Source organism: Protaetiibacter intestinalis (assembly GCF_003627075.1).
GTDB lineage: Bacteria > Actinomycetota > Actinomycetes > Actinomycetales > Microbacteriaceae > Homoserinibacter > Homoserinibacter intestinalis.
This window is the reverse complement of the sequence record NZ_CP032630.1, coordinates 1,638,941-1,696,611: the sequence shown is the minus strand read 5'-3', so window position 1 is coordinate 1,696,611 and position 57,671 is coordinate 1,638,941. Positions and strand designations below refer to the sequence as shown.

The 57,671-nt window shown below is 71.0% G+C and carries 46 protein-coding genes (1 of these 46 cut by a window edge); 21 read left to right on the top strand and 25 right to left on the bottom strand.

Annotation, left to right across the window (positions count from 1 at the left end; translation table 11 throughout):
* Positions 1 to 105 precede the first annotated feature (105 nt).
* On the top strand, positions 106 to 2,154 hold the full coding sequence (locus D7I47_RS07995) for an RICIN domain-containing protein (RefSeq protein ID WP_227000526.1): 2,049 nt from the start codon (positions 106 to 108) through the stop codon (positions 2,152 to 2,154).
* A gap of 20 nt (positions 2,155 to 2,174) precedes the next feature.
* On the opposite strand, the gene D7I47_RS07990 is transcribed toward D7I47_RS07995, so the two are convergent.
* On the bottom strand, positions 2,175 to 3,626 hold the full coding sequence (locus D7I47_RS07990; protein WP_120762545.1) for a GH1 family beta-glucosidase: 1,452 nt from the start codon (positions 3,624 to 3,626) through the stop codon (positions 2,175 to 2,177).
* A 49-nt stretch (positions 3,627 to 3,675) separates the two neighbouring features.
* Positions 3,676 to 4,848 (bottom strand): ROK family transcriptional regulator, encoded by a 1,173-nt coding sequence (locus D7I47_RS07985; RefSeq protein WP_227000524.1) that lies wholly within the window; start codon positions 4,846 to 4,848, stop codon positions 3,676 to 3,678.
* Between the two features lie 170 nt (positions 4,849 to 5,018).
* On the opposite strand from D7I47_RS07985, the gene D7I47_RS07980 reads away from it, so the two are divergent.
* Genes D7I47_RS07980 through D7I47_RS07960 form a run of 5 tightly spaced genes read left to right on the top strand, consistent with a single transcriptional unit; the run spans position 5,019 to position 11,776 of the window.
* Complete coding sequence (locus D7I47_RS07980; protein ID WP_120762543.1) at positions 5,019 to 6,311, top strand: ABC transporter substrate-binding protein; 1,293 nt, start codon at positions 5,019 to 5,021, stop codon at positions 6,309 to 6,311.
* Between the two features lie 35 nt (positions 6,312 to 6,346).
* Positions 6,347 to 7,315, top strand: a complete 969-nt coding sequence (locus tag D7I47_RS07975; RefSeq protein ID WP_120762542.1) for a carbohydrate ABC transporter permease — start codon at positions 6,347 to 6,349, stop codon at positions 7,313 to 7,315.
* Positions 7,315 to 8,184: a carbohydrate ABC transporter permease gene (locus D7I47_RS07970; RefSeq protein ID WP_120762541.1), complete on the top strand. Its 870-nt coding sequence runs from the start codon at positions 7,315 to 7,317 to the stop codon at positions 8,182 to 8,184. Before D7I47_RS07975 ends, D7I47_RS07970 begins: the two co-directional genes overlap by 1 nt.
* 2 nt (positions 8,185 to 8,186) lie before the next feature.
* On the top strand, positions 8,187 to 10,544 hold the full coding sequence (locus tag D7I47_RS07965) for a beta-xylosidase/alpha-l-arabinosidase (protein WP_227000522.1): 2,358 nt from the start codon (positions 8,187 to 8,189) through the stop codon (positions 10,542 to 10,544).
* The gene (locus D7I47_RS07960; RefSeq protein ID WP_120762540.1) at positions 10,541 to 11,776 is read left to right on the top strand and encodes an endo-1,4-beta-xylanase; all 1,236 of its coding nucleotides are present in this window, start codon (positions 10,541 to 10,543) and stop codon (positions 11,774 to 11,776) included. Before D7I47_RS07965 ends, D7I47_RS07960 begins: the two co-directional genes overlap by 4 nt.
* Before the next feature lie 117 nt (positions 11,777 to 11,893).
* Here the strand turns inward: D7I47_RS07960 and D7I47_RS07955 are convergent, their stop codons facing one another.
* Together D7I47_RS07955 and D7I47_RS07950 are read right to left on the bottom strand one after the other, a co-directional pair.
* Entirely contained in the window at positions 11,894 to 15,901 is a 4,008-nt protein-coding gene (locus D7I47_RS07955; protein WP_120762539.1) for an endo-1,4-beta-xylanase, read from the bottom strand.
* 159 nt (positions 15,902 to 16,060) lie between these two features.
* Positions 16,061 to 17,080, bottom strand: coding sequence for a LacI family DNA-binding transcriptional regulator (locus tag D7I47_RS07950; RefSeq protein WP_120762538.1), 1,020 nt, complete (start codon positions 17,078 to 17,080; stop codon positions 16,061 to 16,063).
* 142 nt (positions 17,081 to 17,222) lie between these two features.
* Here D7I47_RS07950 and xylA point away from each other — a divergent pair, with 142 nt between their 5' ends.
* The 9 genes from xylA (at position 17,223) to D7I47_RS07905 (ending at position 28,516) form a co-directional block, all read left to right on the top strand.
* The gene (xylA, locus tag D7I47_RS07945; protein ID WP_120762537.1) at positions 17,223 to 18,416 is read left to right on the top strand and encodes a xylose isomerase; all 1,194 of its coding nucleotides are present in this window, start codon (positions 17,223 to 17,225) and stop codon (positions 18,414 to 18,416) included.
* A 94-nt stretch (positions 18,417 to 18,510) separates the two neighbouring features.
* Entirely contained in the window at positions 18,511 to 19,932 is a 1,422-nt protein-coding gene (gene xylB / locus D7I47_RS07940; protein ID WP_120762536.1) for a xylulokinase, read from the top strand.
* 173 nt (positions 19,933 to 20,105) lie between these two features.
* Entirely contained in the window at positions 20,106 to 21,746 is a 1,641-nt protein-coding gene (locus tag D7I47_RS07935; protein WP_120762535.1) for an ABC transporter substrate-binding protein, read from the top strand.
* Positions 21,746 to 22,741 carry an ABC transporter permease gene (locus D7I47_RS07930; protein ID WP_193726422.1) on the top strand — a complete coding sequence of 332 codons (996 nt, stop codon included), beginning with the start codon at positions 21,746 to 21,748 and terminating at the stop codon, positions 22,739 to 22,741. Before D7I47_RS07935 ends, D7I47_RS07930 begins: the two co-directional genes overlap by 1 nt.
* On the top strand, positions 22,738 to 23,598 hold the full coding sequence (locus D7I47_RS07925) for an ABC transporter permease (RefSeq protein ID WP_120762534.1): 861 nt from the start codon (positions 22,738 to 22,740) through the stop codon (positions 23,596 to 23,598). Before D7I47_RS07930 ends, D7I47_RS07925 begins: the two co-directional genes overlap by 4 nt.
* Positions 23,595 to 25,202, top strand: a complete 1,608-nt coding sequence (locus D7I47_RS07920; protein WP_120762533.1) for a dipeptide ABC transporter ATP-binding protein — start codon at positions 23,595 to 23,597, stop codon at positions 25,200 to 25,202. The genes D7I47_RS07925 and D7I47_RS07920 overlap by 4 nt, the downstream gene beginning before the upstream one ends.
* A gap of 9 nt (positions 25,203 to 25,211) precedes the next feature.
* Positions 25,212 to 26,618: an NtaA/DmoA family FMN-dependent monooxygenase gene (locus tag D7I47_RS07915; protein WP_120762532.1), complete on the top strand. Its 1,407-nt coding sequence runs from the start codon at positions 25,212 to 25,214 to the stop codon at positions 26,616 to 26,618.
* Entirely contained in the window at positions 26,615 to 27,832 is a 1,218-nt protein-coding gene (locus D7I47_RS07910) for an acyl-CoA dehydrogenase family protein (RefSeq protein WP_120762531.1), read from the top strand. The genes D7I47_RS07915 and D7I47_RS07910 overlap by 4 nt, the downstream gene beginning before the upstream one ends.
* Before the next feature lie 9 nt (positions 27,833 to 27,841).
* Positions 27,842 to 28,516 (top strand): ThuA domain-containing protein, encoded by a 675-nt coding sequence (locus tag D7I47_RS07905; RefSeq protein WP_120762530.1) that lies wholly within the window; start codon positions 27,842 to 27,844, stop codon positions 28,514 to 28,516.
* On the opposite strand, the gene D7I47_RS07900 is transcribed toward D7I47_RS07905, so the two are convergent.
* From D7I47_RS07900 to D7I47_RS07830, 15 genes are all read right to left on the bottom strand, one after another.
* Entirely contained in the window at positions 28,479 to 29,612 is a 1,134-nt protein-coding gene (locus tag D7I47_RS07900) for a substrate-binding domain-containing protein (RefSeq protein WP_120762529.1), read from the bottom strand. The two genes, D7I47_RS07905 and D7I47_RS07900, sit on opposite strands and share 38 nt — an antisense overlap.
* Positions 29,613 to 29,628: 16 nt before the next feature.
* The gene (locus tag D7I47_RS07895) at positions 29,629 to 30,315 is read right to left on the bottom strand and encodes a cyclase family protein (RefSeq protein ID WP_120762528.1); all 687 of its coding nucleotides are present in this window, start codon (positions 30,313 to 30,315) and stop codon (positions 29,629 to 29,631) included.
* The gene (locus tag D7I47_RS07890; RefSeq protein WP_157981672.1) at positions 30,308 to 31,597 is read right to left on the bottom strand and encodes an APC family permease; all 1,290 of its coding nucleotides are present in this window, start codon (positions 31,595 to 31,597) and stop codon (positions 30,308 to 30,310) included. The genes D7I47_RS07895 and D7I47_RS07890 overlap by 8 nt, the downstream gene beginning before the upstream one ends.
* 149 nt (positions 31,598 to 31,746) lie before the next feature.
* Positions 31,747 to 32,928: a cystathionine gamma-synthase gene (locus D7I47_RS07885; protein ID WP_120762526.1), complete on the bottom strand. Its 1,182-nt coding sequence runs from the start codon at positions 32,926 to 32,928 to the stop codon at positions 31,747 to 31,749.
* A gap of 35 nt (positions 32,929 to 32,963) precedes the next feature.
* Positions 32,964 to 34,325: a cystathionine beta-synthase gene (locus D7I47_RS07880; RefSeq protein WP_120762525.1), complete on the bottom strand. Its 1,362-nt coding sequence runs from the start codon at positions 34,323 to 34,325 to the stop codon at positions 32,964 to 32,966.
* 84 nt (positions 34,326 to 34,409) lie between these two features.
* Positions 34,410 to 38,063 carry a glycosyl hydrolase gene (locus D7I47_RS07875; RefSeq protein WP_120762524.1) on the bottom strand — a complete coding sequence of 1,218 codons (3,654 nt, stop codon included), beginning with the start codon at positions 38,061 to 38,063 and terminating at the stop codon, positions 34,410 to 34,412.
* Positions 38,064 to 38,207: 144 nt separating this feature from the next.
* Entirely contained in the window at positions 38,208 to 40,088 is a 1,881-nt protein-coding gene (locus D7I47_RS07870) for an ABC transporter ATP-binding protein (RefSeq protein ID WP_405083422.1), read from the bottom strand.
* 86 nt (positions 40,089 to 40,174) lie between these two features.
* Entirely contained in the window at positions 40,175 to 41,164 is a 990-nt protein-coding gene (locus D7I47_RS07865; protein WP_120762523.1) for a carbohydrate ABC transporter permease, read from the bottom strand.
* A complete protein-coding gene (locus D7I47_RS07860; protein WP_120762522.1) occupies positions 41,164 to 42,132 on the bottom strand; it encodes a carbohydrate ABC transporter permease in 969 nt (322 codons plus the stop codon). The genes D7I47_RS07865 and D7I47_RS07860 overlap by 1 nt, the downstream gene beginning before the upstream one ends.
* 98 nt (positions 42,133 to 42,230) lie before the next feature.
* Entirely contained in the window at positions 42,231 to 43,583 is a 1,353-nt protein-coding gene (locus D7I47_RS07855; RefSeq protein ID WP_120762521.1) for an ABC transporter substrate-binding protein, read from the bottom strand.
* Positions 43,584 to 43,768: 185 nt separating this feature from the next.
* On the bottom strand, positions 43,769 to 44,161 hold the full coding sequence (gene rplL, locus D7I47_RS07850; RefSeq protein WP_120762520.1) for a 50S ribosomal protein L7/L12: 393 nt from the start codon (positions 44,159 to 44,161) through the stop codon (positions 43,769 to 43,771).
* An 81-nt stretch (positions 44,162 to 44,242) separates the two neighbouring features.
* Entirely contained in the window at positions 44,243 to 44,758 is a 516-nt protein-coding gene (gene rplJ / locus D7I47_RS07845; protein WP_120762519.1) for a 50S ribosomal protein L10, read from the bottom strand.
* Between the two features lie 212 nt (positions 44,759 to 44,970).
* Positions 44,971 to 45,666, bottom strand: a complete 696-nt coding sequence (locus D7I47_RS07840) for a hypothetical protein (protein WP_120762518.1) — start codon at positions 45,664 to 45,666, stop codon at positions 44,971 to 44,973.
* Between the two features lie 5 nt (positions 45,667 to 45,671).
* A complete protein-coding gene (locus D7I47_RS07835; protein WP_120762517.1) occupies positions 45,672 to 47,168 on the bottom strand; it encodes a sensor histidine kinase in 1,497 nt (498 codons plus the stop codon).
* Complete coding sequence (locus D7I47_RS07830) at positions 47,165 to 47,896, bottom strand: response regulator transcription factor (RefSeq protein ID WP_120763871.1); 732 nt, start codon at positions 47,894 to 47,896, stop codon at positions 47,165 to 47,167. Before D7I47_RS07830 ends, D7I47_RS07835 begins: the two co-directional genes overlap by 4 nt.
* Positions 47,897 to 48,098: 202 nt before the next feature.
* On the opposite strand from D7I47_RS07830, the gene D7I47_RS07825 reads away from it, so the two are divergent.
* Positions 48,099 to 48,614, top strand: a complete 516-nt coding sequence (locus D7I47_RS07825; RefSeq protein WP_120763870.1) for a YqaJ viral recombinase family protein — start codon at positions 48,099 to 48,101, stop codon at positions 48,612 to 48,614.
* On the opposite strand, the gene D7I47_RS07820 is transcribed toward D7I47_RS07825, so the two are convergent.
* Complete coding sequence (locus D7I47_RS07820; RefSeq protein ID WP_120762516.1) at positions 48,615 to 49,286, bottom strand: Pr6Pr family membrane protein; 672 nt, start codon at positions 49,284 to 49,286, stop codon at positions 48,615 to 48,617.
* Positions 49,287 to 49,386: 100 nt separating this feature from the next.
* On the opposite strand from D7I47_RS07820, the gene D7I47_RS07815 reads away from it, so the two are divergent.
* The gene (locus D7I47_RS07815; RefSeq protein WP_120763869.1) at positions 49,387 to 50,343 is read left to right on the top strand and encodes an NADP-dependent oxidoreductase; all 957 of its coding nucleotides are present in this window, start codon (positions 49,387 to 49,389) and stop codon (positions 50,341 to 50,343) included.
* A 4-nt stretch (positions 50,344 to 50,347) separates the two neighbouring features.
* Here the strand turns inward: D7I47_RS07815 and D7I47_RS07810 are convergent, their stop codons facing one another.
* Entirely contained in the window at positions 50,348 to 50,872 is a 525-nt protein-coding gene (locus D7I47_RS07810) for a GNAT family N-acetyltransferase (protein ID WP_120762515.1), read from the bottom strand.
* A 106-nt stretch (positions 50,873 to 50,978) separates the two neighbouring features.
* Here D7I47_RS07810 and D7I47_RS07805 point away from each other — a divergent pair, with 106 nt between their 5' ends.
* Entirely contained in the window at positions 50,979 to 52,418 is a 1,440-nt protein-coding gene (locus D7I47_RS07805; RefSeq protein ID WP_120762514.1) for an NAD(P)/FAD-dependent oxidoreductase, read from the top strand.
* Between the two features lie 22 nt (positions 52,419 to 52,440).
* Here the strand turns inward: D7I47_RS07805 and D7I47_RS07800 are convergent, their stop codons facing one another.
* On the bottom strand, positions 52,441 to 53,010 hold the full coding sequence (locus D7I47_RS07800) for a DJ-1/PfpI family protein (protein WP_120762513.1): 570 nt from the start codon (positions 53,008 to 53,010) through the stop codon (positions 52,441 to 52,443).
* Positions 53,011 to 53,167: 157 nt separating this feature from the next.
* Between D7I47_RS07800 and D7I47_RS07795 the strand changes: the two genes are divergently transcribed.
* Complete coding sequence (locus tag D7I47_RS07795; RefSeq protein WP_120762512.1) at positions 53,168 to 53,968, top strand: IclR family transcriptional regulator; 801 nt, start codon at positions 53,168 to 53,170, stop codon at positions 53,966 to 53,968.
* On the opposite strand, the gene D7I47_RS07790 is transcribed toward D7I47_RS07795, so the two are convergent.
* The 3 genes from D7I47_RS07790 to rplK all read right to left on the bottom strand — a co-directional run bounded on the left by D7I47_RS07790 (position 53,961) and on the right by rplK (position 56,505).
* A complete protein-coding gene (locus tag D7I47_RS07790; RefSeq protein ID WP_157981671.1) occupies positions 53,961 to 55,187 on the bottom strand; it encodes an MFS transporter in 1,227 nt (408 codons plus the stop codon). The two genes, D7I47_RS07795 and D7I47_RS07790, sit on opposite strands and share 8 nt — an antisense overlap.
* Positions 55,188 to 55,381: 194 nt before the next feature.
* Positions 55,382 to 56,071 carry a 50S ribosomal protein L1 gene (gene rplA / locus D7I47_RS07785; RefSeq protein WP_120762510.1) on the bottom strand — a complete coding sequence of 230 codons (690 nt, stop codon included), beginning with the start codon at positions 56,069 to 56,071 and terminating at the stop codon, positions 55,382 to 55,384.
* Positions 56,072 to 56,073: 2 nt separating this feature from the next.
* Positions 56,074 to 56,505: a 50S ribosomal protein L11 gene (gene rplK, locus D7I47_RS07780; RefSeq protein ID WP_120762509.1), complete on the bottom strand. Its 432-nt coding sequence runs from the start codon at positions 56,503 to 56,505 to the stop codon at positions 56,074 to 56,076.
* 143 nt (positions 56,506 to 56,648) lie between these two features.
* On the opposite strand from rplK, the gene D7I47_RS07775 reads away from it, so the two are divergent.
* Positions 56,649 to 57,275, top strand: a complete 627-nt coding sequence (locus D7I47_RS07775; RefSeq protein ID WP_120762508.1) for a LysE family translocator — start codon at positions 56,649 to 56,651, stop codon at positions 57,273 to 57,275.
* Between the two features lie 95 nt (positions 57,276 to 57,370).
* Positions 57,371 to 57,671, top strand: the 5' portion of a protein-coding gene (locus D7I47_RS07770; RefSeq protein WP_120762507.1) for a YbjQ family protein. 17 nt of this gene lie beyond the right edge of the window; the window shows 301 of its 318 coding nt (coding positions 1-301); it begins with the start codon at positions 57,371 to 57,373; its stop codon lies beyond the right edge, outside the window.

The window sequence follows — 57,671 nt, the reverse complement described above, 5'->3', positions numbered from 1 at the left end:
TCCGCGAACCCGAGTTGTACAACGTTGTAAACAATCGGAGGTCTTATGTCATCCCCTGTGGCCGGATCGGCACACGCCGTCTGGGTGCGACGCGCAGCACTCGCTGTGGCTGCGAGCCTTGCACTCGTCGCCGCATCCCTCATCCCCAGTAACCCCGCGCACGCCGTCACCACCGGCAACGGCGCGCTGGTCTACTCGCCTGCGGCGGGCAGCTCCTTCAATCCCGAAGGCGGCACCCCCGCAGGCACCACCTACGCCAAGATCATCGTTCTGAAGAACAACGGCGCCTCCAACGGCCAGCAGCTCGTGACCTTCGACAAGCTTGTGCTGCAGGGCGGGGTGCAGGTCTACCCGATCTACCGCAGCACCGACAACGGCAACAGCTGGAGCCATGTCGCCGACGTCAACCCCAGCGCGACGTTCCCCACCTTCACCCGTACCGCCCAGCCGTACCTGTTCGAGGTGACGCAGACCACCGGCGGCCTCGCCGCGGGCACCATCCTGCTCGCCGGGATGATCATGCCCACCGACCGCTCGAGCAGTCGACTTGTCGTCTACAAGAGCACCGACCAGGGCACCAGCTGGAGCTACCTCAGCACAATCGACACCGGCGGGCCCGCCGTCTACGACCCGAGTCCCACTTCCACGACGACGACGGTCTGGGAACCCTCGCTCGCGATCGACGGCTACGGGGGCCTCGTCGCCTACTTCTCGGACGAGCGTCAGAAGGCGAACGGTGTGCTGCAGGCGGTCTCCTACCGACGGTCCACCGACGGGGGCGCCACCTGGGGCACGCTCGTGAACGTGTCGGCGCCCACCAATCACAGTGATCGCCCTGGCATGATCACCGTCGTCAAGCTCCCCAACGGCAGCTACATGGCGACCTTCGAAGTCGTCAACCGACCCAGCCAGAGCCAGAACACGGCACCCGCTTACTACAAGGTCTCCGCCGACGGCCTCGACTGGGGTAGCTCCACGAGCATCGGCACACCCATCCAGCTGTCCGACGGACGCGGCATCGGCTCATCCCCCTACGTCACCTGGAGCCCGAGCGGCGGCCCCCAGGGGACGGTAATCGTCGCCAGCAAGTGGTCGCTCACCTCGGGGGGCGCGATCGACGGCGGGCAGAACCTCTACGTCAACTACAACCTGGGGGCGGGACCCTGGGAGCGGCTGCCGATGCCCGTCACCTACGACGCGAGCGACACCCAAGGCGGCAACTTCAGCGGGTTCGCGCAAGGTCTCGCGACCAGCGTCGACGGGCGCACGCTCTACCAGGCGACGAACGTCGAGAACCTGTCGACGAGCCTCAACGACATCCGTGTCGGCTCGATCCCCCTCGATGCCCAGCAGTACGAGGCGGAGCTCGCGACGATCAACGATGCCTCCGTGGTGACGCACGTCCAGGCGGCGAACGGATCGAAGGTGGGCAATATCAACAACGCCGGCAGCTACGTGCAGTTCGCCGTCCGGGTGCCCGCGGCCGGCAGCTACACGCTCAACGTGCGCTACGACAACGGCTACACCGCGGCGGCAACGCACGGCGTCAGCGTCAACGGCGGATCCTCATCCACGATCAGCTACCCCCGCACGGTCGACTGGGGCAGGTACGCCTGGGCGCAGAAGACGGTCACCCTCAACGCCGGACTCAACACCGTCCGCTTCACGAAGGGCACCAACTTCGCTGAGCTCGACCAGCTGCAGGTGTACCGAAGCGCCGCCCTCGATCCTCAGTTCCAGCTCGCCAACCGCAGTAGCGGAAAGTTGCTCGAGATCCTGAGCGCGCTCACCACCGACGGCGCGGCCGCCGGCCAGTGGGGGCCCACCGGCGATGCCGCCCAACGATGGACGTTGCATCCCGTGAGCGGCGCGACGGTGCAACTCGTCAACCTCAACAGCGGCAAGCTGCTCGAGATCCCTTCGGCGCAGACCGCGGACGGTGTCGATGCGGCGCAGTGGGGGCCGACCGGTCACGCCACCCAGAACTGGAACGCGACTACGAGCGGAGGCTGGTGGACATTCACCAACTCCAACAGCGGCAAGGTACTCGAGATCACGGGATGCTCGGCCTCCGACGGAGCGGTCGCCCAGCAGTACACCTCCAACGGCGCCACCTGCCAACAGTGGCGGCTGAGGAAGGAGGGGATCCAGTAGGGGACGGGGCGGTCGGGGGCTCAGCCCTCCGACGTCCCCGGCGTACGGCGCGTGGCGAGCAGCTCCTGCAGCCAGAGCGCCGAATCCTTCAGGATGCGCTCCTGCGTGTCGTAGTCGACCCGCACGATCCCGAAGCGCTTCGAGTAGCCGTAGCCCCACTCGAAGTTGTCCATGAGCGACCACACCTGGTAGCCGCGCAGGTCGACGCCCTGCGCGAGGGCGCGGTGCGCGGCCGTGAAGTGGCGGTTGAGGTAGTCGACGCGCTCGGCGTCGTGCACGCGCCTGCCGGCATCCGTCTCGGTCACCCGGTCCTCGAAGGCGGCGCCGTTCTCGGTGATCATGAGCGGCTGCTCGGGGAACTGCTCCTTGAGCGAGAGCAGCAGCTCCTCGAGCCCGTCGGGGGCGATGTTCCAGCCCATCGCGGTGTACGGGCCCGCCTGTTTCTCGAACTCGACCTCCCGCGAGCCCGGCCACGGCGAGCCGCCGACGTCCTTGTGGCCGTCGTTGTTGGCGCGGGGGCTCGCGCCGTCCCACATCTTCACGGTGACGGTCGAGTAGTAGTTGACGCCGAGCACGTCGATGCGCTGGTTGATCTGCGCGAGGTCGCCGCCCCGCACGAAGCCCCAGTCGGTGACGCCCGCCGTGTCCTCGAGCAGATCCTTCGGGTACTCGCCGCGCAGCAGCGGATGCGTGAACGCACGGTTCGCGAGCGCGTCGATGCGGCGCCTCGCCTCGGGCGAGGTCGAGTCGTCGCCGCGGATGACGTGGAAGTTGAGCGTGATGGAGAGGTCGGGGTCGTTCGTCGCCGCCCGCCGCACTTCCTGCACGGCGAGGCCGTGGCCGAGGTTCAGGTGGTGCACCGCCGCGAGCGCGGCCGCGCCGTCGGTGCGACCGGGTGCGTGGGCGCCCGAGCCGTATCCGAGGTAGGCCGAGCACCACGGCTCGTTGAGCGTCGTCCAGGTGTGCACCCGGTCGCCGAGCGCCTCGGCCGTGCGGGCCGCGTACTCGGCGAAGCGGTACGCGGTGTCGCGGGCGGGCCAGCCGCCTGCATCCTCGAGCGGCTGGGGCAGATCCCAGTGGTAGAGCGTCGCGATGGGGCGGATGCCGCGCTCGAGCAGCCCGTCGACGAGCCGCGAGTAGAAGGCGACGCCCTGCGGGTTGACCGCCCCCGAGCCGGTCGGCTGGATGCGCGGCCAGGCGATCGAGAAGCGGTAGGCCTGCAGCCCCAGCTCCTGCATGAGGTCGAGGTCCGACTCCCAGCGGTGGTAGTGGTCATCGGCCACGTCGCCCGTGTCGCCGTTCCACACCTTGCCGGGCGTGTGGCTGAAGGTGTCCCAGATCGACGGCCCGCGGCCGCCCTCCCGGGCGGCCCCCTCGATCTGGTACGAGGCGGTCGCCGAACCGATCACGAAGCCGGGCGGGAACTCGAGCCCGGCGTCGCGGTAGTCGGGGGATCCGGTGGTGGAGGGCATCCCCCCATTCTCCCCCACTGCGGGGGTCGCGCACTCCCGTGGCCGACGCTCAGTCGGCGAAGGATGCGGGGTCGCGCAGCACGGATCCGAAGGCCAGCTCGGCCGCGCCGATGAGCAGGCGGTTGCGGGCGAGACCCGCCGGGCGGATGCGGGTGCCCTCCCACGCGACGGGCAGCGTGCGGGCGGCGACCGCCGCCTCGAGCCCGGGGGCGTCCCACGCGAGCAGGGTCGCGAGGAAGCCGCCGAGCACGACGAGTTCCGGCCCGATGACGTTGATGGCGTTGCCGAGCGCACCGCCCAGCACGACCTGCTGCCGTGCGAGCTCGGCGTGCAGCGCGGGGTCCTGCGACGACAGCACCGCGGCCTCGAACTCGGGCTCGTCGGAGGTGCGCCGGCCGAGGATCGCGAGCAGCCGCGCGCGGCTGACCTCCTCCTCGAGCGTGCCGCCGACGGTGGCCCGGTGGGCGGGGTCGTCGAGGCGCGGGCGGTTGTGCCCGAACTCCCCCGCGTAGCCGTAGGCACCGCGGTACGGGCGGCCGTTGATGATGACGCCGCCGCCGATGCCGCTCGCGCCGCCGTTGAGGTACACGAGCTGGTCGACCCCGCGGCCCACGCCGAACAGGCGCTCCGCCAGCGCACCGAGGGTCGCGTCGTTGTCGGCGAAGGTCGGCAGCCCCACGACCGATTCGACGAGCCGGGGGAAGGAGATCTCACGCCAGCCGAGGTGCGGCGCCCAGCGCACGACGCCGTCGCTGGCCCGCACGAGTCCGGGCACGGCGAGACCGACGCCCACGAGGCGCCGGTCCTTGAGCGGCCCGGCCCGCAGCTCCTCGACGAGCGCGCCGATGACGGCCGCCGTCTCCTCGGGGCTCGCGATGTGGTCGAGCTCGTGGCGGATGCGGTGCTCGACCTGCGCGCCGAGCCCGACCACCGCGACCGTGACGGCGTCGATCTCGGGGTTGACGGCGATGATCGCGGGCCCCGGATGGGGCAGCACGCGCCGCGAGGGACGCCCGACGCGGTTGGTGGCGGAGGGGTCGGTCTCCTGCACGAGGCCGAGTTCGACGAGTTCGCCGACGAGCGCGCCGATCGTCGAGCGGTTGAGTCCCGTGAGGTTCGTGAGGTCGGCGCGCGACGGACCGTCACCACGATGCACGAGCTCCAGCACCGTCGAAAGGTTTCGACGGCGGACGGAGTCGACGGTGTCCCCGAGTACTGCCACGAGGCACACCATAGCGCCTGTCGTTCCTGCGGAAAGCGCCCCGACACCCCCCGGCTTGGGGCTTAAACGTTATTTTGTTGTGCTTGACGCCATTTCCCGCGTCTGCGTATGATCGCGGCATCCCAACCACTTTCGACAGGGATGTCGAAACTTTCGAGAGGTGTTCGAAGATGAACAAGGCCCGCATCACACGGGTCGGTGCCGTCGCAGCCGCGTCGGCCCTGGCCATCGGTGGTCTCACCGCCTGTACGCCGTCCGGCGACGACAACAACGACGGCGAGGTGACTCTCACCTGGTGGCACAACGCGACCACCGACCCCCAGAAGGGTCTGTGGGAGGACGTGGCCGCGGAGTTCGAGGAGTCGCACCCCGGCGTCAAGGTCGAGGTCACCGGCTACCAGAACGAGGACCTGCAGCGCACCCTCATCCCCAACGCCCTGCAGTCGGGCGACGCGCCCGACATCTTCATGGTGTGGCCCGGTGGCGAGGTCCGCTCGCAGGTCGAGGCCGGCTACCTGAAGGACCTCACCGACGTGGCGTCCGACTCGATCGACGCGCTCGGCGGCGTCGTGACGCCGTGGACGGTCGACGGCAAGGTCTACGCCCTGCCCTACACCTTCGGCATCGAGGGCATCTGGTACAACAAGGACCTCTACTCGGCCGCCGGCGTCTCGTCGGTTCCCGAGACCCTGCCCGAGCTCGAGGACGCCAACGAGAAGCTCCGCGACTACGGCGTGGCGCCGATGGCCGTCGGTGCGGGCGACCTGTGGCCGGCCGGTCACTGGTGGTACCAGTTCGCGCTCGCCGCGTGCTCGACCGACACCCTGAAGGCCGCCATCCCGGCGCTCGACTTCTCCGACCCCTGCTGGGTCGAGGCGGGCGAGCTGCTCCAGGACTTCGTCGCGACCAACCCGTTCCAGGACGGCTTCCTCGCCTCGTCGGGCCAGCAGGGCGCTGACAGCTCCGCGGGTCTCGTCGCGAACGGCAACGCCGCGGCCGAGCTCATGGGCCACTGGAACGCCGGCCAGATCGGCTCGCTGACCCCGGACGCCACCGTTCCCTCGTGGCTCGGCTGGTACCCGATGGTGAGCGTGCCCGGCACCGCCGGTGACCCGACCATCACCATGGGTGGCGGCGACGGCTTCGGTGTCTCGAAGGACGCTCCCGACGTGGCCGTCGAGCTCCTGCAGTACATCCTCAGCGACGACGTGCAGAAGCGTTACGCCGCGACCGGTGCGGGCATCCCGACCAACCCGGCTGCCGCCGACAGCATCGAGGACCCGAACCTCAAGGCGATCGCCGCCGGCCTCGCCGAGTCGTCCTACGTCCAGCTCTGGCTCGACAGCGACCTCGGCCCGACCTTCGGCACCCCGCTGAACCAGGCCGTCGTCAACCTCATGGCGGGCACCGGCACGCCGGAGGACATCGTCAAGGTCCTGGAAGACACGGCCGCCGCTCTCTGAGTAGAGCACCCAGCGCCGAACTCTAGAAAGTCAACATGACCAGCATCACTCAGGCAGGGCCCGCGGTCTCCGCGGGCCCTGCCGCCCCACGCACCCGAACCCGCCGGCGGGACACCCGCAAGCTGCTGGAGATCCTGCTCTTCGTCGGCCCCGCCCTCATCGTCTTCGTCGGCTTCGTGATCCTCCCGGTCGCGCTCGCCGCCGTCTACAGCTTCTTCAACTGGAACGGCCTCGGACCGCTCGAGCGCTTCATCGGCATCGACAACTACATCCGTGCCTTCGGCGACCCGCTGTTCCTGAAGTCGATCGGCAACAACTTCACGATCGCGATCCTGTCGCTCCTCATCCAGGGTCCGCTCGCGATCACCGTCGCCCTCCTGCTCAACCGCAAGATGCGCGGCCGCACCATCATCCGTGCCGCCATCTTCGTGCCCTACGTGCTCTCCGAGGTCATCGCGGGCCTCTCCTTCAAGCTGCTGCTCTCGCCGCGCGGTGGGCTCAACGCCTTCCTCGAGTCGATCGGCCTGGGAGACCTCGCGCAGCCCTGGCTCGCCCAGCCGGACACCGCCCTCTGGGTCATGTTCGGCATCCTGACCTGGAAGTACCTGGGCTTCGCGATCCTGCTGATGCTCGCCGGCCTCCAGGGCGTTCCGGAGGAGCTCTCCGAGGCGGCCGCGATCGACGGCGCCAGCTGGTGGAAGATCCAGTGGCACATCACGATCCCGCTGCTCGGACCCACCATCCGCATCTGGGCGTTCCTGTCGATCATCGGATCGCTCCAGCTGTTCGACATGGTCTGGGTGACCACCAGGGGCGGCCCCGTGGGCGCCACCAGCACCATGGCCACCTACATGATCCAATACGGCCAGGGCAACCCGGGCTACGGAAGCGCGGTCGCCGTGATCCTCTTCCTGATCTCGCTGCTCATCGCGGTGCTGTACCAGCGTCACGCCATGCGCCGTGACCTCGGCACCGAGGCCGACACCCGAGGAGACGACTTCTGATGTCGACCGCATCACCGACCTCCGTCCAGGCGGGCACCCGCTTCACCTGGCGTCAGCCCATCGTCTACGTCGTCGCGCTCACCGCGATCCTCGTGTCGATCATCCCGGTGCTCTACGTGTGGATCTCCGGATTCCGCACGAGCGCCGACCTCAACGCGGCGCCCGGCGGCTGGCCGAACCCGTGGTTCTTCGGCAACTACGCCAACGTCCTGACCAGTGCGCGGTTCTGGGGGTCGGTGTTCTCGTCGTCCCTCGTGGCCGTCGGCACCACCCTCGGCGTCGTGGTGCTCGGCATCTGCGCCGCGTACGTGATCGCCCGCTACCAGTTCCGCGGCCGCCAGTGGCTGTACACCTTCTTCTCCGCGGGCCTCATGTTCCCGCTGACGGTGGCGGCCCTGCCGCTCAGCATCCTGCTGCGCGACATCGGCCTGCACGGCACGTTCCTCGGCGTGATCATCCCCCAGGTGGCCTTCGGCCTCCCGGTGACGATCATCATCCTCGTGCCCTTCCTGCGGGCCATCCCGCGGGAGATCGAGGAGGCCGCCGCGATCGACGGAGCCAGCCGCATCGGCTTCTTCTGGCGGATCGTGCTGCCGCTGTCGATCCCGGGCCTCATCACGGTGGGTGTGCTCGCCTTCCTCGGAAGCTGGAACGGCTACCTGCTGCCCCTCCTCGTGATGGCCGCGGGCGGCATGCCGCAGGAGCTGTGGACCCTGCCGCTCGGCGTGCAGCAGTTCTCGACGCAGTACTCGCAGGACACGGGCGCCGTGCTCGCGTACACCTCGCTCGCGATGGTGCCCGCACTGGTGTTCTTCCTCGCCGCTGAGCGCCGCATCGTCGGCGGTCTCACCGGCGCCGTGAAGGGCTGACCGTGTCCCTCGACGTCCACGTCGTGCAGCCCTGGCACGACACCTCCCGCACACCCGACGCTCGTGTCGACGCGCTCGTGGCCCAGATGACCCTCGAGGAGAAGCTCGCGCAGCTCTTCGGGATCTGGGTCGGCGCCTCGGCCGACGGCGGCGAGGTGGCACCGCACCAGAACGACATGATCGACGACGTCGACATCGAGGAGCTGCTGCCGGAGGGGCTGGGTCAGCTGACCCGCCCCTTCGGCACGGCCCCCGTGGATCCCGCCCTGGGTGCGCTCTCGCTGCAGCGCACCCAGGAGCGGATCGTGAGCTCGAACCGCTTCGGCATCCCGGCCGTCGCCCACGAGGAGTGCCTCGCGGGCTTCGCCACCTGGGGGGCCACCGCCTACCCCGTGCCGCTGTCGTGGGGCGCGAGCTTCGATCCGGACCTCGTGCGCGAGATGGCGGGCCGCATCGGCGCCGACATGCGCTCGGTCGGCGTGCACCAGGGCCTCGCGCCCGTGCTCGACGTCGTGCGCGACGCCCGCTGGGGCCGCGTCGAGGAGACCATCGGCGAGGACCCGTACCTCGTCGGCACCATCGCGACGGCCTACATCCAGGGCCTCGAGCGCGCCGGCATCGTCGCGACGCTCAAGCACTTCGTCGGGTACTCGGCCTCGAAGGCCGGCCGCAACCTGGCGCCCGTCTCGGTCGGCCCGCGCGAGCTCGCGGATGTGCTGCTCCCGCCGTTCGAGATGGCCATCCGCGAGAGCGGCGTGCGCTCGGTCATGAACGCCTACACCGACATCGACGGCGTGCCGACGGCCGCCGACGCGAGCCTGCTCACCGGGCTGCTGCGCGACGTGTGGGGCTTCGACGGCACCGTCGTCGCCGACTACTTCTCGGTCGGCTTCCTCGCGGCGCTGCACGGCGTCGCGGCGGAGGGCGACTGGGGCGGCGCGGCCGCCACGGCCATCACCGCGGGCATCGACGTCGAGCTGCCGACCGTGCGCGGCTACGGCGCCCCGCTCGCGCAGGCGGTGCGCGACGGACGGCTCGACGAGGCGATCGTCGACCGCGCCCTGCGCCGCGTGCTGCTGCAGAAGCTCGACCTGGGGCTGCTCGACGCCGACTGGTCGCCCATGCCCGCCGTGCTCGCGGGAGGCGCGGACGCGTCGGTCGACACGGTGCGCGGCACCGTCGACCTCGACTCGGCCGAGAACCGCGAGCTCGCGGCGAAGCTCGCCGAGCGCGCCATCGTGCTGCTGCGCAACGACGGCATCCTGCCGCTCGCCGCACCCCGCCGCATCGCCGTCGTCGGCCCGACGGCCGACGACCCCTACGCGGTGCTCGGCTGCTACTCCTTCCCGGCGCACGTGGGCGTGCAGCACCCCGAGACGCCGATCGGCATCGGACTGCCCACCCTGCTCGAGTCGCTGCGGGCCGAGTTCCCGGAGGCCGACCTCGTCTACGTGCGCGGCACGACGATCGACGGCGGCGAGACCGCCGAGATCCCGGCCGCGGTCGAGGCGGCGCGCGACGCCGACGTCGTCATCCTCGCCCTCGGCGACCGCGCGGGCCTCTTCGGCCGGGGCACCTCGGGTGAGGGCTGCGACGCCGAGTCGCTCGCCCTGCCGGGCGCGCAGCAGCAGCTGCTCGACGCGGTGGTCGCGAGCGGCACGCCCTCGGTCGTGACGCTGCTCGCCGGCCGCCCGTACGCGCTCGGCTCCGCCCCGGAGTCCGCGGACGCGATCCTCGAGGCCTTCTTCCTCGGCGAGGAGGGCACCCAGGCGATCGCGGGCGCGCTCAGCGGGCGGGTCAACCCCGCCGGCCGCCTCCCCGTGAGCGTCCCCGCCACCGCGGGCGCCCAGCCGTCGAGCTACCTCGCGGCCCCGCTCGCCCGCAAGAGCGGCGTGTCGAACATCGACCCCACCCCGGCCTACTGGTTCGGTCACGGCCTCTCCTACTCCGAGTTCGCGTGGAGCGACCTCGGCACCTCGAGCAGGCTGTTCTCCGAGACGGTCGAGGTGCGCGTCAAGGTCGCCAACACGAGCGACCGGGACGGCTCCGAGGTCGTGCAGCTGTACCTGCACGACCCGGTGGCGAGCGTCGTGCGCCCCGTGCAGCGGCTCATCTCCTTCGCCCGCGTCGACCTCGCGGCGGGCGAGGATGCGACCGTCACGTTCCGAGTCCCCGCCGAGCTGACGTCGTTCACCGGCGTCGACGGTCGCCGCATCGTCGAGCCCGGCGCGGTCGTGTTCGGGGTCGCCCGTTCCGCAGGCGACATCGTGTTCTCCCACCCCGTGGAGCTGACCGGCGAGACCCGCGTCGTCGACCACACCCGGCCGCTGCACGCCGAGGTCTCGATCTCGCGCGCGTGAGCGAGCGTCCGCCGCACCGTGTCGGCGAGCTGACCGTCCAGCTCGCCGACACGACGGGTGCCCCCCTCGCCGAGCGCGAGGTCGAGGTCGCCCAGACCCGCCACGCCTTCGGTTTCGGCAGCACGGGCTTCGAGCTCATCGCGCACGCCAACGGCGAGCGGGATGACGCCGAGCTCGTCGAGGACTGGCTGGGGGTGTTCGACACCGCCACGCTCCCCTTCTATCGCGGCGACTTCGAGCCGGAGCCCGGCAGGACGCAGACCGATCGCATCCGCGCCACCGCCCGCTGGTTCGTCGACCGCGGGGTGCGGCTCAAGGGCCACCCGCTCGTCTGGCACACCGTCAAGGCGCGCTGGATGGATCCGCTCCCCCTCGCCGAGGTCGAGAGGCTGACCTTCGACCGCATCCGCCGCGAGCTGAGCGACTTCCGCGGGCTCGTCGGCAGCTGGGACGTCGTCAACGAGGCCGTCATCATGCCGGTGTTCGAGAACGAGCCGGACGGCGTGCCGAACGCGATCACCCGGCTCGCGCAGCAGCGCGGCATCGTGCCGTTCGTGCACGAGGCGTTCACGGTGGCGCGGGAGGCCGACCCCGGCGCCACGCTGCTGCTCAACGACTTCGACCTGTCGAGCGACTACGAGCGCCTCATCGAGCGGCTGCTCGAGGCCGGCACCCCGATCGACGCGCTCGGCCTGCAGACCCACATGCACCAGGGCTACTGGGGCGAGGAGACGATGCTCGCGATGGTCGACCGCTTCGCGCGGTTCGGCCTGCCGCTGCACCTGACCGAGAACACGCTGCTCTCCGGCGAGCTCATGCCCGCGCACATCGTCGACCTCAACGACTACCAGCCCGCCTCCTGGCCCTCGACGCCCGAGGGCGAGGCCCGCCAGGCCGACGAGCTCGAGCGGCACTACCGCTCGCTCGTCGGGCACCCGGCGGTGCAGTCGATCACCTACTGGGGCATCACCGACGCCGGCGCCTGGCTCGGCGCCCCGGCCGGACTGCTGCGCGCCGACGGCTCGCGCAAGCCCGCCTACCACGCCCTGCAGCGGCTCGTCCGCGGCGAGTGGTGGCTGCCGCCGACGCGGATGCGCACGGACGCGGAGGGGCGGCTGCGCGTCTCCGGCTTCCTCGGCGACTACCGCGTCACGGCGGGCTCGGCGTCCGCCGGGTTCGCGATCGAGCGCTCGGGCTCGGACTCGGCGTTCGCTCCGCTCGTCGTGCGCTGAGCCGCGTCACCGCACGACGCCACCGCGCGACGTCGTCCGCGCATCCGCATCCGTATCCGTTTCCGGGCAGCAGACGACGCCCGGGCCGCGCCGACGAGCCCGGGCGTCGCTTCTCCGTCAGAGACGGAGCGTCTCGCGGCGCCGCCGGTGGCGTGCCATGAGCACGACTCCGGCAAGGAGAAGCAGCAACGCAGCACCGATACCCGCACCGGGGTCGGAGCCGGTCGCCGCCAGCGCAGCGAGCACAGTGAGCTGACCGCTCGCCAGGACGTCACCGTCGACGGTGGCGGCCAGGCGGTAGGAGCCCGGGGTCGTGTCGGCGGGCACGGTGACGGATCCCGCCGCCGTTCCCGACTGTCCGACCGTCAGGCTGCCGAGGGTCGCGGGTAGCGCCGCGGCGGACGCCGACCGTGCGACGGCGGCGATGCCCACGCCGCCACCGCCGCCGGCCGCCGAGGCGGGCCGGTCGAGCACGAGGTCGACGACCGTGCCCGGCTCGAAGCCCGAGAGGCTGACGTCGAGCGTGCCGCCCGCACGCACCGAGGACGCACCGAGCGTCACGGTCGCGTCGTCCGGCTCCTCGCCGCCCTCGGCCGGGCCGACGAGTTCGCCGACGCCCCAGCGGGCGGTCGACTGGTAGCCGGCGCCGGTCGGGTCGGCCCAGTTCGCGATGCCGGTGCGGGATCCGCCCGAGGCGTCGTTGACCTGGAAGTCGAGGCCCTGCAGGGCACCGAGCGCCACGTAGTCGTCCAGGTCGATCGCCGCCTCGACGACGTAGCCGCCGTCGATCGCCGACGTCGCCGACTGCACGCGTCCGGCCTGGAACGCCTCGTCACCGGTGCCGAACGACTGCGTGTTCGTCGCCGAGATGCGGATCTGGCTGTCGTCGTAGCGGTAGGAGCCGTTCTTGGCGTTGCCCGGGTCGACGAAGATCTCGACCGAGTCCTGGACCCAGGGGTCGGAGCCCGAGACGTCGACGATCGGGTCGGCCACGACCGCGAGCACGTAGAGCTTGTCGCCGTACCAGAGGGTGCGCACGGTGGCCTCCGCGCCCGTGCCCTGCACGTGCTTCGCGGTGGTCACGACGTTCGCGTCGTCCCACAGCCCGTCGATCGTGCCGTCGATCGTCGGGGCGACGGAGGCCTGGACGACCTGCGTGAACGACACCGGCTCACGCAGGGTCAGCGTGCCCGTGACGCCCTCGGCGTTCCAGCCGGTGGTCGTCGCGCCGTCGCGAACCCGCACGTCGAAGGCGAGCTCGTCGCCCTGTTCGGCGGCCTCGAGCGGCAGCTCCACGACCATCCGGTAGCCCGTCGCCGTCTCGGCGACGACGCCGTCGGCGTCGCCCGAGCCGTCGCGACCGAGCGTCACGGTGTCGTCACCCAGCTGGAAGCTCACCTGGTCGTTCCCCGACGTCGTGTCGGCGACGTCGACGTAGGCGGTCAGGTGGTCGCTCTCCCAGCGCAGCTGGAAGCCGGCGGTCGAGCTGAGCGCGTGCAGCGGCAGTCGCGACCACTCCGGGTCGTCGGTCGCGCCGTCGACGGCCGGCACGTCCGCCTGGAACACGTCCGCGGTGCGCAGTCGCGCCGGGAGGTCGGTGTCCACGATGCCGTAGTAGGCGGGCTTGGCCTGCAGCCCGTCGTTGAAGACGAGCGGCGCCCCGGAGCTGCTCCGCCAGCTGCGACCGTCGTTGAGGCCCCAGACCGTCACCGAGAAGAGGTCCTCGGCGTGGGCCCGGAACACCCGGAACGCGTCACGGAAGTAGTAGCCCTGGTCGACGAGCTTCGCGTCGGTGACGGGCGTGCCCGTCGTCACGTCGAACTCGGTGACGGCCTGGCGCACCGGCAGATCCTCGAAGGCCTCGATGGCCGCCTCGAGGGCGCTCACCGGCATCGACAGGCTCACGTGGAACTGGTGCCCCACGCCGTCGACCGGCACGCCGCGCGCCAGGAGGCGCTCCACGAGCGCGTGGTAGCGCACCTGCTTGCCCGACTGCTCCGTGTTGTAGTCGTTGATGAACAGCGTCACCGGGTGGTCGGCGCCGTCGGCGGCGTAGGTGTCGTTGAACGCCTCGTTCGCGTACTCGAAGGCGTCGTCGATGAACTCCTCGCCGAGGATGCGATACCACTCGCTGCGGCGCAGGCCGTCGGCGTACTCGCCCGAGTCGGAGACGACCTCGTTGACGACGTCGAACGCGTAGAGCGGGTTGGTGTCGGAGCCGAAGTCGCCCCAACCGTCGGCGAGGTACTGCGCGACCGCGAAGATGTGGTCGTGCAGGCGCTGCCGCAGGATCGCCTTGTCCGCGTCGCTCGTGGTGAGCGGGGCGCCCTCGGCGTCCTCGAAGAACCAGGCAGGGGTCTGGCTGTGCCAGGCGAGCACGTGGCCGTAGACCTTGAGGTCGTTCTCCTGGGCGAAGTCCATGAGGGCGTCGATGTCGCCGCTCGGCGAGAACTGCTTCTCGGCGTCGTACCAGCCCTCGGGCTTCATGGCGTTCTCGGCCGTGATCTGGTCGAAGTGCTTGAGGGTCAGCTCCTCCGCGGCGCCCACGGTCTCGCGCGTGTCGATCGCGACACCCACGGGGAAGTCGACGGTGTCCTTGATCGGCGTGAGGTCCTCGATCACGATCGTCCTCGCCGACACCTCGATGTCGTCGACGTACAGTGCAGACGTGTTGTCGCCGTTGTAGTTCGTCTCGAAGTAGATGAACGAGCTGTCACCGGCGGGCACCGTGAAGTCCCCGCTGACGTGCGTCCAGCCCGTGTTGGTCACGTTGTCGAACTGTACGAGCGTCTTGAAGTCGTCGGTGCTGCCCGTCGTCGTCTGGAGGCTCAGCCAGACGGCGTCGACCGGCTCACCCGCGGCGAATCGCACCCACGCCGAGAGCGTGTAGGTGGGGCCGGGGAGCAGAAGACCCGTCGCATCGTGCCCGATTCCGCTTCCCTGCGAGAGCCGCCCCGTGAGCGCGGCCGCCTGCTCACCACCGTGCACGTAGGTGTCGTCGGTCGTGATCGCCACAGTCGGTGCGCCGGCGCCGTTGTCACGGGGCCCCCAGCCATCGAGCCCGTCCTCGAAGTCGGTGCTGAGCGCGCCAGGGTCGCCCGCGTCGACGGGCGGCGTGCTCGTCCCCTCCTGGGTGATGAGGACGTCGTCGACGAGGAACTCGACCGTGCCGTCGACCGCCTCGATGTAGATCGAGCTCGGCAGGTGCGCCGCGTCGACCGTGAAGTCGCCGCCGATCTGCACCCACGCCGAATCGGTCACGTCCAGGCGGTCCCCGACCCACGGGTACTCGTTGGAGGCACCGGGCTGGTTCACCCCGAAGTTCAGCTTCGTGGCCGACTGGCCGGAGACCAGCTTCACCCACCCGGAGATGTGGTACGTGCCCGAGGTCAGCAGCGAACCCGGCAGCGACGGCCCGTTCCAACCCTCCGTGCGCCCGGTCACCTTCAGTGCACCCGATCCCTGGTGCGCATCCGCATCGATCGCCAAAGCCACGGGACCGCGCGGGACCCACGGATCCACCGAAGCACCCTCGAAGTCACTCGACTGGATGGTCGTGACCACCGTGTCCTGGGTGATGAGGACGTCGTCGACGAGGAACTCGACCGTGCCGTCGACCGCCTCGATGTAGATCGAGCTCGGCAGGTGCGCCGCGTCGACCGTGAAGTCGCCGCCGATCTGCACCCACGCCGAATCGGTCACGTCCAGGCGGTCCCCGACCCACGGGTACTCGTTGGAGGCACCGGGCTGGTTCACCCCGAAGTTCAGCTTCGTGGCCGACTGGCCGGAGACCAGCTTCACCCACCCGGAGATGTGGTACGTGCCCGAGGTCAGCAGCGAACCCGGCAGCGACGGCCCGTTCCAACCCTCCGTGCGCCCGGTCACCTTCAGTGCACCCGATCCCTGGTGCGCATCCGCATCGATCGCCAAAGCCACGGGACCGCGCGGGACCCACGGATCCACCGAAGCACCCTCGAAGTCACTCCAGGACACGAGCTGCTGGCCGGCGGGCACGGGGGCCGTGGCCGCGGCGGCGGTCCAGGAGATCGCGAGCAGCGATCCGGCCGCGAGGGTGAGGGCGGCCGTGGCGGCAGCGAAAGTTTCGAGTCGGCGTCGAGTCGACACGGGCGCTCCTTTGCGCGAGGGAATGCGTCCTGACTGGACACGAGTGCGTCCAAAGTAGGCGGGAGGGCAGCACCGGACAAGGGTTATGTTGCCGACCGCAACTTAACGTTACCTACCCGTTACCGAAACTTCTTCGAAAATATCGGCGGCAGCGGAGCGTCAGGCGACGAGCGGCGCCGTGCTCTCGCGCAGCACGAGGTTCGTCGCGAGATCCATGCGCGGCACCGACTCGAGCGGGGCCTCGCTCATCCGGATGACGAGCCGCGTCGCCTCCTCCGCCATCCGGCGCAACGGCTGACGGATGGTCGTGAGCCGCGGGCTCACCCACTTCGCGAGCGGGATGTCGTCGTAGCCGACGAGCGAGAGATCGTCGGGCACCCGCAGCCCGAGTTCGCGCACCGCCTCGAGCACGCCGAGCGCCTGCAGGTCGCTGCCGGCGAAGATCGCGGTGGGGCGGTCGTCGCCGCTCAACAGCGAGCGGGCGTGCTCGTAGCCGCCCGAGGTGTGGAAGTCGCCGAAGCGGATCCACTCCGGGCGGATGGGCAGTCCCGCCGAGCTCATCGCCGAGCGGAACCCGTCGATGCGGGCGTGCGAGCACATCATGTCGTCGGCACCCGTGATCGCGGCGATCTTCGTGTGGCCGAGCTCGATGAGGTGACGGGTCGCCATGAGACCGCCCGACCAGTTGGCCGAGCCGACCGACGGCACCTCGGGCGAGGGGTCGCCGGCGGGGTCGATGATGACGAAGGGGATCGCGCGCGAGCGCAGCGCCTCGCGGTACTCGGTGGGCAGGTCGGAGAAGACGAGCACGACGCCGACCGGACGCCGACGCAGCACCCCCTCGATCCAGTCGGGGTCGGGCGCGTGGCGGCTGCCGCTCTCGGTCAGCACGATGCTCATGCCGTGGTCGGCGGCGATGTTCTCGACGCCGCGGATGATCTCCATCGACCATGCGGCCTCGAGCTCGTGGAAGACGAGCTCGATGAGGCCCGTGCTCAGCTGGGAGCTCTTGCGGCGCAGGTAGCCGTGCTTGGACAGCAGCGACTCCACGCGCGAGCGGGTCGCCTGCGAGACGTCGGGGCGGCCGTTGAGGACCTTCGAGATCGTCGACAGGGAGACCCCTGCCTCCTCGGCCACGCGTGCGAGCGTGACGCGCTCGGCGGCAGCGGTGCGAGCCATGGGCGTCCCCTTTCGATCGCGCCAGTCTACGTCCGGTTTCGCGAAACTATCGAACGCGATCCGGGGCTTTGTCACGAGCCGCCGATGGTATATGTTTGCCTTCGCAACATTTTATCTCGACGAGGAGCAACAGGAGATCGCGATGACCGCGCCCACCCCCACCCGTGACGACAAGTTCAGCTTCGGACTCTGGACCGTCGGCTACAACGGAGCCGACCCCTTCGGCGGCCCCACCCGTGCCGCGCTCGACGTCGTCCACGTCGTCGAGAAGCTCGCCGAGGTGGGTGCCTACGGCCTCACCTTCCACGACGACGACCTCTTCCCCTTCGGCTCGACGGATGCCGAGCGCCAGAAGCAGATCGACCGCCTGAAGGGCGCGCTCGAGGCGACCGGCCTCATCATCCCGATGGCGACCACCAACCTCTTCAGCGCCCCCGTCTTCAAGGACGGCGGCCTCACCTCCAACGACCGCGCCGTGCGTCGCTTCGCGCTGCGCAAGCTCATCCGCAACCTCGACCTCGCCGCCGAGCTCGGTGCGAAGACCTACGTCGCCTGGGGTGGCCGCGAGGGCGCCGAGTACGACTCGGCCAAGGACATCCGCGTCGCGCTCGAGCGCTACAAGGAGGCCTTCGACTTCCTCGGCCAGTACGTCATCGACAAGGGCTACGACATCCGCTTCGCGATCGAGCCGAAGCCGAACGAGCCCCGCGGCGACATCCTGCTGCCGACCGTCGGCCACGCGCTCGCCTTCATCAACGAGCTCGAGCACCCCGAGCTGGTGGGCCTCAACCCCGAGGTCGGCCACGAGCAGATGGCGGGCCTGAACTTCCAGGCCGGCATCGCCCAGGCGCTGTGGCACGGCAAGCTCTACCACATCGACCTCAACGGCCAGCGCGGCATCAAGTACGACCAGGACCTCGTCTTCGGCCACGGCGACCTGCACAACGCCTTCGCCCTCGTCGACCTGCTCGAGAACGGCGGCCCGAACGGCGGCCCGGCCTACGACGGCCCCCGCCACTTCGACTACAAGCCCTCGCGCACCGAGGACGAGGACGGCGTGTGGGAGTCGGCTCGCGCCAACATCCGCACCTACCTGCTGCTCAAGGAGCGCGCCGCGGCCTTCCGCGCCGACCCCGAGGTGCAGGAGGCGCTCGCCGCGGCCCGCGTGCCCGAGCTCGGCCAGCCGACCCTCAACCCGGGCGAGACCGTCGCCGACCTCGTCGCCGACCGCTCGGCCTTCGAGGACTTCGACGCGGCGTCGTACTTCAACGCCAAGGGCTTCGGCTTCGTGCGCCTGCAGCAGCTCGCGACCGAGCACCTGCTCGGCGCCCGCTGACCCACCCACACCACCCTGAGTGGTCGGTTTCTCGCCCCATTCCCCGGGTTTAGGGCCAGAAACCGACCACTCAGCGAATGAACTGGAGGGCTGGATGCCGTTCGTCGCGGGGGTCGACTCGTCGACCCAGAGCTGCAAGGTCGTGATCCGGGATGCCGACACGGGCGCCGTCGTGCGCACGGGCCGCGCCTCCCACCCGGCGGGCACCGAGGTGCCCCCCGCCGCGTGGTGGGACGCCCTGCAGACCGCCATCGCGGATGCCGGCGGACTCGACGACGTCGCCGCGATCTCGGTCGGCGGGCAGCAGCACGGCATGGTCGTGCTGGATGCCGAGGGCCGCGTCATCCGCGACGCCCTGCTCTGGAACGACACTCGCTCGGCGCGGGCCGCGCGCGACCTCATCGAGGAGTTCGGCGCCGCCGAGCTCGCGCGCCGCACCGGCTCGGTGCCGGTGGCCTCGTTCACGGCCACCAAGCTGCGCTGGCTGCGCGACGCGGAGCCCGAGAACGCCGCGCGCGTCGCGGCCGTCGCCCTCCCCCACGACTGGCTGAGCTGGCGCCTGCGCGGCTACGGCCCCGCCGACGAGAGCCCCCTCGGGCCGGTGCTCGAGGCGCTCGCCACCGACCGCTCCGACGCCTCCGGCACGAGCTACTGGAGCCCCGCGACGGGCGACTACGACCGCGAGCTGCTCGTCGCATCCCTCGGCCACGACGCCGTGCTGCCGCGCATCGCCGGCCCTGGCGAGTCGATCGGCGAGACCGTCGCGCTGCCCGGCATCCCGGCGGGGATCCTCGTCGGTCCGGGCGCGGGCGACAACGCCGCGGCCGCCCTCGGCCTCGGCGCCGTCGCGGGCGACGTCGTCGTCTCGATCGGCACGAGCGGCACCGTCTTCGCGGTGACCGACCGCCCGATCGCCGACGAGACGGGCACCGTGGCCGGCTTCGCCGACGCCTCGGGCGTCTACCTGCCGCTCGTCGCGACGCTCAACGCGGCCCGCGTGCTCGACAGCGTGAGCCGCCTGCTCGGCGTCGACCACGACGCCCTCGGCGAGCTGGCCCTCGCGGCCGAGCCGGGATCCGCGGGCCTCGTGCTGCAGCCCTACTTCGAGGGCGAGCGCACCCCCAACCTGCCGGACGCCACGGCGACCCTCTTCGGCATGACGCTCGCGTCGACGACGCGCGAGAACCTCGCGCGGGCCGCAGTCGAGGGGATGCTGTGCGGCCTCGCCGACGGACTCGACGCCGTGCGGCGCCTCGGCGTCACCGCCGCCCGCGTGCTGCTCGTGGGAGGCGCCGCCGCCAACCCGGCCGTGTCGCGCGTCGCATCCGAGGTCTTCGACGCGGCGGTCGTCGTGCCGGAGCCCGGCGAGTACGTGGCGCTCGGCGCGACCGTGCAGGCCGCGTGGGCGCTCACCGGCAGCCGCCCGGCGTGGACCGTCGCGACCCTCGCGCGCCTCGACGCGTCGACGGTCCCGCTCATCCGGGAGCAGTACGCGGCGCACGCGGCCACGGCGTAGCCGGACGCGACAGTCCGTCATCTGGGCGTCGTCGTCCGACACAATCGGCAACGCACCGATACCTGCGGTCACCGCGGTTCATCCAAGATGCGGATGCGCGTGCACCAGGGGTAGGAATTCGGGGTGCCTCCGCTCGGAGGCGTCCACGACCCTCCCACCACCTGGAGTACCGCATGTCGTCCACGACCCCGACCGCCCGAATGCGACTGCGCGCCGCAGCAGCGGCCGCAGCCCTCGCCGGCTTCGCCCTGCTGGCGTCCGGATGCTCGGGGCCCTCGCAGGCGGCCACCGCGGGCGACGAGCCCGTCCGAGGCGGCGACCTCATCTATCTCGATGCAGAGATCCCGTTCGGTGCCCAGCTGCAGGAGTCGGGCGCCTGGCAGGATCGCGGATTGTTGCAGAACCTCACGGACCGCCTCGTCTACCGCAACCCCGACACCGATGTATTCGAACCGTGGCTCGCCGAGAGCTGGACGGTGAGCGACGACGGCCTACGGTACGACTTCGTCATCCGCGACGGTGTCACCTACTCGGACGGCTCGCCGCTCGATGTCGACAACGTCAAGCGCAACCTCGAGTTCCAGGTCTTCGGCCAGCCCGACAAGGCGATCGCCCCGAACGCGACCTTCCCGCATGAGGCGACCGTCACCACCGACGAGGCGAGCCGGACGGTGACCGTGACGCTGCCGACGCCCTACGCGCCGTTCCTCGGTGCTCTCACCGCATGGGGCGCCGGGCTCATCTCGGACTCGACCCTCGACCTCTCCCGAGAGGACCAGCTGCAGTACACGAAGCTCGTCGGGACGGGTCCGTTCGTCGTCACGAGCGAGGTATACGGCAAGGAGATCGTGCTGAGCCGGCGCGACGGCTACGCCTGGGCGCCACCCAGTTCGCCCAACCAGGGCGAGGCCTACCTCGACACCGTCACCGTCATCCCGGTGACCGAAGACAGCGTGCGACTCGGAACCCTCCGCTCGGGGCAGGCCGACCTGCTGCGGTACGTGCAGCCGAGCGAGGAGCAGGCGCTCGCCGATGACGGCTACCAGGTCATCGCCAAGAGCGGCGTCGGCCTCTCCAACCAGTGGATCTTCCAGCAGACGGCGCCGTTCCTCGATGAGTCGAAGGTGCGCCAGGCTCTCGTCGCCGGCACCGATCGGCAGCAGATCCTGAAGGACATCTACACCGACAACTGGCACGTCGCGACGAGCGTCCTGAGCCCCGGCACCTTCGGGTACGTGGATCTCGGGGACGAGCTCGCCTTCGACCCCGACCATGCCGATGCTCTGCTCGACGAGGCCGGCTTCACCGATAGGGATGCGGACGGCTACCGCACCCGAGACGGCGAGCGCCTCTCCATCACAACCTTCGTCGACGTCTACGACATCAGCGCCAAGCCGCTCTTCCAGGCCATCCAGCACCAGTGGAAGGAGCTCGGGGTCGAGCTCGTCATCGGCGAGATCGACTACTCGTCCTATTGGCAGACGGCGTTCTCCGACCCCAGCACGGGCGTGCTGCGCGTCGGGTGGCCTCACCCGGATCCGGTGGGTCTCAACGAGTACTACGACAGCGCCAACTGGAACCCGCTCAGGGTCGACGACCCGAAGCTCGACGAGCTGCTGCGGGCCGAACTCGTGGCGACGGACGACACCACGCGCGCCGCGGAGCTCGCCGACGTTCAGCGCTACCTCGTGGAGAACGCCTACGTGCTCCCGCTCTTCGATGACAGCCAGGTCTATGTGGCGCGCGACCGCGTGCACGGCTTCTTCCTCACCGACGGGGCGCTGCCGACCTTCCAGGCGACCTGGGTGTCGTGATGGGCCGCACGCGGTTCGTGGTGGCGCGCAGCGCGCAGGCGCTGCTCGTCATCGCGCTCTCCTACACGCTCGTGTTCTTCACCCTGTTCGTGCTGCCGGGCAACCCCATCGAGAACAAGCTGACGAACCCGCAGAACCCGCTTCCGGAGTCGGCCGCGGGCCCGCTCATCGCCTACTACCACCTCGACAAGGCGCCGATCGAGCAGTTCCTCATCTCGGTGCAGCGGCTGTTCCAGGGCGACTGGGGATACTCGCTCACCAACGGCAAGCCCGTCACGGATCTGATCGGCCAGGGTCTCTCGAACTCGGCGCCGCTCGCCCTGCTCGCGCTGCTGTTCACCGCGGTGCTGTCGCTCGGGATCGCGCTGCTCGCGGTTTTCGGACCGCGCCGGCTTCGCGGATTCGCGCGGCTGCTGCCGCTCGTGTTCCTGTCGACGCCGAGCTTCCTCGTGGGGTTCCTGTTGCTGTTGGTGTTCTCCTTCCAGCTCGGCTGGATCTCGTCCATCCGGGACGAGGGGTTCGTGACGCTCATCCTCCCCGCGGCCACCCTCGCGATCGGCGTGAACGCCCCGATCACGCAGGTGCTCATCACGGGTCTCGACCGCGCCGCGGGCGAACCCTTCGTCACCGTGCTCCGCGCCCGCGGGGTCTCCGAGGCCGGCATCGTCGGGGGCCATCTCCTCAAGAACGGGTCGATCCCCGCCGTGACACTCCTCGCCCTCACGGTCGGAGACATGCTCGCGAGCACGGTGGTCGTCGAGACCGTGTTCAGTCGCACGGGGATCGGGTTCATCACCCAGCAGGCGGTCCGCGACCAGGACACACCCGTCATCCTGGCGGTCGTGGTGCTGGTCTCGACGACGTTCGTCATCATCAACCTCGTGGCTGACCTGATCTATCCGTTCCTCGATCCGCGCATCAGCTACGCGACGCGACGCTCCCGCATCCGGGCGGCGCGACGCACCCGCGCGAAGACCCCGGAGGTGTTCGCATGACCGCCGTGCTGGATGCGACCACGCAGGCTGCGCCGATCCGCCTGCTGCGCCGCGCGACCGCGAACCTGCACGCCGTGGACGTGCTTGCGATCACCTTTGTCCTGCTGCTGCTCGTCGCCACGGTCGCCCCGTGGCTGCTCACGCCATACGACCCTCTCGTACCCGACGAGGCGGCGGTACTCGCTCCCCCGTCGTGGGCGCATCCCTTCGGCACCGACTACCTGGGACGCGACCTGCTCTCGCGCATCGTGCACGGCACCTCCCGCACCTTCTTCGGCTCGGCGGTCGCGGTGCTCATCGGGCTCGGCAGCGGAATCGTGCTGGGCCTTCTGGCAGCCACCCTCGGCGGAGCGGTGGACGCCGTGATCAGCAGGATCGTCGACGTGCTGCTCTCGATCCCCGGCCTCCTGCTCGCGATGGTGGTCGTCGTCTCGCTCGGCTTCGGCACCCTCAACGCCGCAATCGCTGTCGGGGTCTCGACGGTCGCGATGTTCACGCGTCTCATGCGATCGGAGGTGCTCACGATCAAGGGGCTACCGTTCGTCGAGGCGAGCCATCACCTGGGCGCGCGGCGCAGTTCGGTCCTCGTGCGTCACGTGCTCCCCAACTCGACGGCCGCCGTGCTCTCGCTCACCGCTCTGCAGTTCGGCAACGCGATCCTCTGGATCTCGGCCCTCAGCTTCCTCGGCTACGGTGCGCCTCCCCCGCAACCCGAGTGGGGCCTACTCGTCGCCGAGGGCAGGGACTACATGGTGTCGTCGCCGTGGCTCGTGCTCGTCCCGGGCGTGTTCATCACCGTCACGGTGGTCGCCATCAGCCGTATCAGCCAGATCGTGAAAGCGAGGATCGCCCGATGAGCGCCATCGAGCTCGACCACGTCACCATCGGATACCGCCGCACGCCTCGCGCGGATGTCGAGGCCGTCGTGCACGGCGTCTCGCTCGCCCTCGAACCCGCGAAGACGCTCGCACTCGTCGGGCAGTCGGGCTCCGGCAAGAGCACGATCGCCCATGCCGTCGCCGGGCTGCTCCCAGCCGTCGGCAGTATCACGGCCGGCAGCATCCGGGTGGACGGGCACGATGTGACCCGGTTCGGGCGCCGCGACTGGCGGCCGCTGCGTGGCCGCACCATCGGATTCGTCCCGCAGGACCCGCTCAGTTCGCTCGACCCGCTCCAGCGCATCGGACGGCAGCTGGGCTCGGTACTGCGTCTACACCGCGACCTTCCCCCCGGAGAGGTGCAGCGGGAGGTGGTGAGCCTGCTGGACCGGGTCGGCATCCGCGAACCCGAGAAGAAGGTACGCGCCTACCCGCACGAGCTCTCCGGCGGTCAACTGCAGCGCGTCCTCATCGCGGGAGCGGTCGCCGGCACCCCGCGCGTGCTGATCGCCGACGAGCCCACCTCGGCTCTCGATGTGACCGTGCAGCGCCGCATCCTCGACCTGCTCGGAGAGCTGCAGGACGAACTCGGCCTGTCGATCCTGTTCATCACCCACGACCTCGCGCTCGCCTTCGAGCGGAGCGACGACGTCGCCGTGCTCAACCACGGCCGCCTCCGCGAGCACGGTCCGGCCGTCGCCGTGCTCGGCAATCCGCGCGATCCCTACACCGTGCGCCTGCTCGCGGACGCGCCCTCGCTGAGCCCCGACCGTTACCTCGACCGGACCCGGCCGGCGGTCCGTCCGGAGCCGATCGTCGAGGTCGCCGGCCTCACCAAGCGGTTCGACCGGAACGAGACCCTCGCGCTCGACGCCGTGAGCCTTCAGCTGCGCGGCGGCAGTGTGCACGCCCTCGTCGGCGAATCCGGCTCGGGGAAGACGACCCTCGCCCGCATCGTCGCGGGGCTGACCGGGTTCGATGCCGGGACCGTGACGGTCGACGGCGTCGCACTGCCGACCGAGCCGCGCGCGACCAACCCATTCGCACGCCGACTGCAACTCGTCTACCAGAACCCGCTTGCCGCCGTGGATCCGCGGTATCCGATCGAGCGGATCATCGAGGAGCCCCTCCGCATCCACGGCATCGGCGACCGTGCCGCCCGTCAGACCGCCGTGCGCGAGATCCTCGACCGGGTCGCCCTGCCCGCATCCGTGCTCGGTCGACGTGCACGCGAGGTCTCGGGGGGTCAACGGCAACGGGTCGCCGTCGCCCGCGCGCTCGTGCTCGCACCCGACGTGCTCGTGCTCGATGAGCCGACCTCGGCGCTCGACGTCACCGTCCAAGCGCAGATCATCGAGTTGCTGCTCTCGCTGCAGGCGGAACAGGGGCTCAGCTACCTCTTCATCTCGCACGACCTGAGTCTCGTCCGCCAGATCGCGGACGAGGTCACCGTGCTGCAGCACGGCCGCGTCGTCGAGCACGGCAACGCGCGGACGGTGTTCGATCACCCGCGCGACCCCTACACCGCCGACCTCGTCGATTCCATCCCCGGTCGCGAACGCCACGAACTCCTCCTCGCCTGAAGGGCCACCATGTCCGACCCCAAGCGCCTCATCCTCAACCTGTTCGAGATGAACTGCGTGAGCCACATCACGCACGGTCTGTGGACGCTCCCCGGCAACAACCGGCACCGCTTCACCGACATCGAGTACTGGACCGAACTCGCCCGCATCCTCGAAGGCGGCGGCTTCGACGCGGTCTTCCTCGCGGACGTCATCGGCACGTACGACGTGTTCCGAGGTGGGCCCGAGACCGCCATCCGCGAGGGGCTCCAGATCCCCTCGAACGACCCGATGCTCGTCGTGCCGGCCATGGCCGCCGTGACCCGGGAGCTGGGATTCGGGATCACCTTCTCGACGAGCTACGAGCCGCCGTTCGCGTTCGCACGACGCATGTCGACCCTCGACCATCTCACCAAGGGACGGGTCGGCTGGAACATCGTCACCTCGTACCTTCCCAATGCCGCGCGCAACTTCGGTCATGACGACGAGATCGCACACGACGACCGCTACGCCCTCGCCGAGGAGTACCTCGAAGTGCTCTACAAGCTGTGGGAAGGCTCGTGGGATGACGATGCCGTGCTCGAGGATCGCGACGGCAAGATCTACGCCGACCCAGCGAAGATCCGCTACATCGATCACGTGAGCGAGCACCACCGCGTCGCCGGGCCGCATCTGGCATCTCCCTCCCGGCAGCGATCGCCGCTGCTCATCCAGGCCACCGCCTCGCCGCGCGGCATCGCCCTCGCCGGACGGCACGCCGAGCTCGTCTTCACCGGGGGACCGTCGCTCGAGGCGATCCAGGCGACGATCGCGGGCATCCGCGATGCCGCGGAGGCTGCGGGGCGCTCCCGCGAGGATGTGCGCTTCGTCGTCGGCGCGACGGTCGTCGTCGCGGCGACCGAGCAGGAAGCGCGCGCCAAACTCGCCGAGTTCGACCGGGAGGCGAGCCTCGCCGGCGTGCTCGCCCACTGGAGCTCGACGGTCGACTTCCTGTCCTACGACCGCGAGACGACCATCGGCGAGGTGCGACTGCGGGAGGGTAGCTCGGCCGAGCCCTTCCTCCGCGGTGCCGCGGATGAGCTCACCGTCGGCGAGTTCCTCGACACGATCGTGAGCTTCCACCGCGAGCCGTTCCTCGCCGTCGGTGATCCCGTCCAGGTGGCCGACGAGATCGAGCGCTGGCTCGACGAGTACGGCATCGACGGCATCAACCTCGTGCAGTACCACTCCTTCGGCACGGCGCTCGACTTCATCGAGCACGTGGTGCCCGAGTTGCGTCGGCGTGGCAGGCTGCGCCCCGGGTACTTCCCGGGCGAGACCTTGCGCGAGCGCGTCACGGGCGGCAGCGCCCGACTGCCCGACACCCATCCGGCGGCCCGGTTCCGCGGAGGCGCGAACCTCGACCGGGTCGCCCTCACGGAGAGGAGCGAACGATGAGCGCGCTCGCCGAACGCTTCGCGCCCGTGCTGCGCCGCATCGCGGACCGCGCGCGCGAGCACGAGCGGTCCGGTACCCGGCCGTACGACGAGGTCCGCGAGCTCGCGGACGCGGGGTTCGGTGCCGTGCGGCTGCCGCTCGATCGTGGCGGGGCCGGCGCCGGGGTCCGGGAGCTCTTCGAGCTCCTCATCGCCCTCGGCGAGGCGGACTCCAATCAGCCCCAGCTGTGGCGCAATCACCTGGCCTTCGTCGAGGACCGCTTGCTCGCGGGTTCCGCAGCGGACCCCGTCTGGGTCGAGCGGATCGCGGCGGGAGAGGTCTTCGGCGGCGCCTGGTCGGAGCTCGGCTCGAACGGGCTCGACAAGGTCGGCACGCGCCTGACCCGCGACTCCGACGGCGGCGTGCTCGACGGCACCAAGTACTACAGCACGGGCAGCATCTACGCGGACTGGATCAGCGTCTTCGCACTCGACCAGGACGCCGCCCCCGTCATCGCGATCATCCGCGCCGACGCTCCGGGGGTGACGCTCCTCGACGACTGGACCGGGGTCGGTCAGCGCCAGACGGGATCCGGCACGACCGTCTTCACCGGGGTGCAGGTCGCCCCCGAAGCGATCTACCACTTCGAGGAACGCGTGCTCTACCAGGAAGTGGTCTACCAGCTCGTGCTGCTCGCCTCCCTCGTCGGCGTGGGCAGGGCCGCGAGGGCGGAGCTCGTCTCGGCGGTGCGGGAACGTCGGCGCAACTACCCCCACGGCCTCGACCCGGAACCTCGGCGGGATGCGCAGTTGCAGGCGGTGGTCGGACGCGTCTCAGCGCTCGTCACAGCCGCCGAGGCCGTCGTCCTGCGGGCGGCAGGCCTCGTCGACCCCGTCGCCGACGCCCTCGCATCGGGTGCCGACCCCGCCTCGGAGGAGGTGCAGCGACTCGCGACCGAGGCCGCGATCGCGAGCTACGAGGCACAGGTCACCGTGACGGATGCCATCCTCGAAGCGACGACGATCCTGTTCGACGCCCTCGGCTCCTCCGCCGTGCTCGAGGAGGCGCAACTCGACCGGCACTGGCGCAACGCCCGCACACTCTCCTCGCACAACCCCCGCGTCTACAAGGCGCGCGTGGTCGGCGATTGGTTGCTCAACGACGCCAGTCCGCTGCGCATCTATGAGAGCGCCGACGAGCGTCGTACTCGCGAAGAAGCTGACGCGGCCGTCTAGCCTGAACCCATGACGGATGCCGTGCTGCTGACCGGCGGGGGCGACTTCGACGATCCGTGGCATCCGTTCCGTGCGACGGCGGCCCGCATCGCCCAGGTGCTCGACGGTCTCGGCGTGCGCACGACGATCGTCGACGGGGCGGCGGGGTTCGCGGATGCCGTCGCGGCCGGGCCGGACCTCGTCGTCGTGCAGGCGTCGAACGCCTACGAGCCGACGTCCGGCGACGACCTCGTGCTCGACGCGGTCGCCGCGCACCTCGCCGGCGGACGGCCGCTGCTCGCCGTGCACTCGGCGACGTGCCTCTTCGTCGACCGGCCCGAGTGGGCGGCGACGCTCGGCGGGCGCTGGGTGCCGGAGGAGAGCTACCACCCCGAGCTCGGCGAGGCGCACGTGCGACTCGAGCCGCATCCGATCACCGCGGGCCTCGTCGACGTCGAGGCCGTCGACGAGCGCTACACGGCGCTGAGCGTCTCGCCCGAGGTCGGCGTGCTCGCGTGGCACGAGGAGGCCGGCGCACGGCATCCGCTCGCCTGGACGCATCGTGTCGGCGGCGCGAACGTCGTCTACGACGCCCTCGGGCACGACGAGCGCTCCTACGACAGCCCGAGCCGGCGAGCCCTGCTCGAGCGCGAGGTGGGCTGGTTGCTCAGCCCAGCAGCCGCGCCGCCTCCTGCCGGGTCGTGACCGCGACAGGCTCGAGCAGCATCGTCGGGATCTCGCGTGCACCGTTGTCGGTCGTGACGCCCTGGGTGAGGGTCGGGCTGCTCCCCCGCACGACCTCGCGCACCATGCCGGCGACGGCCCGCGCGAGCTCGCGCGGGTCCTCGTAGACGGTCGCGGTCTGCGTACCGCCCGCGACGGCCCGCGCGCCGTCGAGCGTCGAACCGCCTCCCGTGAGCACGACGCGGAGCGGCGCGTCGTCGGGGTCGGGTTCCTCGGCATCCGGATCCGGAGCCCCCGTCGATGTGGGGGTCGGACTCGGCGTCGGCGTCGGGGTCTCGGTCGCGCCGCCCGCCGTCACGACCTCCATCCCGCGCGCGTCGAGCACCTCGGCGATCGCGGCGCTCATCGCGTCCGACGGCGAGAGCACCCCCGCGAGCGGCACGCCGTCGTCGAGCAGCTCGGCCACGCGCTCGGCCGCGATGTCCGGGTCGCCCCGCAGCACGGCCGCCCGCTCGAGGTCGGTGCGTTCCGACGGCACGACGATCGCCCCGCCGGCGAGGTAGGGGCCGAGCACCTCGAGCGCCCCCGCGAACGCGGATTGCGCGGCCGGGTCGTCGGCGGACCCCGCGATGAGCTCGACCGGGTAGCCGGCGCGCGAGGCGGAGTCGGGGTCGGCGAACCCGAGCCCGTCGAGCAGCGCCTGCGCCTGCAGGCGCCCGGACTGCGCGTGGTCGAAGGTCGCGAAGTAGTCGACCTCGGGCGCGTCGAGCACGAGGCGGTCGTAGGAGATGACGGCGACCGTCGGCTCGTCGGAGGCGGCGAGCTCGGCCGCGATCGCGGTCGGGTCGACGGGCGCGATGACGATCGCGGCGGGCGTGGCCTCGAGCGCGTCGCGCAGCTGACCGAGCTGCTCCGGGATGTCGTCGCCCGAGAAGCGCACCTCGACCGCGTAGCCGTCGCCCGCGAGCTCGTCGCGCAGCACCTCGGCGCTCGCGCCCCACACGTCGCCCTCCGAGCCGGGGAACAGCACGACGACGGGCGGCCCCGGAGGGGCGGGCGTGCATCCGGCGAGCGCCACAGCACCCGCCAGCACCACGCCCAGCCACGCCGCCCTCACGTGCCGAGCCTACGGACTAGACGGTGGCGAAGGCGCGCACCGGGAAGGTGCCGAAGCCCTCGACGGCGGGCGGGGCCGCCGTGAAGCGCGCGCCCGAGGGCGGCAGCTCGCCGAGGTTCGTGAGGTGCTCGACCACGTGGATGCCGGCCGCGAGCAGCCCGGTGTGGGCGGGGCGCGGTCCCTGCGGGGTGACCTCGTCGATGTTGAGCGAGTCGATGCCGACGAGCACGGCCCCCTGCTCGACGAGGTGGTCGACGGCGTCCGCCGCGAGGTAGGGGGCATCGGTGCCGTACGCGGGGGTGCCGAAGTGGCGGTCCCATCCGGTGTGCAGCAGCACGGCCTTGCCGCGCACCTCGCGGTTCCCCAGCACCGACGCCGGGATGCCGCGCGTCGCGAGGTCGGTGAGGTGGAACACCTCGGCGGGCAGCTCGACGAGGCTCGCCAGCTCGAGCCCGGCGAGGTCCGGCCCCTCCGCGTAGCGGTGGAAGGGGCTGTCGAGGTAGGTGCCGGTGTTGCCGATCATCGTGATGACGTCCATCGCGAACTCGGTGCCCGGCGCGTAGTGGCTGCGCGAGTCCTCCCGCGTGAGGTGCGGGGTGATGACGGGCGCCGGCAGCCCCGGGTAGGTCACCATCCCCGCGCGGATGCGGTGGCTGAGGTCGACGACGCGGGCGCCGGATGCGGTGTACTGCGGTTCAGGCATGGGCACGGAGCCTCCGGATGACGGTCACCGAGACGGCGACGAGGGCGAGGACGAGCGGGACGACGAGGTGGCTCCAGGCGAGCACGAGCAGCGCCGCGGTGAAGACGACCGAGACGACCGCCATCCACCAGCCGACGCTGAACCGGGCGAGCAGCCGCACCGCCGCGAGCATCCCCATGAAGTACAGCGACACCATCGAGGCGGTGTGGATGAGGATGAAGGTCTGCAGTTCGAGGCCGAACGCGAAGAACACCGTCGCGTAGCCGAGGTTGAGCACCGCGACGAGCGCGATCGCCCGGCGCGGCACGGCGCCCGCCTCGCCGCCCTTCGCGAACCAGCGCGGCAGGTGGCCGTCGCGGCCGAGGGAGGCCGCGAGGTTGGCGAACGCGGGCACGTAGGCGTTCAGCACCCCGAGCACGATGACGGTCGCGATGCCGCCCACCACGGCCGGGCCGAAGTCGGGCCAGTTGATGGCGACGAGGTCGATGAGCGGCACCTCGCTGCGCGCGCCGCCGGAGCCGAAGACGCCGACCGTCACCACCTGCAGCGAGAGGTAGGCGAGCCCGACGACGGTCATCCCGACGACGGTCGCCCAGATGATGGTGCGCCGCGGGTTGCGGAACTCGTGGGCGATGTGGGTGATGGCCTCGCCGCCCGCGAAGGCCCAGACGAAGAGGCTGATGGCGAGGCCGACGCCCGTCCAGCCGTGCGGCAGGAACGGCGCGTAGTTGGCCGCCTGTACGGAGGGGGCGGCGCTCGCGATGGCGCCGATGACGACCGCGACGAGCAGGCCCGAGAGCCCCAGCTGCACGGCGCCCGAGATCCGCAGCCCGAACAGGTTGAGCACGAGGGATGCCACCAGGAAGCCGATGCTGATGACGGGCGCCCAGCCGCGGTCGAGGCCGAGCGCCGCCGAGAGGTATGAGCCGCCGAGCGCCGCGACGACGGGTGCGCCGAAGCCGACGCCGAACAGGAACCAGTACCCGGTCACGCGCGCGGCCGTGTCGCCGAGGGCGAGCCGCACGAAGGTGGCGACGCCGCCGCCGTCGGGGTAGCGCCCGGCGAGTGCGGCGAAGGTGCCCGCGAGCGGGATCGACAGCACGAGCACGATCGCGACGGCGAGGATCGACGCCGGCCCCGCGGCATCCACCCCAAGCCCCGGCAGCACGAGGATGCCGGTGCCGAGCACGGCCGCGATGTACAGCGCGGATGCCGTGGGCAGCCCGAGGCGCCCGTGCGCCGCGGGCGGCGCGGGCATCGTCGTGGTCGATCTCTCGCTCATGTCCTCATCCTGTGCTGGCACGAATGGAACGTCCAGCGATTTTCCGCCACCCCACCCCCACATCCCGACATTTCGTTCGGGAGGACGACACGCCGCATCCGGGCGCCGAGCACCACGCGCACCGGCGCGTCATCCTCCCGAACGAAGAGTCAGACGCGGTCGAGGGTATCGAGCACATCCGACACGAGGTCGGAGGCCCCCTCGATGCCCACCGAGAGCCGCACGATCGCGGGCGACACCTCGAGCGCGGTGCCGCGCACGGAGGCGTGGGTCATCTCGGAGGGGTAGCAGACGAGCGACTCGACGCCGCCGAGCGACTCCGCGAGCTGGAACAGCTGCGTCGACTCCGCGAAGCGCCGCGCGGCCGCCTCGTCGTGCAGCTCGACCGACAGCATGCCGCCGAAGGAGCGCATCTGCCGCGCCGCGAGCTCGTGCCCGGGGTGCTCGGGCAGCCCCGGGTAGTACACGCGCGCGAGCTTCGGATGCCCGACGAGCGCCTCGGCGAGCGCCTGCGCGTTCGCGGAGTGCCGGTCCATGCGCACGTGCAGGGTCTTGATGCCGCGCGTCGTGAGCCAGGCGTCGAGCGGGGCCGAGACCGCGCCCACCCCGAACTGGATGAAACCCACCTTGTCGGCGAGGTCCTCGCCGTCGACCTCGATGCCGCCGTTCAGCACGACCGCACCGCCGAGCACGTCCGAGTGCCCGCCGAGGTACTTGGTGGTCGAGTGCACGATCACGTCCGCGCCGAGCGCGAGCGGCTGCTGCAGGTACGGGGTGGCGAAGGTGTTGTCGACCACGACGAGCGCTCCGGCGGCGTGCGCGATCTCGGCGACGGCCGCCACATCCGTGATCTTCATGAGCGGGTTCGACGGCGTCTCGAGCCACACGACGCGCGTGCCCGGGCGGATCGCGGCGCGCACGGCATCCAGGTCGCCCATCTCGACCGTGTCGAGCCCGACCCCCCACGGCACGTGCACGCGGTTCACGAGCCGGTGCGTGCCGCCGTACACGTCGTTGCCCATGAGCACGTGGTCGCCCGGCTTCAGGATCGCCCGCAGCAGGCTGTCCTCGGCGGCGAGGCCGGAGGCGAAGCTGAACCCGCGGTCGGCCCCCTCGAGCGCGGCGAGCTGCTCCTCGAGCGCCGTGCGGGTGGGGTTGCCGCCGCGCGTGTACTCGTAGCCGTTCCGGAAGCCTCCGATGCCGTCCTGCACGAAGGTGGTCGTGAGGTAGACGGGCGGGATGACGGATCCCGTGGTCGCGTCGAACGGCTGGCCGGCGCGGATGGCCTGGGTGGCGAAGTCGTAGTCGCGGGCGGACTGGTCGGGGCTCATGGGGTGTCTCTCTGTGGTGCGGATGCGGGGCGCGCCTACTCGGCCAGGAAGGCGAGCAGGTCGTGCCGGGTGACGACGGCGGCGGGCTTGCCGTCTGCGGTGACGAGCAGTGCGTCGGCGTCGGCGAGTGCATCGCGGGCGGCGGCTACGGAGTCGTTCATGCCGATGAGCGGCAGGTTCGGGCCCACGAACGCGGCGAGCGCATCCGTCATCTGGGCGTCGCCGTGGAAGACGGCGTCGATGAGGCTCTTCTCGTCGATCGAGCCGACCACCTCGCCCATGACGACGGGCGGCTCGGCCGAGAGCACGGGCATCTGCGAGATGTCGAAGCGGCGCATCTTGTCGATGACGTGCCGCACGGTGTCGCTCGGGTGCACGTGCACGAGGCCGGCGAGCTCGGGCTCCTTGGTGCCGACGAGGTCGGCGACCGTCTTCTCGCCCTCGGCCGGCAGGAAGCCGTAGGAGCGCATCCACCGGTCGTTGAAGACCTTGCCGAGGTAGCCGCGGCCGCCGTCCGGCAGCAGGATCACCATGACGTCGTCGGGTCCGAGCTCGCGTGCGGCCTTCAAGCCGGACGCGACCGCGAGGCCCGAGGAGCCGCCGACGAGCAGCCCCTCCTCGCGCGCGAGGCGACGGGTCATGTCGAAGGATTCGGCATCCGACGACGCGATGATCTCGTCGACGACGGTGGGGTCGTAGGCGGTCGGCCAGAAGTCCTCGCCGACGCCCTCCACGAGGTACGGCCGGCCGGTGCCGCCGGAGTACACCGAGCCCTCCGGGTCGGCGCCGATCACGCGGATGCCGGGGTTCTGCTCCTTGAGGTACCTGCCGGCGCCCGAGATGGTGCCGCCCGTGCCGACGCCCGCCACATAGTGGGTGACGCGGCCGTCGGTGTCGCGCCAGATCTCGGGACCGGTGGTCTCGTAGTGGCTGAGCGGACCGTTGGGGTTGGAGTACTGGTCGGGCTTGAAGGCGCCCGGGATCTCCCGCGCGAGGCGGTCGGAGACGGAGTAGTACGAGTCGGGGCTCTCGGGCGCGACGGAGGTGGGGCAGACGACGACCTCGGCGCCGTAGGCCTTGAGCGTGTTGATCTTGTCTTCGCTCACCTTGTCGGGGCAGACGAAGACGCAGCGGTAGCCGCGCTGCTGGGCGACGAGCGCGAGCCCGATGCCGGTGTTGCCGGAGGTCGGCTCGACGATCGTGCCGCCGGGCTTCAGCTTCCCCTCGCGCTCGGCGGCGTCGATGATGCGCTGCGCGATGCGGTCCTTCGAGCTGCCGCCCGGGTTCACGTACTCGACCTTGACGAGCACGGTGGCCCGGATGCCGTCGGTCACCTTGCCCAGCTTCACGAGCGGGGTGTTGCCCACCAGATCGAGCACCGTCTCGGCGTATTTCATGGCTTCGAGCCTACCGGCGGCATCCCGTGTGTTACCGGGCCACCGGGCCGGGGCTGGCCGCCCCGACCCGGTCCTCGTCGCCCGTCAGCCGCGAGCGCCCCGCGGCCGTCGCCGGGTCACGGCGACGAGTCCGCCGCCCGCGAGCAACGCGAGCAGCGCGGACGCGGCGGCATCCCGCAGGAGCTCCCCCTCGGCACCGGTCGCGGCGAGCGCCGACACCGTCACCGCGACCCAGCCGATGACGGCGCCGTCGGCATCCTGCACCGCGAGGCGGTGCGATCCGGCCGCGATGTCGCTCGGGATGGTGAGCGAGATCGTGTCGCCCGTGGTGACGAGCTGCCAGCCGCCCAGCACGGTGGGCGTCGAGTACAGCACGCCCGCGACGTACTCGCCGCTGTAGCCGCTCGGCAGGTACACCGTGACGGTGTCGCCCGGGTGCAGCTGCGTCGAGGCGAGACGGATGCGGTTCTCGAGCTCCGGGGTGAGCGAGTCGGACCCCGCCGCCTCGGGCGCCGCGCTCGGCGGCGTGGGCTCGCCGGGCTCGGTCGGGATGACGATCACCGCCGGCCCGACGCTCACGTCGTCGAGGTACACCGTGCCGCTCGTGTCGGCGGTGTCGGACTGGGCGAGCATGAGCACCACCTCGGTCACGCTCGACAGCAGGGCGTCGCTCGGGCGCTCGCTCGCGGAGATCCCGGCCGGCCAGCCGGCCACGGCATCCGTGAACGGCAGGTGCACGTAGCCGGGTGCGGCGTCGCCCGCGAAGGCGTACTCGAGGTTCCAGAACGTGTCGTCGCTCTGGCCCGCAACGGGCCCGGTGCGGAACTGCACGATCACCTTCTGCGCGTGCCCGGCGGGGTCGAGCCAGAAGTTGACGCCGTCGAGGTCGACCCAGTTCTGGCCGCCCACCCAGCGCGCGACCTGCGTGTAGTTCTGCGACGAGAAGTCGTAGGAGTACGCCGTGGCTTTCGCACCCTCGCCGACGTGCTCGGTCTCGAGGCTCAGCTGGGCGGCATCGCCGCGGTTGTTCCAGCCGGCGCGCAGGGCGGCGTCGTCCGCGTAGCCTTCGAAGTCGTCGAGGGTGAACGCCGTGCCGGCCGGGTACTCGGGCTCGGTCGCCGTGCCGCCGTCGGCGCGGATGTCGTCGAGCCAGAAGGTGCCCGTCGCGGGGGCCGTCCCGGAGCTCTGAGTGGCCATGATGACGAACTCCTTGACGTCGGCGAGGTCGGCGTCGGTGGGGCGCAGCGCCGGGTCGAGGCCAGACGGCCAGCCGATCGTCGCGTCGGAGAACGGCAGGCTCACCTCCTGCGGGCCGTCGCCCGTGAGCGGATAGCCGAGGTTCCAGAAGGTGTCCTCCGCCTGGCCGGGCTGGGCCTTGGTGCGGAACTGGAACAGCAGCGTCTGCCCGGCATCGCCCGGGTCGACCCAGAAGCTCAGCTGCGTGCGGCCGGCCCAGTTCATGGGGCTCGTCCAGCGCGCGAGCTGGTTGTAGCCGTCGCTCGTGAAGTCGAACCCGAACGCGCCCGCCTGCTCGCCCGAGCCGACGTGGTCGGTGGCGAGGTCGAGCCGCAGCGCGGGGCTGCCGCGGTTCGCCCACGCGGCGCGCGCGGCGGTCGTCGACGCGTAGCTCTCGAAGTCCTCCACGACGACCGGCTCGCTCGAGGTGGGCGGCGCCTCGGGGTCGTAGTAGTCGCCGTCGCCGTCGGTGCGGATGTCGTCGATCACGATCGAGCCGCTCGCCGCGGTGGCGCCCGACTGGTTCAGGTAGATGCCGAACTTGCTGACGTCGGCGAGCCGCTCGGGGGTGAGCCGCGCATCCGGCAGGTTCTGCCAGGTGGGGGTGCGGAAGTCGGCGAAGGGGATGACGACCTCGCCCGGCGCGTCGCCCGCGAGCGAGGGGTAGCCCTCGAAGGCGAGCCCGCCTGCCGTGATCTGGATCACGAGCCGCTGGTCGGAGGCGTCGGGGTCGAGCCACAGGTGAAGTTCACTGTCGCCGGACCAGTTCTGCGTGGGCGAGTAGCTCTTGGTGAGGCCGAGGTAACCGCCCACCGCGAGGGAGTAGTCCATCTTCAGCGCCTGCGTGCCGCCCACCACATCCACGAGCGAGAAGGCCGACGAGGAGGTGTTCTGCGCCGTGTAAGCGGTACGCAACGCGGCGTCGTCGCCGTAGCCTTCGAAGTCGTCGATGACGCCGGGGGCGAGCTCGGGCGCCGCGCCCAGGGTGACGGTCGAGGTGGCGGTGAGCTCGTCTGCCCCGACGGTCGCGGTCGCGGTGAGGGTGACGGACGCGTTCGCGAGGTCGTCCTCGGCGATCGCCCAGCTCGCCGACCAGTAGCCGTCGCCGTCGAGGGCGAGCGTGTGCGGCGCGGTGTCGTCGGCGAGGCCCGCGACGGTGAACGAGGCGGCCGTCACGGCGCTGTCGTCGGCACCGGTCAGCTTGACCCGCACGGTGGCGGGCGAGGTGGCGACCCGCGAGCCGCTCGCGGGGGTGACGATGCGGATGCCGAGCTCGGCGGCCGCAGCCGTCGCGGTGCGCGTGTGCACGTCGCCCGGCAGCTCGCTCGCGAACACCGTGTACGGGTCGTCGTAGTAGTCCGCGAAGTCCTGCGCCATCTCGTGCCCGACCGGCGGCACGTAGATCTGCCCGCCGCCGAAGTTCGCCCAGGTCAGCATGAACGCCACCCGCTTCGCCTTCGCGTCGGCGGTGAGTCCGGCGAGCAGGTCGGTGAAGTAGTTCAGGCTCTTGTTGCCGCTCGGGCCGATGGTGCGGTCGCCGTTGCGGCCGAACTCGGTGAAGGCCGAGATCTTGCCGTGGGCCGCCGCGAGGTCGGTGACCATCGCGAGGTCGGTCACGGCGGAGGCGATCCAGGTGTCGGAGTTCTCGGGCGCGTTGGAGTTCTCGTAGGAGTCGTAGCCGAGCACGTCGACCCAGGCGTCGCCGGGGTAGGTCTCGAGGTAGCGCGCCGCGTCGCCGTCGAAGGTGCCGTTGGGCGAGAAGGCGTAGAGCAGGTTGTGCACACCCTTGACGTCGCGCAGGTACTCGACGGTGTAGCGGAAGATCTCCTTGTACTCGCCGGCGGTCGTGTTGGCGGCGCCCCACCAGAACCACGAGCCGGTGTTCTCGTGGAAGGGCCGGAAGATGATGGGCACGAGCGATCCGTCGCCGCGCTCGGCGGCGTTCGCGGCGCGCGCGATGAGGTCGAGGTAGGCCCGGAAGTCGGCGTTGTGGTCACCGCCGGGGAGGATGGACGCCACGACCCGGCCGGTGAGGTCGGCGTAGTTGCCCCCGGTGATGAAGTTGCGCATGTGGGCGCTGAGCGTCGGGATGGCGCCCTCGGCATCCGCGGCGACGAAGGCGGCGCCGAGCAGGTCGGCGTTCTGCTCGGGGGTGTTGCTGGAGACCCCGGGGCGCTCGCCGCCGTCGATCGTCAGGGTGTCGAAGCCGAACACGGCGGGCAGGTCGCCCGTCACGTCCTGCACGTCGGAGGGGGTGGCGGTGCCGGTGCCCACCTTGTAGTCGGTCGCGTGCTGCTGGCCGAAGAGCACCCCCTGCCCCTGCTGGTCGCGCAGGTACGCGAAGAGCGAGCGGGTCTCGGCGGTCGCGCCCGTGTCGGCGATCGCCACCTCGGTGGGGGCGGGCGCCGCGGCGGCGGACACGGCGCCGGCGAGTACGAGCGCCGCCGCGACACCTCCTGCGAGGGTGGACAGGATGCGGGTACGGATGACTGTGGGTGACATCTGGTTTTCTCCGTTGAAAGCCGGCTGCGGGGTGCCGGAGCGCTGCCTCGCGCTCGGCTCCGGTCACGCTATTGGACGGAGAGGGATTAAGTAAAGCGCTTTAGGAAAGTTGCCGACGACAACATTGCCGGGGGTCCTGCGCACTCACTCGCCGGGGGCGACGACCGCGGATGCCGAGAGCTGCTCCGCGAAGAGTCGCGCGTACTCGCCGCCGCGCGCGAGCAGCTCCGCGTGCGTTCCCGACTCGACGATGCGGCCGGCCCGCACCACGTGGATGACGTCCGCGTCCACGACGGTCGACAGGCGGTGCGCGATCGCGACCGTCGTACGGCCGCGGGAGGCCTCGTCGAGCGCGCCCTGCACGATGCGCTCCGAGACGGTGTCGAGCGCGCTCGTCGCCTCGTCGAGGATGAGCACGGCCGGGTCCTTGAGCAGCACACGCGCGATCGCCACGCGCTGCTTCTCGCCACCCGAGAGCCGGTAGCCCCTCTCCCCCACGATCGTGTCGTAGCCGTCGGGGAACGACGCGATCGTCGCGTGGATGTTGGCCGAGCGGCACGCGGCCTCGAGCTCCTCGTCGGTGGCGTCGGGCTTCGCGTAGCGCAGGTTCTCGGCGATCGTGGCGTGGAAGAGGTAGGTCTCCTGGCTGACGACCCCGATGTGGTCGACGAGGGCCGCGTGCCGGAGTTGCCGCACATCCGTGCCGGCGAAGAGCACGGCGCCCTCGCTCGCCTCGTAGAGCCGCGGCACGAGGTAGGAGACGGTCGTCTTGCCGGCCCCCGAGGGGCCGACGAACGCGACGTACTGCCCGGGCTCGATGTGGAACGACACGTCCTGCAAGGTGCCCGGGGCGTCGGGTGCGGCATCCGGATACCGGAAGGTCACCGCGCGGAACTCCACCTCGCCGAGGCGCGCGACGTCCACCTCGGCCGCGTCGGGCGCATCCGTGATCGCCGGCACCAGGTCGAGGTACTCGAAGATGCGCGCGAACAGCGCCCGCGAGGTCTGCAGGTCGAGCGCCACCCGCAGGAGGCCCATGAGCGGGAACATGAGCCGCGCCTGCACGGTCGTGAAGGCGACGATCGTGCCCGCCGTCACCGGGATCTCGTGCAGGATGAGCCACGCCGCCACGAGGTACACGACCGCCGGCACGACCGACATGAACACCCCGACGACCGCGAAGAACCACTGCCCCGACATCTGTTGCCGCACCTGCAGCACGATCTGGCGATCGTTCTCGCCGGCGTAGCGCGCGATCTCGGCGGGCTGGCGGTTGAAGGTCTTGGCGAGCAGGATTCCCGACACCGAGAGGGTCTCCTGGGTGATCGCCGTCATCTCCGACAGCGACTCCTGCGTCTGCGTGGCGATGCGCGCCCGCACCTGGCCGACGCGGCGCTGGGCGAGCACGAGCACCGGCAGCAGCACGACCGCGACGACCGTCAGCTGCCAGCTGAGCAGCAGCATCGCGACGAGCGCGCCGATCACGGTCACGGTGTTGCCGACGACGCTCGAGATCGTGTTGTTGAGCACGGAGGCGACCCCGCCCACGTCGTTCTGCAGCCGCGACTGGATGACGCCCGTCTTGGTGCGGGTGAAGAAGCCGAGCTCCATCGCCTGCAGGTGGCTGAACAGCCGCACCCGCAGGGCGCCCATGACCGAGTTGCCGACCTTCGCCGTGAGGTAGGTCTGCCAGACGCCGAGCGCGGCCGACACGAGCCACAGCAGCACCATGGCGCCGACGAGCCACAGCAGCACCGGCACATCCGGGGTTCCGGATGCCGGGAAGAGCCCGTCGTCGAAGGCGCGCTGGGTGAGCAGCGGCGGCAGCACCCCGAGCCCCGCCGAGACGAGCACGAGCGCGATCGTCGTGACGAGCTCGACGCGGTACGGCCGGAACAGCTCGCCGATGCGCCGCAGCAGGTGCGGGATGCGCGGCGCCGAGGCGTTCTCGGCCCGCTGCACCTCGGCATCCCGGTTGCCGACCCCGCGGCCGCCTCCGCCACCGCGGCCGCCACCCATGCTCATGGCACGAGCCTACGTTCGGGAGGACGACACGCCGCTCCCGTGGCCCCATCGAGCCGCCTCACGGCGTGTCATCCTCCCGAACGAAATCAGCCCTTGGTGGAGCCGGCGAGCAGGCCCCGCACGAAGTAGCGCTGCAGCGAGAAGAACACGATGAGCGGCACGAGGAGCGACACGAAGGCGCCCGCCGTGAGGCGTTGCCACTCCTGCCCGCGCGAACCCACCATCTCGGCCAACCGTTGGGTCAGTGGCGCCGCATCCTGGGTGCCGCCCGAGAAGATGAGCGCCACGAGCAGGTCGTTCCACACCCAGAGGAACTGGAAGATCGCCACGGAGGCGATGGCCGGCACCGCGAGCGGCAGCACGATCCGGAAGAAGATCTGCCCGTGGGTGGCGCCGTCGACACGGGCCGCCTCGATGACGTCGTTCGGGATCTCCGAGATGAAGTTGTGCAGCAGGAAGATCGCGAGCGGCAGCGCGAAGATCGTGTGGGCGATCCAGATCGGCAGGTAGTTCTGCACGGGGATGATGTCGACCACGCTGTGCAGCCACTGCTGCCCGGGCTTCAGCCACTGCGAGAAGATCTGCAGCAGCGGCACGAGCGCCATCTGCAGCGGCACGATCTGCAGCGCGAACACGAAGATGAACAGCGCGTTCACGAACCTGAACCGCATCCACGCGAACGCGTACGCGGCGAGCGACGCGATCGCGAGCGGGAAGATCGTCGACGGGATCGCGATGAACAGCGAGTTCACGAAGTAGGCGCCGAGCTGCGGCGACGACTGCGACGGCGACAGCAGCACGTCGCGGTAGTTGTCGAGCGTGAAGCCGGGGTTCTGGAAGATCGTCCACCAGCCGGTGCTGAGGATCAGCTCGGCGGGGCGGAACGACGAGATGAAGATGCCGAAGGTCGGGATCGTCCAGAGCACCGCGATGACGAGCGCCGCGACGGTGGCACCGCGCGAGGTGAGGCGCTTCTTCACGCGGTGCGTCTTGGTGCCGGCCTCGCGGGCGGCGAGCTCGAGCTCGCCCTCCCCGTTCTCGACGGGCAGGTCGGCAGGGGCGACGGAACTGCTCATTACCGGATCTCCCTCTGCTTGCGGAGCACGTTGACGTTGTAGATGACGATCGGCAGCACGAGCAGGAACAGGATCACCGCGAGCGCCGACCCCCTCCCCACCTCGGATGCCCGGAAGGCCTGGGTGTACATCTCGTTGGCGATGACCGAGGTGTTGAAGTTGCCGGCGGTCATGGTGCGCACGATGTCGAAGACCTTGAGGGTGGCGATCGAGATCGTCGTCAGCACGACCACGAGCGAGCCCCGGATGCCGGGAACCGTCACGTTGCGGAAGCGCTGCCAGGCGTTGGTGCCGTCGAGCTGCGCCGCCTCGATCTGCTCGGTCGGGATGCCCTTGATCGCCGCCGAGAGCACGACCATCGCGAACCCGGTCTGGATCCAGATCATCACGATGATGAGCAGCACGGTGTTGATGGGGTCGGTCTGCAGCCACTGCACGGGGTCGCCGCCGAAGGCCACGGCGAGCGCGTTGAGCAGGCCGATCTGCTCGCGGCCGGCCGACTTGTACTCGTAGACGAACTTCCAGATGATGCCGGCGCCGACGAAGGAGATCGCCATCGGCATGAAGACGAGCGCCTTGTAGACGCGCTCGCCGCGGGAGCGGTCGATGAAGACGGCGTAGGCGAGACCGAGCGCCGTCGAGAGGGTCGGCACGAGCAGCACCCAGATGATGGTGTTGAGCAGGGTGCGCAGGGCCGCCGGCTGGGTGAACATCCAGACGAAGTTGTCCCAGCTGAAGTTGCCCCCCTTGTCGAGGAAGGCGAGCGCCGTCGTGCGGAACGCCGGGTAGATGAGCCCGATCGCCAGCAGGAAGATCGCGGGCGCCAGGAACAGGAACAGCTGCCAGTAGTCGCGCCCCTTCTTGGGCGCCCGGTCGATGAGGAAGATCAGCAGCCCGACGAGGGCGGCGAAGACCGCCAACCCCATCACGAGCTGCAGGATCTTCCCGATCAGATCCGCGGTGGTCATGTCTCGCCTTCCTTCGTCGTCGAAGAGGTGCAGCCGAGGGTGGGTCCGGGGGCGGGGCCGCGATGGGCTCCGCCCCCGGACCGGATGGTGTCAGCCGGTCAGCTGGTGGGCCAGCTGGCCTCGATGGCGTCGACCGTGTCCTGCGTCGACTGCCCGCCGACCCAGGCGACGATGCCCTTCCAGAACGAGTCCGCACCCACGGCGCCCGGCATGAGGTCGGAGCCGTCGAAGCGGAACGTCGTGTCGCCCTGGAGGATCTCGATCGACTGCTTGAGCAGCTCGCTCGAGGCGTTGTCGGGGTCGACGCCCTTGTTGGCGGAGATGACGCCGCCGAGGCTCACCCGGTTGTTCGCCCAGGTGTCGCTCGACAGGTAGGCGCGCACGGCCTCCACCTCGTCGGCGTCGCGGAACGCGACCGGGAACTCGCCGCCGCCGGTGACGGCCTGCGGGTCGTCCTCGTTGACGGGCGGCAGCAGGAAGGCGTAGACGGTGCCGTCGGAGCCGACCGTGTTGGCGGTGCCGCCGTCCGGGTTCCAGAAGGTCTCGTAGAACGATGCCTGGTGGTGCAGCGAGCACTCGCCGTCGAGGATCGGCAGACCCGCGGTCTGGAACGCCTCGGTGATGACGGTGGAGACGTCGCCGATGCCGCCGTTGACCATCTCGGGGTTCTTCAGGTACTCCCCGACCGCGTCGAAGGCCTTCACGATCTCGGGCGAGTTGAACGGGATCTCGTGGTTGACCCACTGGTCGTAGACGTCGGGTCCGGACTGGCGCAGCACGAAGTCCTCCACCCAGTCGGTGCCCGGCCAGCCGGTCGCCTCACCGGATTCGAGGCCCGCGCACCACGGCAGGTGGTCGCCGTCGGCCGCGATCTGCTCGGAGAGCTCCTTCAGCTCGTCGAGCGTCTTGGGGATCTCGTAGCCCTTGTCGGCGAACTCGGCCGGCGAGTACCAGATGTAGCCCTTGACGGATGCCATGAGCGGCGCCGCGTAGACGGTGCCGTCGACCGTGCCGTACTCCTTCCAGGCGGGGTCCCACCACTGGTCGATGTTGGCGACGACCGCGTCGGACGCCGGGATGAGCCAGCCGCCGGCCTGCAGACGCTTGAGCAGTCCGGGCTGGGGGACGATGCCGATGTCGGGCGCGTTGCCGCCCTCGGCGAGCACGGCGATCTGAGCCTCGAACTCGCTCGTGCCCTGGTAGTCGATCTCGATGCCGGTGCACTTCTCGAAGTCGCTCCACGACTGGACGAGACGGTCGGCCTCGAGGTCGAGGATGGTGCCGCCGATCGTGACGGTCTTGCCTTCGAAGGTGCCGTATTGCGTGTAGTCGTCGCAGTTGACGTCCCCGGTGTCGTCCGCGATGTCGCCCGTACAGCCCGACAGCACGAGCGCGCCGATGCCGGCCGCCACGACGCCGGCCATCAGCCGGCGGTTCACGCGTGAACGCATAGTTCCTCCTCGTTGAGAGAGCCCCCGGTGCGGGAAGCGTTTCCACATCCCACGCTAGGCGAGCGTTCAGGCGCGCGGCAACCGCCTCGTCCCCCGAACAGGTCACGATTGGGACTCGTCCGGGGATGCGGAAGGGCGCCGCCCCCACGGGGAGCGGCGCCCTTCTGAGCTGGTGCGTGAAGTCCTTACTTGAGGACGACGGTCGCGCCGGCCTCCTCGAGCTGAGCCTTCGCCTTCTCGGCGGTCTCCTTGTTCGCGCCCTCGAGGACGGTGCTCGGGGCACCGTCGACGACGGCCTTCGCCTCGCCGAGGCCGAGGTTCGTGAGGGCACGGACCTCCTTGATGACCTGGATCTTCTTGTCGCCGGCGGCCTCGAGGACGACGTCGAACGAGTCCTTCTCCTCGACCTCCTCGGCGGCACCACCGGCGCCACCGGCGGCCGGGGCGGCCGCGACGGCGACCGGAGCGGCGGCGGTGACCTCGAAGGTCTCCTCGAACTTCTTGACGAACTCGGACAGCTCGATGAGCGAGAGCTCCTTGAACGCCTCGAGCAGCTCGTCGGTGCTGAGCTTAGCCATGTGATTCTCCTTAGCTGTGGGGCGTACGCCCCGGGGTTGAGACTCCGACGGGGTTCCGCCGGACGTGTCTGGGTGCGAGCGTCAGCTCGCGGATTCCTGCTTCTCGCGCAGCGCGTCGACCGTGCGGACGGCCTTCGACAGCGGCGCGTTGAACAGGTAGGCAGCTCCGAACAGCGAGGCCTTGAAGGCGCCGGCCAGCTTGGCCAGCAGCACCTCGCGGGACTCCAGATCGGCGAGCTTGCCCACCTCGGCGGCGGTCAGGGGGGCACCGTCGAAGTACCCGCCCTTGACCACGAGCAGAGGATTGGCCTTGGCGAAGTCACGCAGGGCCTTCGCGACGGCGACGGTGTCGCCGTGCACGAACGCGATCGCGGAAGGGCCCTCGAGGAGGTCGTCGAGACCCTCCACGCCGGCTTCCTTCGCGGCGATCTTGGTGAGCGTGTTCTTCACCACGGCGTAGCTCGCGTTCTCACGGATGTTGCCGCGCAGCTGCTTGAGCTGCGCCACCGTGAGGCCGCGGTACTCGGTGAGCACGATCGCGTTCGAGCCGCGGAAGTTCTCCGTCAGCTCGGCGACCGTGGTTTCCTTGTTCGCCATGGCGCTCCTTGTCATTGTGGATGTCGCGCCGACGGCCGCTGCTGTGATGGCACAGGCCTCAACAAAAAAGCTCCGGCGCAAGCGCACGGAGCGGGACTCCCGGGATCCGGGGTTCTACTTCACACACCTGCGCGGGCCCCTCTGGCGAGAGCTTCGTCCGGCACCTGCGAGCAGGCGCGCGGAGACCGGCGGTCTTCGGCTGGTTCAGGATATCACACCTCGCGACGGCGGCGGCCCGGCAGCAGCAGGGCGGCCACCACGACGCCGAGCAGCAGCACGACCACCGCGATCGCGACGCCGAGGCCCGTGCCCGGGTCGCCGGGCGTCTCGGGATCCGGGGCGGGGGTCGCGATGACGAGCTCGTCGACCGGGGTCGGCCCCGTCACCCCCGAGGTGCCGGCCACGAGCGGCGTCACGGTGCCGTCCTCGAGGGCGAACCACGCGCTGCTGACCATGTCGCGCACGAGCTGGGCGGCATCCGGCACCGTCTGCAGCGCGAGCGCCGCATCCGCCCGCTCGTCGAACTCGGCGAGCTCGGGCAGCTCGGTGTCGGTGTTGATCCAGACGATGGCGACGCCGACCGGCTCCTCGCCGAGCGAGACGGGCACCGCCCACTCGTTCACCATGCGCGTCGGCTTGCCGTCGGTGTCGCCCGCGATGCGCTCGTCGGTCCAGTGGAAGACGCGCGAGATGGGGCCGGGCGTCGTCGTCTCGTCGAAGGCGATCCCGGCGCCCTGGGCGTTCTCGCCGTAAATGTCCTCGAGGCGGTCGACGAGCCCCCCGCCGGTCACGTAGGCGCGCACCTCCGGCGGCACCGATCCGGCGCTCGCGCGCGCCCCGAGCGCGGGCACCACGACGAGGACGGCCGCGAGGGCGGAGGCCGCGAGCGCTCGGGCGGCGGATCGCATGGCGCTCAGTCTGCCAGGTCGCCCGCCTCGTCCGACGCGTTGCGGCGGCGCGGCAGCCGCACGGTGAAGCGGGTGTCGCCGGGCTCGCTCTCCACCCCGATCGTGCCGTGGTGCGCCTCGACGACCGCCGCGACGATCGCGAGCCCGAGGCCCGTGCTGCCCGAGGTCGAGCGCCCCGCGACGTCGGTCGTGCGGGTGCGCGACACGTCGCCGCGCGCGAAACGCTCGAAGAGCCGCGGCTGCAGCTCCGGGTCGATGCCCGGCCCGTCGTCGGCGACCGTGAGCACGACCTCGTCGCCCTCCGCGGCGAGCGTGACCGTGACGGCCGTGCCCTCCGGGGTGTGCCGGTGCGCGTTCGCGAGCAGGTTCACGACCACCTGGTGCAGCCGCGCGGCATCCCCCTCGACGGCGAGCGGGGGCTCGGGGGCCACCACCTCCCACTCGTGGTCGGGGGCCGCGACGTAGGCGTCGCCCACGGCATCCGTCACGAGTCGCACGAGCTCGACCTCGCCGAACACGAGCCCCTGCCCCTCGTCGAGGCGGGCGAGTTCGAGCAGGTCCTCGACGAGCGCCGTCATGCGGATCGACTCCGACTCGATGCGGTCGAGCGAGCGGATGGCGTCCACCGGCAGCTCCTCGTCGCTGCGGCGAGTGAGCTCGGCGTAGCCGCGGATCGACGCGAGCGGCGTGCGCAGCTCGTGGCTCGCGTCGGCGACGAAGCGGCGCACCTTCTCCTCCGACTGCTGGCGCGCGACGAGCGCGTTCTCGACGTGGCCCAGCATCCGGTTGATCGCGGCCCCCACCTGCCCCACCTCGGTGCGCGGGTCGGCCTCGGATGCCGGTACCCGCTCGGGGATGGCGACGTCGCCGGATGCCAGCTGCAGCTCGGTCACCCGCGTCGCCGTCTCGGTGACCCGGCCGAGCGGCCGCAGCGCCACCCGGGTGAGGGCGACGGCGCCTGCGGCCGCGAGGAGGAGCGCCCCCGCCGTGACGAGCGCGAAGATGCCGACGAGCGTCCAGGTGGTCGTGTCGACCTCCGACATCGACATGCCGACCGCGGCGGCGCCGGCGACCCCCTGCACGGTGGTGCCCTCGCGCACCTGCACGCGGTAGGAGCCGAGCCCGCTGATCTGCACCGTCGTGACGGAGCCGCGCGAGGCGGCGAGCACCTGGGAGATCTGCTCGGAGGTGAGCGCCGTCCGACTGCCCGGCCCCGTGTAGACGTAGCCGACCGGGTCGCTGCCCTCGAAGGCGTAGGCGACCACGAGCCCGCTGCGGAGGTTGTCGGCGCCGCCCGGAAGCTGGCTGCCGCCCGGCCCGGTGGTCACGAAGCGCATGACCTCCTCCACCTGGGAGTCGAGCCGCTGCAGCAGGTTCTGCCGCAGTGCGAACACGCTGACCGTGCCGATGAGCACCCCCACCACGGCGACGAGCGCCACCACCCCGAGCACGAGGCGGCGGCGGATCGACCAGGGCGCGCGAACGTGCGGCGCCGTCGTCATGTCGCCGGCTTGATGAGGTAGCCGACCCCGCGCACGGTGTGGATCATCGGCGGGCCGTCGGCCTCGATCTTCTTGCGCAGGTAGGAGATGTAGATCTCGACGATGCTCGAGCGGCCCTCGAAGTCGTAGCTCCACACCCGGTCGAGGATCTGCAGCTTGCTGACGACGCGACGCGGGTTGCGCATGAGGTAGCGCAGCAGCTCGAACTCCTTCGCGGTCAGCTCGATCGGGGTGCCCGCCCGGGTCACCTCGTAGCTCTCCTCGTCGAGGGTGAGGTCGCCGACGCGCAGCACGGGGTCGGTGTAGCCGCTCACGCCGCGGCCGGTGCGACGCAGCAGCGAACGCAGCCGCGCCACGACCTCCTCGAGGCTGAACGGCTTGGTCACGTAGTCGTCGCCCCCCGCCGTGAGGCCGACCACGCGGTCCTGCACGGCATCCTTCGCGGTGAGGAACAGCACCGCCACGTCGTCGCCCGCGGCCCGCAGGCGCTTGAGCACCTCGAGCCCGTCGAGCCCCGGCATCATGATGTCGAGCACGATCACGTCGGGCTGGAAGGTGCGCGCCTTGTTGAGGGCGGTCGCGCCGTCGGTGGCGGTCTCGACCTGCCAGCCCTCGTAGCGCAGCGCCATCTGGATGAGCTCGCCGAGCGAGGGCTCGTCGTCGACGACGAGCGCGCGCACGGGCGTGCCGTCGGGCCGGGTGAGGGCGGAGGGGGCGGCGGTGGGGATGCTCACCCTTCCGATTGTGCTCGGGCACCTGGGAGATTCCTATGCCGCGTCTTGACGCCCTCCCTGGAGCCGTGTCGGGGCGGCCGGCGTCGTGGGGGCGTGTGACGATGGAGACGTGCAGCCCACCCTCGCGCTCTTCGACGCCGCCCCCGTGCCGCACGGCGCGCGGGTCGTCGCGGATGCGAACGACCGGGTGTCGTGGATGCGCGAACGCGCCCGCGGGGTCACCGCGACCGACGTCGCCCGGCTCACCGGCGAGAAGGCCATCCGGGCCGTCGCGATGGAGAAGCTGCTCGGCTCGCGCTTCACCGGCAACGCCTACACGCAGCACGGCCGCGCACGCGAACCCGAGATCGGCCGCTGGGTCGCCCGCCAGCATCCCGGCATGCGCGGCAACACCGCCCTCTTCCACGCCGACGGGCAGCGCGCCCACCTCGCGACGCCCGACGGCATCCGCGAGACCGGCGGCTCGCTCGAGCTGTGCGAGATCAAGACGACGCGCTCGGCCTGGCGCACCATCCCCCGGCACTACCTGCGGCAGGTGTGGTGGCAGCAGTACGTGCTGGGCGCCGAGCGCACCCTCGTGGTGTGGGAGCAGCACGAAGACTTCGTGCCCGTGAGCGGCGTACCCGAGAGCCGCTGGGTCGATCGCGACGAGAACGAGATCCACCGTCTCGTGCAGCTCGCCGACCAGCTGCTCGCCGCGATGCGCCGCTGACTACCGGCGCCGCGCGCCGACCCGCGAGATCGCCACGATGCCGGTGCCCACCGCGCCGATGATGACGGCGATGAGCAGCACGTAGAAGATCACCGAGAGGTATCCGTTCGCCGAGGTGTCGGGGTTGAGGAACGGGTACGGGTACCAGTTCTCGCCCGTGAGCTCGTCCTGCACGAGCGGCCCGCGGACCATCGTGTAGGCCGCCCAGACGATGGGGTAGATCACGATGACGCCGACCACCCGGAAGGTGAGCCGACGCCTGCCGGGGGCCAGCAGCCAGTCGACGAGCATGACGATCGGCACCACGACGTGCAGCACCTCGTTGGTCCACGGCACGGTCGTGCCCTGCGGCAGCTCGATGCCGCGCAGCAGCAGGTTGTAGACGATCCCGGTCGTGACGATGTAGGTCGTCACGCACGCCCGGAGCACGGCGTACCACCGCGGCTCGGTCACCCGGCTGCGGATGAGGATCCCGGCGCCGATGAGCAGCGTCACGGCGGTCGCGATGTTCGACTGGATCGTGAAGAACGAGAAGAAGTTCACGAGCTTGGTGCCGACGTCCTGGACGCCCTGGTCGCTCCAGCTCTGGATGCTCATCTGCAGCTGGACGACGATCGCGACGATCGCGAGGACGCCACCCGCGGCGCGGAAGGCGATGAAGACGGGGCGCATGGCGAGAAGTTATCAGCACGGTGACATCCGCGTAACACCGATGACGCATGACACTCGTTGAATGGCTTCCGAGGCAGGAAGGCCAGGGAACATGACGACGATGCGGGCCGTGACCTTCACGGAGCCCGGGGGGCCCGAGGTGCTCGAACTGGGCACGGTGGAGACGCCGACGCGGGTGAACGCCGAGTTCCTCATCAAGGTGGTCGCGGCGGGAGTGAACCCCCTCGACGCGAAGACCCGCGCCGGGCGCGGGGCCTGGGCCGGCGTCACGAGCACCCCCGTGGTGCTCGGCAACGACTTCTCGGGGATCGTCGTCGAGGCGCCCTACGAGTCGCATCCGCTGCAGCCGGGCACCGAGGTGTACGGCATGGGCATGGTGCCGCGCATGAGCGGCGCCTACGCCGAATACCTCACCGCGACGGCGCTCAGCGTCGCCCGCAAGCCGCCCTCGCTCTCGCACGTGGAGGCGGCGGGCATCCCGCTCGCGGCGCTCACGGCGTGGGGCATGGTCGTCGAGACCGCGAAGGCGCACGAGGGCCAGCGGATGCTGATCCATGCCGGCGCGGGCGGCGTCGGGCACTTCGCGGTGCAGTTCGCCGCCTACTTCGGGGCGCACGTCATCGCGACCGGCTCGTCCCGCAACACCCCCTTCCTCACCGAGCTCGGCGCATCCGAGGTGGTCGACTACACCGAGCACCGCTTCGAGGAGGCGATCGACGAGGTCGACGCCGTGATCGACCTGATCGGCAACACCGTTGACGAGACCGGCTCGCGGTCGCTGCGCATCCTGCGTCCGGGCGGCATCTACGTGAACGGGCCGACCGGCTCGTTCCCCGGGATGGCGGCCGAGGCGGAGGCGCTCGGCGTGCGGGCGACCGGCTACCGGGTGGCGCCCGACGCGGCGACGCTCGCGATCGTCTCGCGGCTGATCGAGTCGGGCGACGTGCGCGTCTTCGTCGACCGGGTGCTGCCGCTCGAGGACGCCGCCGAGGCGCACCGGCTCATCGAGTCGGGGCACACGCGGGGCAAGATCGTGCTGACGGTGGCCGAGGTCTGAGCCGCTACAGCGCGCGCTCGAACACGAAGTCGTCCTCGTAGCGATCGCCCACGAGGAAGCGCTTGACGCCGACCCGCTCGAAGCCCTGCTTGCCGTAGAAGCGCTGGGCGCGGGCGTTCAGCTGGTTGACGCCGAGCCACATGCCCGCGGCGCCCGCGTCCCGCGCGGCGGCGACGCTCGCCGCCAGCAGCTCGGACGCGACGCCCCCGCCGTGCGCGTCGGGGTGCACGTAGCACTTGCTGAGCTCGACGGTCGGGCGGATGCGGATCGCGGCGGCGACGTCGGCATCCGTCGGCTCGCCCGCGACGAGCATCGTGTAGCCGAGCGGTCGCCCCTCCTCCTCCGCGACGAACAGCGTGCGGGCGGGGTCGGCCAGGTAACCGCCGAAGGAGGTCTCGGAGAGGTTGGCGGCGATGAACGCGGCGATCGCCTCGACCGTGGTGTGCGGCGGGCAGGCGAGCGGGAAGGTGACCGCCGCGAGCGCGGCGAGCGCCGCCGCATCCGCCCCCGTCGCCTCCCGCACTCGCACCCGCCCACCCTACCCAGGTCGCTGACTGGTCGGTTTTTGGCCCCAAAACCGGGTTTTGGGGCCAAAAACCGACCAGTCAGGGGGTGGATGGCGGGAGGATGGCGGGGTGACGCCAGTCCGGCACCAGACCGTGTTCGAGCGCTACCCGCCCGCCGCATCCGTCGTCGCGGAGTCGCTCGCCGGCACCCGGCAGGCCGTGTTCTGGCTCGACGAGCTGGGGCCCCGCGCCGAATACCCGCCGCTCGCGGGCGCGCCGACGGCCGACCTCGTCGTGGTGGGCGGCGGCTTCACCGGCCTCTGGACGGCGCTGCGGGCCGTGCAGCGCGAGCCCGGGCGCCGCGTCGTGCTGCTCGAGGCGAAGCGCGTCGGCTGGGCGCAGTCGGGCCGCAACGGCGGCTTCGTCGAGGCGAGCCTCACCCACGGCGAGCAGAACGGCCGCAGCCGCTGGCCCGCCGAATACGATCAGCTCGCACGACTCGGCATGCAGAACCTGGATGCCATGGAGGCGACCGTCGCCGAGCTCGGCCTCGACGTGCAGTGGGAGCGCACGGGCGAGCTCGACGTGGCGACCGAGCCGCACCAGCTCGCCTGGCTCGACGGCATCCGCCCCGAGGACGGCGCCGGCGAGCGCGTGCTGCTGGATGCCGTGCAGACCCAGGCCGAGGTGCACTCCCCCAGCTACCTCGGCGGCACCTGGCGCACCCGCGAGGTCGCCCTCGTGTACCCGGCGCGGCTGGCGCGCGAGCTCGCCCGCGCCGCCGTCGAGGCGGGCGTCGTGATCCACGAGCACAGCCCCGTGCGGCGGCTCGACGAGATGGCGGGCGGCGTGGAGGTCGTGACGGATGCGGGCCGCATCCACGCCCGCCGCGTCGCCCTCGGCACGAGCGTGTTCCCGTCCCTGCTGCGACGCACCCGGCTGCTCACGGTTCCCGTCTACGACTACGTGCTCGTCACCGAACCGCTCGACGCGGCGCAGCTGCGCTCCATCGGCTGGGAGCACCGGCAGGGCGTCGGCGACCTCGCCAACCAGTTCCACTACTCGCGCCGCACCGCCGACGACCGCATCCTGTTCGGCGGCTACGACGCGATCTACCACTACGGCGGCCGGGTGCGGGCCCGCTACGAGGACCGCCCCGCGAGCTTCGAGAAGCTCGCCTCGCACTTCTTCACCCTCTACCCGCAGCTCGAGGGGCTGCACTTCAGCCACCGCTGGGCGGGCGCGATCGACGCGAGCACCCGGTTCTGCGCCTTCTTCGGCACCGCGCGCGGCGGCCGCGTCGCGTACGCCGCCGGCTTCACAGGGCTCGGCGTCGGCGCCACCCGCTTCGCGGCGGACACCCTGCTCGACCTGCTCGCGGGCGAGGCCACCGAACGCACCGAGCTCGAGCTGGTGCGCCGGCGGCCCGTGCCGTTCCCGCCCGAGCCCGCCGCATCCGCCGGCATCGCCGCGACCCGCTGGTCGCTCGACCGCGCCGACCACGCCGAGGGGCGCCGCAACGTGCTGCTGCGCACCCTCGACGCGCTCGGGCTGGGGTTCGACTCCTAGGCCCGCCGGGCGGGCGGATGCCTCACGCCGGGGTGAGGGCGGCCTGCCGCGCGAGCACCTCGAGGAAGGCGCCGATCCAGGGGCCGTTGTCGGGCCAGGCGCGGCCGGTGACGAGGTTGCCGTCGACGACCGCGCCGCCGTTCTCGAAGACACCGCCGCCGAGCTCCACGTCGACCGCGAGCGCCGGGTAGGCGGACGAGGTGCGTCCGTGCAGGGTGCCGGCCGCCGCGAGCAGCAGCGGGCCGTGGCAGAGGGCCGCGACCGGGGCGCCCGCCTCCATGAAGTGCCGCACGATGCGCTTCGCGTCCTCGTCGTTGCGGATGTACTCGGGCGCACGGCCGCCCGGCACGACCGCGGCCACGTAGTCGGCCGGGTCGACGTCGCGGAAGGCGATGTCGGCATCCCAGGTGTGCCCGAGCTTCTCGGTGTAGGTGTCGAAGCCGTCCACGAAGTCGTGCACGACGAACTGCAGCTTCTTCTTCTCGGGCGCCGCGATGTGCACCTCGTAGCCCGCCTCCTGCAGCCGCTGGTACGGGTAGAAGACCTCCAGGGTCTCCGCGGCGTCGCCGGTCAGGATGATGATCTTGGCCATGGGCCGACCTCCTCGTCGGGGATGGCGCCGGGTGCGCCGATCCGTCGCGAGCATCGTGCGCCGGGCGCGAACGGTAGGCAATCGCGCTTCCCACCATGTGGGAAAAGCGGGCGGATCGGGCGCGCGGCGCACCGCATCCCGGTCGTAGCATGGCGGCGTGACGAGGGAGACACCCGGCGAGAGCCGTTCCGGCGCGCAGGCCGTCGAGCGGGTGCTCGCCGTGCTGGAGGTGATCGCCGAGTCGGCGCCCGGTCTCGAGATCGCGCAGATCGCGGATGCCGTGGGCGTGAGCGCCTCGACCGCGTACCGGCTCGTGGGGGTGCTGCAGCGGCAGGGCTACGTCGTGCGGCACGAGCACCGCTACGTGCTCGGACGCACGGTGGGGCTGCTCGGGGTGGCGCTGCAGCAGCAGATGCTCGCGACGCCCGCCGTGCAGCGGGCACTCGAGGCGGCACGCGACGAGACGCACGCGCCCGTCTACCTCACGGGCTTCTTCGACGAGGAGGTCGTGGTGGCGCACATCGCCGACTCGCCCGAGCATCCGCGCATCGGCCAGCTGCACGTCGGCTTCTCGGAGGCCAACCATGCGACCGCCTTCGGCAAGCTCATGCTCGCCTCGAAGGCCCCGCACGACCTCGACGAGTTCCTCGAGCGCACCGAGCGCCGCGCGCTCACCCCGCGATCCATCACCTCCACCCCGAAGCTGCGCGACGAGCTCGCGCGGGTGCGGCGGGAGCAGCTGGCGGTCGAGGTGGAGGAGTACCTGCCGCTGCTGGCCTGCATCGCGGCGCCCGTGCGCTCGCGGCGCGGCTCGACGATCGGGGCCGTGTCGATCTCGGTGTCGGCCGACGACTTCCGCTCGCGCGCCGACGAGCTGGGGCGCGTCGTGCGCCGCACGGCGTGGCACGTCGCCTCCGAGCTCGAAGGCGACCCGGTGGCCTCGCGGGCGATCAGTTGAGCCGCGCCCGCCGGGCGAGGAACGCGAGGGCCGTGGCGAGGCCCGCGACCGCGGCGATCGCGATCGCGGCGAACGAGGCATCCGCCCCTGCGGACTCCGCGACGGCGCCGACGAGCGCCACCGTGACCCCCTGACCGAGGATGATGCCGCTCGAGAGCATCGTCATGGTCGTGGCGAGGCGGCCCGCGGGGGCGGCCTCCGCGCCGATCGTGAACAGGGTGACGAGAGTCGCGCCGACCGCGACGCCGGCGAGGGCGAACACGGCCGCGATCACCGGAATCGAGGGCGCGAGGGTCAGCGCGAGGCCGGCGAGGGCGAGCGCGGCGAAGCCGGTCGCCCAGCGCGCACCGAGCGGGAACCGCGCGGGCAGGCGACCCACGAGCACCGCCGCGACCGCCGAGGTGGCGCCCATGATGCCGTAGAGCAGCCCCATGCTCTCGCCGGCGCCCGCCTCCTCCATGAAGGCGGTGAGCGAGGCGAGGGTGGCGCCGAAGAAGGCGCCCATCGCGAGCATGCCGGCGGTCGGCAGCAGCACGGATGCCGTGAGCAGCGCGCGGCGCGGCGCCACCGCATCCGCCACCTCGTGATCGCCCGCGTGGACGAGCGTCGCGGTCGGGTGCACGGCGAACGCGGCGACGAACACGACGACGATCGCGGCGGATGCGGCCAGCGGCGCCACCGGACCGAGGGTCGTCGCGAGCACGCCGACGAGCACCGGACCCCCGACGAAGGAGATCTCGTCGGCCATGCTCTCGTAGCCGAGCGCGGTCGGCACGCCGCGTCCGCCGGCACGGGTGTCGGCCGCGAGCAGTGCCAGCCAGCGGGCGCGCATGAGGGGCGAGACCGGCGGGATGGTGGCCCCGGCGACGGCGCCCGCCGCGGTGACGACGCCGATCGGGAGCTCGGCGTAGACGGCGCCGACGAGCCCCGCCAGCACGAGCGGATGCAGCACCGCCACGACGAGCAGCACCCCGCGCTGACCGTGGCGGTCGGCGATCGCGCCGAGCAGCGGGCCGCCGACGCCCGAGGCGATGCCGAGCGCCGCCGAGACGAGCCCGCCCTCCGCCACCGAGCCGCGCACGAGGGTGACGAGGGTCAGCACCCCGACGACGTTCATCGCGACCGGGATGCGCGCCGCGAACGCGACGACGAAGAGCCACGTCCCCGTCATCCGGCGCAGCTGCGCGAGCCGGGTCACCGGCTCCGTCGCCTCGGTCACGTCCTCAATCCTTCCGCGCGGATGCGCCGGCATCCGCCTGTTTTCGCAACTCAGGAGCATCCGCCCCGGAACAGCGGAAGGGCCCGCACGCGGCGGGCCCTTCCTGAGTTGCGTTTCTGCGGTGCCACGAGAGGCCGGGCGCTCGCGCGCGGCCGGCCTCTCGCGTGCCGCGGATTATCGCGGCACAAGATGGTTCAGAGCGCGGCGACGTCGAGCGGCACGCCCGGGCCGAAGGTGGTCGAGAGCGACCCCTTCTGGATGTAGCGGCCCTTCGAGCTGGACGGCTTCGCGCGCTGGATCTCGTCGAGCGCAGCCTTGAAGTTCTCGTTCAGCTGCTCGGTCGAGAAGCCGGCCTTGCCGATCACGAAGTGAACGTTGGCGTGCTTGTCGACGCGGAACTCGATCTTGCCGCCCTTGATGTCGGACACGGCCTTGGCCACATCCGGCGTCACGGTGCCGGTCTTCGGGTTCGGCATGAGGCCACGGGGGCCGAGCACCTTGCCCAGACGACCCACCTGACCCATGAGCTCGGGGGTCGAGACCGCCGAGTCGAAGTCGGTGTAGCCGGCGGCGACCTTCTCGATGAGCTCGGCGCCGCCGACCTCGTCCGCACCGGCCACGATGGCCGCCTCGGCCGCGGGGCCGGTCGCGAAGACGAGGACGCGGGCGACCTTGCCGGTGCCGTGCGGGAGGATGACGGTGCCGCGCACCATCTGGTCCGCCTTACGCGGGTCGACACCGAGCTTGAGGGCGACCTCGACGGTGGAGTCGAACTTCTTCGAGCCGGTCTCCTTGACGACGGCGACAGCCTCGTCGGGACCGTAGAACTTGCCGGCCTCGATCTTGTCGGCGGCGGCGCGGTATGCCTTGGACTTCTGAGCCATGATTACGCCTCCACCGTGATCCCCATCGACCGGGCGGTGCCGGCGATGATCTTCTCTGCAGCGTCGAGGTCGTTCGCGTTGAGGTCGACCTGCTTCTGCTCGGCGATGGCGCGCACCTGCTCGCGGGTGAGCTTGGCGACCTTCACGGTGTGCGGGGTCGAGGAGCCCTTCTGCACGCCGGCGGCCTTCTTGATGAGCTCGGCGGCGGGCGGGGTCTTGAGGATGAACGTGAACGAGCGGTCCTCGTAGACGGTGATCTCGACCGGGATGACGTTGCCACGCTGGTTCTCGGTGGCGGCGTTGTAGGCCTTGCAGAACTCCATGATGTTCACGCCGTGCTGACCCAGGGCCGGGCCGATGGGCGGGGCCGGGTTGGCGGCGCCGGCGTTGATCTGGAGCTTGATCAGGCCGGTCACCTTCTTCTTCGGTGCCATATTCCTTTTCTCTCTGTCGAACGAGGCGGGGCCTCACTCTCCCGCCATCCGGTCGGATGCGGTGGACGGTCGCGGGCGCACGAAAGCGCACAGACAACCTGTCTAGTGTACGCGACATCCGCGTCGCGCACTACGCTCTCGTCATGGTCCCCGCAGCATCCCTCGGCGCGTTCGCGATCGCCGCCGTGCTGCTCATCCTGCTGCCCGGCCCCAGCATCCTGTTCGTGATCGGACGCTCGATCGCCTACGGCCGCCTCGCCGGCGTGCTGAGCGTCGTCGGCAACGCCCTCGGGATGCTGCCCCTGCTGACGCTCGTCGCCCTCGGCGTCGGGGCGCTCGTGGCCGAGTCGGCGGTGATCTTCACGATCATCAAGGTGATCGGCGCGGGCTACCTCGTCTACCTCGGCATCCAGGCGATCCGGCACCGGAACGAGGTGCCGCACGAGGAGGCGGCGCGCCCGCGGTCCGCCTGGCGGCTGCTCGGCGAGGGCTTCGTCGTGGGCGTCACCAACCCCAAGACGATCGCGTTCTTCGTGGCGGTGCTGCCCCAGTTCGTCGACTACCACGCGGGCTCGATCCCCCTGCAGCTCGCCGAACTCGGGGTGGTGTTCGTGGTGCTCGCGCTCATCTGCGACTCGTGCTGGGCGCTCGCCGCCGGCACCGCCCGCGCCTGGTTCGCCACCTCGCCGCGCCGCATCGGGCGCCTGCGCGCCACCGGCGGCGCCATGATGATCGGCCTCGGCGGGCTGTTGCTTCTGGCGCGGCGGTAATCCGCCGCGCACGCTCCGCGGCACGAGCGCGGTCGCGCCGCTGCACTCACGGGCGCGCCACGCCGAAGTGTGGCGCGGGATGACATCATGAGCGCATGTTCGTGGTCACATCCGACGAGATCCCCGGCTACCGCATCACCCAGGCGCACGGGCACGTGCTCGGCACGATCGTGCGCACCCTGAGCCCCGGCGAGGGACTCAGCGCCGGGTTCGGCTCGATGGGCGGCGGCGAGATCCCGGCCTACTCGAAACTCATGTGGGAGAACCGCCAGGAGGCCGTCAACCGGATGTGGGCGGACGCGGTGCAGCGCGGCGCGAACGCGGTGATCGGGATGCGCTTCGACTCGAACGAGTTCGGCGAGGTCTCCGAGGCGTGCGCCTACGGGACCGCGGTGA

Excerpts from the sequence above, each read along its gene's own strand:
- D7I47_RS07865 (WP_120762523.1), bottom strand. The coding sequence starts at position 41,164 with ATGAGCAGTTCCGTCGCCCCTGCCGACCTGCCCGTCGAGAACGGGGAG.
- xylA (WP_120762537.1), top strand. The coding sequence starts at position 17,223 with ATGACCGCGCCCACCCCCACCCGTGACGACAAGTTCAGCTTCGGACTC.
- D7I47_RS07895 (WP_120762528.1), bottom strand. The coding sequence starts at position 30,315 with ATGCCTGAACCGCAGTACACCGCATCCGGCGCCCGCGTCGTCGACCTC.
- D7I47_RS07905 (WP_120762530.1), top strand. The coding sequence starts at position 27,842 with ATGACGGATGCCGTGCTGCTGACCGGCGGGGGCGACTTCGACGATCCG.
- D7I47_RS07930 (WP_193726422.1), top strand. The coding sequence starts at position 21,746 with ATGGGCCGCACGCGGTTCGTGGTGGCGCGCAGCGCGCAGGCGCTGCTC.
- rplL (WP_120762520.1), bottom strand. The coding sequence starts at position 44,161 with ATGGCTAAGCTCAGCACCGACGAGCTGCTCGAGGCGTTCAAGGAGCTC.
- D7I47_RS07825 (WP_120763870.1), top strand. The coding sequence starts at position 48,099 with ATGCGCGAACGCGCCCGCGGGGTCACCGCGACCGACGTCGCCCGGCTC.
- rplK (WP_120762509.1), bottom strand. The coding sequence starts at position 56,505 with ATGGCACCGAAGAAGAAGGTGACCGGCCTGATCAAGCTCCAGATCAAC.
- D7I47_RS07935 (WP_120762535.1), top strand. The coding sequence starts at position 20,106 with ATGTCGTCCACGACCCCGACCGCCCGAATGCGACTGCGCGCCGCAGCA.
- rplJ (WP_120762519.1), bottom strand. The coding sequence starts at position 44,758 with ATGGCGAACAAGGAAACCACGGTCGCCGAGCTGACGGAGAACTTCCGC.
- D7I47_RS07990 (WP_120762545.1), bottom strand. The coding sequence starts at position 3,626 with ATGCCCTCCACCACCGGATCCCCCGACTACCGCGACGCCGGGCTCGAG.
- D7I47_RS07835 (WP_120762517.1), bottom strand. The coding sequence starts at position 47,168 with ATGACGACGGCGCCGCACGTTCGCGCGCCCTGGTCGATCCGCCGCCGC.
- D7I47_RS07820 (WP_120762516.1), bottom strand. The coding sequence starts at position 49,286 with ATGCGCCCCGTCTTCATCGCCTTCCGCGCCGCGGGTGGCGTCCTCGCG.
- D7I47_RS07870 (WP_405083422.1), bottom strand. The coding sequence starts at position 40,088 with ATGAGCATGGGTGGCGGCCGCGGTGGCGGAGGCGGCCGCGGGGTCGGC.
- D7I47_RS07970 (WP_120762541.1), top strand. The coding sequence starts at position 7,315 with ATGTCGACCGCATCACCGACCTCCGTCCAGGCGGGCACCCGCTTCACC.
- D7I47_RS07925 (WP_120762534.1), top strand. The coding sequence starts at position 22,738 with ATGACCGCCGTGCTGGATGCGACCACGCAGGCTGCGCCGATCCGCCTG.
- D7I47_RS07860 (WP_120762522.1), bottom strand. The coding sequence starts at position 42,132 with ATGACCACCGCGGATCTGATCGGGAAGATCCTGCAGCTCGTGATGGGG.
- D7I47_RS07840 (WP_120762518.1), bottom strand. The coding sequence starts at position 45,666 with ATGCGATCCGCCGCCCGAGCGCTCGCGGCCTCCGCCCTCGCGGCCGTC.
- D7I47_RS07915 (WP_120762532.1), top strand. The coding sequence starts at position 25,212 with ATGTCCGACCCCAAGCGCCTCATCCTCAACCTGTTCGAGATGAACTGC.
- D7I47_RS07800 (WP_120762513.1), bottom strand. The coding sequence starts at position 53,010 with ATGGCCAAGATCATCATCCTGACCGGCGACGCCGCGGAGACCCTGGAG.
- D7I47_RS07775 (WP_120762508.1), top strand. The coding sequence starts at position 56,649 with ATGGTCCCCGCAGCATCCCTCGGCGCGTTCGCGATCGCCGCCGTGCTG.
- D7I47_RS07880 (WP_120762525.1), bottom strand. The coding sequence starts at position 34,325 with ATGAAATACGCCGAGACGGTGCTCGATCTGGTGGGCAACACCCCGCTC.
- D7I47_RS07910 (WP_120762531.1), top strand. The coding sequence starts at position 26,615 with ATGAGCGCGCTCGCCGAACGCTTCGCGCCCGTGCTGCGCCGCATCGCG.
- D7I47_RS07875 (WP_120762524.1), bottom strand. The coding sequence starts at position 38,063 with ATGTCACCCACAGTCATCCGTACCCGCATCCTGTCCACCCTCGCAGGA.
- D7I47_RS07890 (WP_157981672.1), bottom strand. The coding sequence starts at position 31,597 with ATGAGCGAGAGATCGACCACGACGATGCCCGCGCCGCCCGCGGCGCAC.
- D7I47_RS07885 (WP_120762526.1), bottom strand. The coding sequence starts at position 32,928 with ATGAGCCCCGACCAGTCCGCCCGCGACTACGACTTCGCCACCCAGGCC.
- rplA (WP_120762510.1), bottom strand. The coding sequence starts at position 56,071 with ATGGCTCAGAAGTCCAAGGCATACCGCGCCGCCGCCGACAAGATCGAG.
- D7I47_RS07980 (WP_120762543.1), top strand. The coding sequence starts at position 5,019 with ATGAACAAGGCCCGCATCACACGGGTCGGTGCCGTCGCAGCCGCGTCG.
- D7I47_RS07920 (WP_120762533.1), top strand. The coding sequence starts at position 23,595 with ATGAGCGCCATCGAGCTCGACCACGTCACCATCGGATACCGCCGCACG.
- D7I47_RS07855 (WP_120762521.1), bottom strand. The coding sequence starts at position 43,583 with ATGCGTTCACGCGTGAACCGCCGGCTGATGGCCGGCGTCGTGGCGGCC.
- D7I47_RS07815 (WP_120763869.1), top strand. The coding sequence starts at position 49,387 with ATGCGGGCCGTGACCTTCACGGAGCCCGGGGGGCCCGAGGTGCTCGAA.
- D7I47_RS07975 (WP_120762542.1), top strand. The coding sequence starts at position 6,347 with ATGACCAGCATCACTCAGGCAGGGCCCGCGGTCTCCGCGGGCCCTGCC.
- D7I47_RS07950 (WP_120762538.1), bottom strand. The coding sequence starts at position 17,080 with ATGGCTCGCACCGCTGCCGCCGAGCGCGTCACGCTCGCACGCGTGGCC.
- xylB (WP_120762536.1), top strand. The coding sequence starts at position 18,511 with ATGCCGTTCGTCGCGGGGGTCGACTCGTCGACCCAGAGCTGCAAGGTC.